Origin of the sequence: Microbacterium rhizomatis, from assembly GCF_008710745.1 — a bacterium.
Classification (GTDB): domain Bacteria; phylum Actinomycetota; class Actinomycetes; order Actinomycetales; family Microbacteriaceae; genus Microbacterium; species Microbacterium rhizomatis.
In genome coordinates this window covers 744,395-801,160 of sequence record NZ_VYSA01000002.1, presented here as the reverse complement: position 1 = coordinate 801,160, position 56,766 = coordinate 744,395, and the positions used below count along the sequence as shown (strand labels likewise).

The 56,766-nt window shown below is 69.2% G+C and carries 53 protein-coding genes and 2 tRNA genes (1 of these 55 running past the window's edge); 28 read left to right on the top strand and 27 right to left on the bottom strand.

Annotated features, from left to right (window positions below):
• The 3 genes from F6B43_RS12050 to F6B43_RS12040 form a co-directional block, all read right to left on the bottom strand.
• On the bottom strand, window positions 1-703 hold the 5' portion of the coding sequence (locus tag F6B43_RS12050) for an MFS transporter (RefSeq protein ID WP_150449571.1). It extends 641 nt beyond the left edge of the window; the window shows 703 of its 1,344 coding nt (coding positions 1-703); it begins with the start codon at window positions 701-703; its stop codon lies beyond the left edge, outside the window.
• Window positions 704-728: 25 nt separating this feature from the next.
• Window positions 729-1,175, bottom strand: a complete 447-nt coding sequence (locus F6B43_RS12045) for a MarR family winged helix-turn-helix transcriptional regulator (protein WP_246159924.1) — start codon at window positions 1,173-1,175, stop codon at window positions 729-731.
• 64 nt (window positions 1,176-1,239) lie between these two features.
• Window positions 1,240-2,856 carry a DHA2 family efflux MFS transporter permease subunit gene (locus F6B43_RS12040; protein ID WP_211368124.1) on the bottom strand — a complete coding sequence of 539 codons (1,617 nt, stop codon included), beginning with the start codon at window positions 2,854-2,856 and terminating at the stop codon, window positions 1,240-1,242.
• 90 nt (window positions 2,857-2,946) lie between these two features.
• On the opposite strand from F6B43_RS12040, the gene F6B43_RS12035 reads away from it, so the two are divergent.
• The 3 genes from F6B43_RS12035 to F6B43_RS12025 are packed head-to-tail and all read left to right on the top strand — an operon-like array spanning window position 2,947 to window position 5,991.
• On the top strand, window positions 2,947-3,795 hold the full coding sequence (locus F6B43_RS12035; protein ID WP_150449162.1) for an alpha/beta fold hydrolase: 849 nt from the start codon (window positions 2,947-2,949) through the stop codon (window positions 3,793-3,795).
• Window positions 3,796-3,823: 28 nt separating this feature from the next.
• Window positions 3,824-4,873: a lipoate-protein ligase LplAB gene (lplAB, locus tag F6B43_RS12030; RefSeq protein WP_150449161.1), complete on the top strand. Its 1,050-nt coding sequence runs from the start codon at window positions 3,824-3,826 to the stop codon at window positions 4,871-4,873.
• Between the two features lie 41 nt (window positions 4,874-4,914).
• Window positions 4,915-5,991 carry a DNA methyltransferase gene (locus tag F6B43_RS12025; protein WP_211368144.1) on the top strand — a complete coding sequence of 359 codons (1,077 nt, stop codon included), beginning with the start codon at window positions 4,915-4,917 and terminating at the stop codon, window positions 5,989-5,991.
• A gap of 164 nt (window positions 5,992-6,155) precedes the next feature.
• Here F6B43_RS12025 and F6B43_RS12020 read toward each other — a convergent pair whose 3' ends face one another.
• The 5 genes from F6B43_RS12020 to galT form a co-directional block, all read right to left on the bottom strand.
• Window positions 6,156-7,634 carry a carboxylesterase/lipase family protein gene (locus tag F6B43_RS12020; protein WP_150449160.1) on the bottom strand — a complete coding sequence of 493 codons (1,479 nt, stop codon included), beginning with the start codon at window positions 7,632-7,634 and terminating at the stop codon, window positions 6,156-6,158.
• Window positions 7,624-8,268 carry a TetR/AcrR family transcriptional regulator gene (locus F6B43_RS12015; RefSeq protein ID WP_150449159.1) on the bottom strand — a complete coding sequence of 215 codons (645 nt, stop codon included), beginning with the start codon at window positions 8,266-8,268 and terminating at the stop codon, window positions 7,624-7,626. The genes F6B43_RS12020 and F6B43_RS12015 overlap by 11 nt, the downstream gene beginning before the upstream one ends.
• 308 nt (window positions 8,269-8,576) lie before the next feature.
• Window positions 8,577-9,422, bottom strand: a complete 846-nt coding sequence (locus F6B43_RS12010) for an alpha/beta fold hydrolase (protein WP_150449158.1) — start codon at window positions 9,420-9,422, stop codon at window positions 8,577-8,579.
• A 224-nt stretch (window positions 9,423-9,646) separates the two neighbouring features.
• A complete protein-coding gene (galK, locus tag F6B43_RS12005) occupies window positions 9,647-10,825 on the bottom strand; it encodes a galactokinase (protein WP_150449157.1) in 1,179 nt (392 codons plus the stop codon).
• Entirely contained in the window at window positions 10,822-11,985 is a 1,164-nt protein-coding gene (galT, locus tag F6B43_RS12000) for a galactose-1-phosphate uridylyltransferase (protein WP_425486843.1), read from the bottom strand. The genes galK and galT overlap by 4 nt, the downstream gene beginning before the upstream one ends.
• A 170-nt stretch (window positions 11,986-12,155) precedes the next feature.
• Here galT and F6B43_RS11995 point away from each other — a divergent pair, with 170 nt between their 5' ends.
• Complete coding sequence (locus tag F6B43_RS11995) at window positions 12,156-13,145, top strand: LacI family DNA-binding transcriptional regulator (RefSeq protein ID WP_150449568.1); 990 nt, start codon at window positions 12,156-12,158, stop codon at window positions 13,143-13,145.
• Between the two features lie 77 nt (window positions 13,146-13,222).
• On the opposite strand, the gene galE is transcribed toward F6B43_RS11995, so the two are convergent.
• Window positions 13,223-14,203, bottom strand: coding sequence for a UDP-glucose 4-epimerase GalE (gene galE / locus F6B43_RS11990; protein WP_150449155.1), 981 nt, complete (start codon window positions 14,201-14,203; stop codon window positions 13,223-13,225).
• 104 nt (window positions 14,204-14,307) lie between these two features.
• Between galE and F6B43_RS11985 the strand changes: the two genes are divergently transcribed.
• Entirely contained in the window at window positions 14,308-15,456 is a 1,149-nt protein-coding gene (locus tag F6B43_RS11985) for a glycerate kinase (protein ID WP_150449154.1), read from the top strand.
• On the opposite strand, the gene pgm is transcribed toward F6B43_RS11985, so the two are convergent.
• Window positions 15,453-17,093: a phosphoglucomutase (alpha-D-glucose-1,6-bisphosphate-dependent) gene (gene pgm, locus F6B43_RS11980; protein WP_150449153.1), complete on the bottom strand. Its 1,641-nt coding sequence runs from the start codon at window positions 17,091-17,093 to the stop codon at window positions 15,453-15,455. The genes F6B43_RS11985 and pgm overlap by 4 nt on opposite strands.
• Before the next feature lie 182 nt (window positions 17,094-17,275).
• Between pgm and pheA the strand changes: the two genes are divergently transcribed.
• The gene (gene pheA / locus F6B43_RS11975; protein ID WP_150449152.1) at window positions 17,276-18,244 is read left to right on the top strand and encodes a prephenate dehydratase; all 969 of its coding nucleotides are present in this window, start codon (window positions 17,276-17,278) and stop codon (window positions 18,242-18,244) included.
• Between the two features lie 42 nt (window positions 18,245-18,286).
• Here the strand turns inward: pheA and F6B43_RS11970 are convergent, their stop codons facing one another.
• The 3 genes from F6B43_RS11970 to F6B43_RS11960 all read right to left on the bottom strand — a co-directional run bounded on the left by F6B43_RS11970 (window position 18,287) and on the right by F6B43_RS11960 (window position 22,100).
• Window positions 18,287-19,345: an LLM class flavin-dependent oxidoreductase gene (locus tag F6B43_RS11970; protein WP_150449151.1), complete on the bottom strand. Its 1,059-nt coding sequence runs from the start codon at window positions 19,343-19,345 to the stop codon at window positions 18,287-18,289.
• A 214-nt stretch (window positions 19,346-19,559) separates the two neighbouring features.
• Entirely contained in the window at window positions 19,560-20,939 is a 1,380-nt protein-coding gene (locus tag F6B43_RS11965) for a cryptochrome/photolyase family protein (RefSeq protein WP_246159922.1), read from the bottom strand.
• 150 nt (window positions 20,940-21,089) lie between these two features.
• A complete protein-coding gene (locus F6B43_RS11960) occupies window positions 21,090-22,100 on the bottom strand; it encodes a diacylglycerol/lipid kinase family protein (RefSeq protein ID WP_150449149.1) in 1,011 nt (336 codons plus the stop codon).
• Between the two features lie 50 nt (window positions 22,101-22,150).
• Between F6B43_RS11960 and serS the strand changes: the two genes are divergently transcribed.
• From serS to F6B43_RS11935, 5 genes are all read left to right on the top strand, one after another.
• Window positions 22,151-23,431 carry a serine--tRNA ligase gene (serS, locus tag F6B43_RS11955; RefSeq protein WP_150449148.1) on the top strand — a complete coding sequence of 427 codons (1,281 nt, stop codon included), beginning with the start codon at window positions 22,151-22,153 and terminating at the stop codon, window positions 23,429-23,431.
• Complete coding sequence (locus F6B43_RS11950) at window positions 23,428-24,357, top strand: HAD family hydrolase (RefSeq protein WP_211368123.1); 930 nt, start codon at window positions 23,428-23,430, stop codon at window positions 24,355-24,357. Before serS ends, F6B43_RS11950 begins: the two co-directional genes overlap by 4 nt.
• A 142-nt stretch (window positions 24,358-24,499) precedes the next feature.
• A tRNA-Ser gene (locus F6B43_RS11945) sits at window positions 24,500-24,584 on the top strand.
• Between the two features lie 41 nt (window positions 24,585-24,625).
• Entirely contained in the window at window positions 24,626-25,891 is a 1,266-nt protein-coding gene (locus F6B43_RS11940) for an LCP family protein (RefSeq protein WP_150449147.1), read from the top strand.
• Between the two features lie 136 nt (window positions 25,892-26,027).
• Window positions 26,028-26,116: transfer RNA gene (locus F6B43_RS11935), tRNA-Ser, on the top strand.
• A 131-nt stretch (window positions 26,117-26,247) separates the two neighbouring features.
• Here the strand turns inward: F6B43_RS11935 and F6B43_RS11930 are convergent.
• Window positions 26,248-27,981, bottom strand: a complete 1,734-nt coding sequence (locus F6B43_RS11930; protein WP_150449146.1) for a dihydroxy-acid dehydratase — start codon at window positions 27,979-27,981, stop codon at window positions 26,248-26,250.
• The gene (locus tag F6B43_RS11925) at window positions 27,978-29,411 is read right to left on the bottom strand and encodes a hypothetical protein (protein ID WP_150449145.1); all 1,434 of its coding nucleotides are present in this window, start codon (window positions 29,409-29,411) and stop codon (window positions 27,978-27,980) included. Before F6B43_RS11925 ends, F6B43_RS11930 begins: the two co-directional genes overlap by 4 nt.
• Window positions 29,412-29,584: 173 nt before the next feature.
• On the opposite strand from F6B43_RS11925, the gene F6B43_RS11920 reads away from it, so the two are divergent.
• The 10 genes from F6B43_RS11920 to F6B43_RS11875 all read left to right on the top strand — a co-directional run bounded on the left by F6B43_RS11920 (window position 29,585) and on the right by F6B43_RS11875 (window position 39,640).
• Entirely contained in the window at window positions 29,585-30,109 is a 525-nt protein-coding gene (locus F6B43_RS11920; protein ID WP_170285642.1) for a GNAT family N-acetyltransferase, read from the top strand.
• 46 nt (window positions 30,110-30,155) lie between these two features.
• On the top strand, window positions 30,156-31,295 hold the full coding sequence (locus tag F6B43_RS11915; RefSeq protein ID WP_170285641.1) for a Gfo/Idh/MocA family protein: 1,140 nt from the start codon (window positions 30,156-30,158) through the stop codon (window positions 31,293-31,295).
• Window positions 31,296-31,401: 106 nt separating this feature from the next.
• Window positions 31,402-32,700, top strand: coding sequence for an ABC transporter substrate-binding protein (locus tag F6B43_RS11910; RefSeq protein ID WP_150449142.1), 1,299 nt, complete (start codon window positions 31,402-31,404; stop codon window positions 32,698-32,700).
• Between the two features lie 9 nt (window positions 32,701-32,709).
• Complete coding sequence (locus tag F6B43_RS11905; RefSeq protein ID WP_150449141.1) at window positions 32,710-33,675, top strand: carbohydrate ABC transporter permease; 966 nt, start codon at window positions 32,710-32,712, stop codon at window positions 33,673-33,675.
• Window positions 33,665-34,522 (top strand): carbohydrate ABC transporter permease, encoded by an 858-nt coding sequence (locus F6B43_RS11900; protein ID WP_150449140.1) that lies wholly within the window; start codon window positions 33,665-33,667, stop codon window positions 34,520-34,522. The genes F6B43_RS11905 and F6B43_RS11900 overlap by 11 nt, the downstream gene beginning before the upstream one ends.
• A 5-nt stretch (window positions 34,523-34,527) precedes the next feature.
• Window positions 34,528-35,373, top strand: coding sequence for an IclR family transcriptional regulator (locus F6B43_RS11895; RefSeq protein ID WP_211368122.1), 846 nt, complete (start codon window positions 34,528-34,530; stop codon window positions 35,371-35,373).
• Complete coding sequence (locus F6B43_RS11890; protein ID WP_150449139.1) at window positions 35,370-36,278, top strand: SDR family NAD(P)-dependent oxidoreductase; 909 nt, start codon at window positions 35,370-35,372, stop codon at window positions 36,276-36,278. Before F6B43_RS11895 ends, F6B43_RS11890 begins: the two co-directional genes overlap by 4 nt.
• Window positions 36,275-37,162 carry a U32 family peptidase gene (locus tag F6B43_RS11885; protein ID WP_150449138.1) on the top strand — a complete coding sequence of 296 codons (888 nt, stop codon included), beginning with the start codon at window positions 36,275-36,277 and terminating at the stop codon, window positions 37,160-37,162. Before F6B43_RS11890 ends, F6B43_RS11885 begins: the two co-directional genes overlap by 4 nt.
• Window positions 37,159-38,724, top strand: coding sequence for an aldehyde dehydrogenase family protein (locus tag F6B43_RS11880; protein ID WP_150449137.1), 1,566 nt, complete (start codon window positions 37,159-37,161; stop codon window positions 38,722-38,724). The genes F6B43_RS11885 and F6B43_RS11880 overlap by 4 nt, the downstream gene beginning before the upstream one ends.
• Window positions 38,725-38,752: 28 nt before the next feature.
• Window positions 38,753-39,640: an SMP-30/gluconolactonase/LRE family protein gene (locus tag F6B43_RS11875; RefSeq protein ID WP_170285640.1), complete on the top strand. Its 888-nt coding sequence runs from the start codon at window positions 38,753-38,755 to the stop codon at window positions 39,638-39,640.
• Between the two features lie 150 nt (window positions 39,641-39,790).
• Here F6B43_RS11875 and F6B43_RS11870 read toward each other — a convergent pair whose 3' ends face one another.
• From F6B43_RS11870 to F6B43_RS11845, 6 genes are all read right to left on the bottom strand, one after another.
• A complete protein-coding gene (locus F6B43_RS11870; RefSeq protein ID WP_150449135.1) occupies window positions 39,791-40,756 on the bottom strand; it encodes a sugar kinase in 966 nt (321 codons plus the stop codon).
• On the bottom strand, window positions 40,756-41,415 hold the full coding sequence (locus F6B43_RS11865; RefSeq protein ID WP_150449134.1) for a bifunctional 4-hydroxy-2-oxoglutarate aldolase/2-dehydro-3-deoxy-phosphogluconate aldolase: 660 nt from the start codon (window positions 41,413-41,415) through the stop codon (window positions 40,756-40,758). Before F6B43_RS11865 ends, F6B43_RS11870 begins: the two co-directional genes overlap by 1 nt.
• A complete protein-coding gene (manD, locus tag F6B43_RS11860; protein ID WP_150449133.1) occupies window positions 41,405-42,646 on the bottom strand; it encodes a D-mannonate dehydratase ManD in 1,242 nt (413 codons plus the stop codon). The genes F6B43_RS11865 and manD overlap by 11 nt, the downstream gene beginning before the upstream one ends.
• A 73-nt stretch (window positions 42,647-42,719) precedes the next feature.
• Complete coding sequence (locus F6B43_RS11855; RefSeq protein WP_150449131.1) at window positions 42,720-44,120, bottom strand: MFS transporter; 1,401 nt, start codon at window positions 44,118-44,120, stop codon at window positions 42,720-42,722.
• Between the two features lie 94 nt (window positions 44,121-44,214).
• Window positions 44,215-45,219: an L-idonate 5-dehydrogenase gene (locus F6B43_RS11850; RefSeq protein ID WP_150449130.1), complete on the bottom strand. Its 1,005-nt coding sequence runs from the start codon at window positions 45,217-45,219 to the stop codon at window positions 44,215-44,217.
• Between the two features lie 82 nt (window positions 45,220-45,301).
• Window positions 45,302-46,825 carry a mannitol dehydrogenase family protein gene (locus F6B43_RS11845; RefSeq protein WP_150449129.1) on the bottom strand — a complete coding sequence of 508 codons (1,524 nt, stop codon included), beginning with the start codon at window positions 46,823-46,825 and terminating at the stop codon, window positions 45,302-45,304.
• Between the two features lie 150 nt (window positions 46,826-46,975).
• Between F6B43_RS11845 and F6B43_RS11840 the strand changes: the two genes are divergently transcribed.
• The 3 genes from F6B43_RS11840 to F6B43_RS11830 all read left to right on the top strand — a co-directional run bounded on the left by F6B43_RS11840 (window position 46,976) and on the right by F6B43_RS11830 (window position 48,889).
• Entirely contained in the window at window positions 46,976-47,941 is a 966-nt protein-coding gene (locus F6B43_RS11840; protein ID WP_150449128.1) for a LacI family DNA-binding transcriptional regulator, read from the top strand.
• A gap of 190 nt (window positions 47,942-48,131) precedes the next feature.
• Window positions 48,132-48,644, top strand: coding sequence for a flavodoxin family protein (locus F6B43_RS11835; protein ID WP_150449127.1), 513 nt, complete (start codon window positions 48,132-48,134; stop codon window positions 48,642-48,644).
• Window positions 48,645-48,655: 11 nt separating this feature from the next.
• Complete coding sequence (locus F6B43_RS11830) at window positions 48,656-48,889, top strand: MBL fold metallo-hydrolase RNA specificity domain-containing protein (protein WP_246159920.1); 234 nt, start codon at window positions 48,656-48,658, stop codon at window positions 48,887-48,889.
• Between the two features lie 41 nt (window positions 48,890-48,930).
• Here the strand turns inward: F6B43_RS11830 and F6B43_RS11825 are convergent, their stop codons facing one another.
• Entirely contained in the window at window positions 48,931-49,344 is a 414-nt protein-coding gene (locus F6B43_RS11825) for a Dabb family protein (RefSeq protein WP_150449125.1), read from the bottom strand.
• A 95-nt stretch (window positions 49,345-49,439) separates the two neighbouring features.
• Here F6B43_RS11825 and F6B43_RS11820 point away from each other — a divergent pair, with 95 nt between their 5' ends.
• Window positions 49,440-50,045 (top strand): TetR/AcrR family transcriptional regulator, encoded by a 606-nt coding sequence (locus F6B43_RS11820; protein ID WP_150449124.1) that lies wholly within the window; start codon window positions 49,440-49,442, stop codon window positions 50,043-50,045.
• Window positions 50,046-50,247: 202 nt separating this feature from the next.
• On the opposite strand, the gene F6B43_RS11815 is transcribed toward F6B43_RS11820, so the two are convergent.
• A complete protein-coding gene (locus tag F6B43_RS11815) occupies window positions 50,248-51,537 on the bottom strand; it encodes a helix-turn-helix transcriptional regulator (protein WP_150449123.1) in 1,290 nt (429 codons plus the stop codon).
• A 124-nt stretch (window positions 51,538-51,661) separates the two neighbouring features.
• On the opposite strand from F6B43_RS11815, the gene fdhA reads away from it, so the two are divergent.
• Both fdhA and F6B43_RS11805 read left to right on the top strand, forming a co-directional pair.
• Window positions 51,662-52,879, top strand: a complete 1,218-nt coding sequence (gene fdhA, locus F6B43_RS11810) for a formaldehyde dehydrogenase, glutathione-independent (protein ID WP_150449122.1) — start codon at window positions 51,662-51,664, stop codon at window positions 52,877-52,879.
• A gap of 30 nt (window positions 52,880-52,909) precedes the next feature.
• Complete coding sequence (locus tag F6B43_RS11805; protein ID WP_150449121.1) at window positions 52,910-53,311, top strand: GlcG/HbpS family heme-binding protein; 402 nt, start codon at window positions 52,910-52,912, stop codon at window positions 53,309-53,311.
• On the opposite strand, the gene F6B43_RS11800 is transcribed toward F6B43_RS11805, so the two are convergent.
• From F6B43_RS11800 to F6B43_RS11790, 3 genes are all read right to left on the bottom strand, one after another.
• Window positions 53,308-53,988: a SemiSWEET family sugar transporter gene (locus F6B43_RS11800; protein ID WP_150449120.1), complete on the bottom strand. Its 681-nt coding sequence runs from the start codon at window positions 53,986-53,988 to the stop codon at window positions 53,308-53,310. The two genes, F6B43_RS11805 and F6B43_RS11800, sit on opposite strands and share 4 nt — an antisense overlap.
• Before the next feature lie 24 nt (window positions 53,989-54,012).
• Complete coding sequence (locus tag F6B43_RS11795) at window positions 54,013-54,828, bottom strand: LLM class F420-dependent oxidoreductase (protein WP_150449119.1); 816 nt, start codon at window positions 54,826-54,828, stop codon at window positions 54,013-54,015.
• A gap of 100 nt (window positions 54,829-54,928) precedes the next feature.
• Window positions 54,929-55,828 carry a helix-turn-helix transcriptional regulator gene (locus F6B43_RS11790; RefSeq protein WP_150449118.1) on the bottom strand — a complete coding sequence of 300 codons (900 nt, stop codon included), beginning with the start codon at window positions 55,826-55,828 and terminating at the stop codon, window positions 54,929-54,931.
• 100 nt (window positions 55,829-55,928) lie between these two features.
• Between F6B43_RS11790 and F6B43_RS11785 the strand changes: the two genes are divergently transcribed.
• Window positions 55,929-56,378, top strand: coding sequence for a cyclophilin-like fold protein (locus F6B43_RS11785; RefSeq protein ID WP_150449117.1), 450 nt, complete (start codon window positions 55,929-55,931; stop codon window positions 56,376-56,378).
• A gap of 17 nt (window positions 56,379-56,395) precedes the next feature.
• Here F6B43_RS11785 and F6B43_RS11780 read toward each other — a convergent pair whose 3' ends face one another.
• Window positions 56,396-56,596 (bottom strand): hypothetical protein, encoded by a 201-nt coding sequence (locus F6B43_RS11780; RefSeq protein WP_150449116.1) that lies wholly within the window; start codon window positions 56,594-56,596, stop codon window positions 56,396-56,398.
• Window positions 56,597-56,766: the final 170 nt, after the last annotated feature.

The following is a 56,766-nucleotide window of genomic DNA, read 5'->3' as shown; positions in this document are numbered from 1 at the left end:
TCATGCCGAACGCGCCCAGCAGGAATGCCATCACGAAGATCACGATCAGGTCGGGGCGGTGCGACACGTAACGGAACCCGTCCGCCAGGCGGGCGGTGCCGAGCGATCGCACGCGCGGTACGAGTTCGTGGACGCGGACGACCGCCAGGGCGATCAGCATCGCGAAGAACGTCGCAGCGTTGGCCAGGAACATCCACCCCGTGCCGACGAGCACGATGAGGATCCCGCCGATCGCGGGCCCGATCAGGCGGGCCATGTTGAAGGATGCCGAGTTCAGCGCCACCGCGTTGGACGCGTAGTCCCTCGCCACGACGTCCGAGACGAACGCCTGCCTGACGGGGGCGTCGAAGGCGTTGGCCACACCGAACCCGAGGGCGAACAGCCACATCATCGGCAGCGTCATGACGTGTGTGAGCAGCAGCACGCCCACGGCGACGGCGAGCAGCATGAGAGTGCTCTGGGTCACCATGAGGAGCTTCCGGCGATCGAACCGGTCGGCCACCCACCCCGTCACCCCGACGAGCACCAGCGGCGGACCGAACTGCAGGGCCATCGTGATGCCCATCGCCGTGGCGTCGTGGTCCGTGAGCTGGGTGAGGACGACCCAGTCCTGGGCGGTGGACTGCATCCACCCGCCGATGTTCGAGATGAGCGCGCCGATGAACCAGACGCGGTAGTTGAACAGCGACAGCGACCGGAACATCGCGCTCACGAGATGACCGCCCGTCTCATCGGTCGGCCACCGCGCGCATGATCGCCGCAGCGCGGGCGAGGGTTTCGCGTTCCGGGCCGCTCAGGTCTGCCAGAGCCCCCTCGAGCCATGCATCGCGTCGCCGGACGGTCTCTTCGACGACGGCGAGGCCTGCCTCGGTGAGGGTGATGTTGACTTTGCGGCGGTCTGCAGCATCCGTCGCCCTGGTGAGGTAGCCGGACTCCTCGAGGCAGTTGACCGTGCGGTTCATCGAGGGTGCGGTGACGCGCTCACGATCGGCCAGCTCGCTGAGCGTGTGCAGGCCATGCATCTTGAGGGCGGCGAGTACGGCGAACTGCCCGTCGCTCATGGTGTCGACCGCGCGCTGGGCGCGCAGCCGACGCGCGAGGCGGAAGGTCGCCATGCGGACCTCGGATGCTGTCGCACTGAGGTCGTCGTCGGGGATGTCATCGGTCGTACTCATACGGATAGTTAGCATAGCTCATTAGTTAGGCTAACTATCCGTCGAGGTCGGCTCGACGGTGCGGTCAGCCGGCCGCGGCGGCCTCCTCGGGCTCTTCCGCCTCTTCGACCTTCCTCGGACGACCGGATCCGAGCGAGAGGGTGGCGAGGAATCCGAGCGTGAGGAATCCGGCCGCCGTGAACGCCGCGAGCCGGGTGCCGTCCGAGAACGCGGCCTTCGCATCCGTCGCGAGGTCGGCGGTCGCGGGGGATTGCTCGAGCCCGGCGATCGCGCCGCCGGCGCTGTCGACAACGGCCGAGACGACCTGGTCGCGCTGCGCAGCATCCAAACCCCGGTCATCGAGCTTCGCCCCCAGGATCCCCGCGGTACTGGCGAACAGGACAGTGCCGAGGATCGCGACGCCGAGCGCCGAGCCGATCTGGCGCGCCGTCGACTGCGTGCCCGACCCCTGGCCGCTCTCGACGACGGGAACATCGGCGAGCACCACGCCAGTCAGCTGCGCGGTCGCAAGGCCCACGCCGAACCCGTAGATGAAGAGGAAGGGGATCAGCCAGCCCCATGCCGTGTCCGGCGCGACCACGAAGCCGATTCCGGCGACGCCGATGATCTCGGCGACGAGCCCGACGCGGACGACGGCGACCGGCGAGATGCGCCCGCTCGAGGCTCCGGCCGCGCCGCTCGCCACGAACGAGCCGATCGCGAGGGCGAGCAGCACGAAACCGGTCTGCAGCGCGTCGAAGCCGATCACGAACTGGAGCCACAGCGGGAGCGAGAGGATGATGCCGAATTCGCCGAGCGAGACCACCATCGCCGCGATGTTGCCGTTGCGGAATGAGGGGATGCGGAAGAGCGAGAACGCGATGAGCGTGGATCGCCCGGTGCGCTGGCGGTGCCGCCCCCACGCGATGAAGCCGACCACCCCGAGCACCGCGATCGCGAAGGCGAACGGGATGGGCGAGATCTGCCACGGCCACGTCCAGTCGCCGATCGACGGGGGCGTGGCGGTCTGCCACCAGCCGTAGGTCCGGCCCTCGATCAGTGCGAACACGAGCGATGCGCTCGCGATGACAGCGAGGAAGGCCCCGACGACGTCGATCGATCCGACCTTCTCCGCACGCGATTCGGCGACCGTGAACAGCACGCCGACGATGATGACGATGCCGAGGGGGACGTTGATCCCGAACGCCCAGCGCCACGAGAAGTCCGTCGTCAGCCAGCCACCGAGCAGGGGCCCGAGGGCCGCCATGCCGCCGATCGTCGAGCCCCACACCGCGAAGGCGATGCCGCGCTCGCGGCCGCGGAAGGTCGCGTTGATGAGCGAGAGGGTCGCCGGCAGCACCATTGCACCGCCGACACCCTGCACGAGCCGGGCGAGGATCAGCAGCCCGCCGGTCGGGGCGAAGGCCGCCGCGATCGACGACAGGGCGAAGATGACGACGCCGATCAGCAGCATCCGTCGTCGCCCGAATCTGTCTGCGAGGCTGCCGAAGACCAGCAGCAGCGAGGCGAAGACGAGCGTGTACGCCTCCTGCACCCACTGGACCTCGGTCGAGGTGAGGCCCAGATCGTCGACGATCGAGGGGATCGCCACATTCACGATCGTCGAGTCCACGATGATCAGCGAGACGGCGATGCTGATGAAGATCAGTCCGGCCCAGCGGCGGCTGCGGTAGTCGATCATCCTTTTTCCTAGCTTTTCTAGCGAAATTGATCGATCGCCACAGTACACCTCGTATGCGACGGAAGTGAACGGTCGACCTAGACTCGCGTCATGCCCGAGTTCATCGATGCGCACGGCATCGCGATCGTCTATGACGTCCACCCGGCCGAGACGTCGCCGCGCGGCGTCGTCCAGCTCCTCCACGGGGTCGGCGAGCACGCCGGCAGGTACGCGGCCACGATCGCGAGCCTGGTCGCCGAGGGGTACACCGTCTACGCCGACGATCATCGCGGGCACGGCCGCACGGGCATGAAGCAGCACGGCGACGCCGCGAAGCTCGGCAGGCTCGGCAAGGGCGGGCATCGTGCCGCCGTCGCCGCACTCTGGCAGTTCACCGAGCTGATCCGCGCCGAGAATCCCGGTCTTCCGCTCATCCTGCTCGGGCACTCGTGGGGGTCATTCCTCGCGCAGATCCTCTTGAACGACCACCCCGACGCGTACGACGCGGTCATCCTCTCGGGATCGGCGCTGCGGATGCCCGGCTCGTTGAACGCCGGAGACCTGAACGCCCCGTGGAAGGCGAAGGATGCGATGGGCACCGAGTGGCTCTCGTCCGACCTCGCGGTGGGCAAGGACTTCGTCGACGATCCCCTGACGACGATCACGCCGCTCGCCCGCCTGTTCGGGCCGATCGAAGGTCTGCGCATCTTCGGCAGGCCGCGCAAGGACCTCGGGCGCGACATCCCGATCCTGCTCATGGTCGGACGCGAAGACACCGTCGGGGGCCCTCGCAGCGTGCACAAGCTCGCGAACGAGTACCGCACCCGTTCCGGCCTCGTCGACGTCACGACCCTCGTCTACCCGGGTGCGCGGCACGAGATCTTCAACGAGGTCATGCAGGATCGCGTGCGCGGCGACCTGCTCGCCTGGCTCGACCAGCGCTTCCCCGCCCGCGACTGATCCGCGGGTGCGCGCTTAAGGTAGAGGCATGCACGGCGAATACAAGGTGCCCGGCGGCAAGCTCGTCGTGGTCGACCTCGAAGAACGCGACGGCCGCATCGCCGAGTTCCACCTCGCGGGCGACTTCTTCCTTGAACCCGACGATGCGCTCCTCGACATCGATGCCGCCGTGAACGGCCTGCCGGTCGAGTCGGATGTCGCGACCATCGCCGCCGCGGTGCGCGCAGCGCTTCCCGATGGTGCGCAACTGCTCGGGTTCACGCCCGAGTCGGTCGGAACCGCCGTCCGGCGGGCGCTCGTTACGGCGCCCGGATGGCGCGACTTCTCGTGGGAGATCGTGCACGAGGCCCCGGTGAGCCCGCGGATGAACCTCGCCCTCGACGAGGTCCTCACCGCCCGCGTCGGCGACGGGCGTCGCAATCCGACCCTGCGGCTGTGGGAGTGGAACGAGTCGGCGGTCGTGATCGGCTCGTTCCAGTCGTATCGCAACGAAGTCGACCCCGAGGGCGCGGCCCGCCACGGATTCGACGTCGTCCGGCGCATCTCCGGGGGCGGCGCGATGCTCATGGCGGCGAACTCGATCGTGACGTACTCGCTGTATGTCCCGGCATCCCTCGTCGCGGGTATGACCTTCGCAGACTCGTACGCGTTCCTCGACGATTGGGTGTTGCAGGCGCTGCGCTCGCTCGGGATCGAGGCGACCTACCAGCCGCTCAACGACATCGCCTCTCCGCAGGGCAAGATCGGCGGGGCCGCTCAGAAGCGCCTCGCGAACGGCGGCGTGCTGCACCATGCCACGCTCAGCTACGACATGGACGGTCAGGTCATGACCGAAGTGCTGCGCATCGGTCGCGAGAAGCTGAGCGACAAGGGCACGGTGTCGGCGGCGAAGCGCGTCGACCCTCTGCGGAGTCAGACCGGCCTGCCTCGCGACGCCATCATCGAGCGCTTCATCGACACTTTTGCGAACCTGTACGGCGCGGTCCCCGGCCATATCACCGAAGAGGAGTACGCCGAGGCGCAGGCCCTCGTCGACACGAAGTTCTCGACGGATGCGTGGCTGCGTCGGGTGCCGTGACCGCGCATCCGGCCCCTGAGCCTGCGGAGGGGTCGGTCGAGATCCACCACGGTGACAACCTCGCCGTCGCCCGCGCACTGCCCGACGCGGAGTTCACGCTGATCTACCTCGACCCGCCTTTCAACACGGGGCGAGTGCAGCACCGCGCGGTCGAGACCGCCCGTTCCACAACGCAGGTCGGCGCGCCCGGCCGCACAACGCAGGATCGATCGACCGATTCGGGGGCTCCGGGCCCCGATTCGGCCGATATCGGACCAGTGGTCCTGCGTTGTGCGCCAGGGGCGGAGCCGGGGCCGGGGGTAGAGGCCGCGGACCCGGGGGCGGAGCCGGGGCCGGGGGTAGAGGCCGCGGAGCCGGGGGCGGAGCCGGGGCCGGGGTCAGAGCCGGGGGTGCAGGCGAGGCCGGGGGCGGCCTCGAGTCGCAGCGCGGGGGCAGCGCCGGTGGTGCGCACGGGTTTCCACGGCCGCGAGTACGAGCGCCTGAGCGGCGACCTCCGCAGCTACGACGACCGGTTCGACGACTACTGGGCCTTCCTCGAGCCCCGCCTGGTCGAGGCCTGGCGACTCCTCGCGGACGACGGCACGCTCTACGTGCACCTCGACTACCGCGAGGCGCACTATGCCAAAGTGCTGATGGATGCCCTGTTCGGCCGGGACCGCTTCCTGAACGAGCTGATCTGGGCTTACGACTACGGCGCGAAGACGCGTAAGCGGTGGCCGACCAAGCACGACACGATCCTCGTCTACGTCAAGGATCCGTCGGCCTACTGGTTCGACTCCGAAGCGGTCGACCGCGAGCCCTACATGGCACCGGGCCTCGTGACTCCGGAGAAAGCCGCCCGCGGCAAGCTCCCGACCGACGTCTGGTGGCACACGATCGTGCCTACGACGGGCCGCGAGAAGACCGGATATCCGACTCAGAAGCCCGAGGGCATCCTCAGACGGATCATCCAGGCGTCGAGCCGTCCCGGCGACAGTGTGCTCGACTTCTTCGCCGGCAGCGGTACGACGGGCGCCGTCGCCTCGGCGCTCGGCCGGCACGCGGTGCTCGTCGACGAGAACCCGGCCGCCATCGAAGTCATGCGCCGGCGGATGCCGCACGCACGCCTGATGCCGTAGTCGTCCTGCGGGGGCTGAGGGCTGGGGGCCGGGGCGTAGGGCGCGGCGCGGGTCGGCGGCTGGGTCGGGCCGGAATCTCCCGGCGCTTCGACGCCGTGCGGTGCGACCGGGGTCCGGTCCGAGCGTCCGGGGTGGGGCACGTGGCAGCAGGCCGGGCCGCAGGGTCAGACCAGGGCGCGCACGCTCGCGTAGCCGTCCGCCATCACGTCGGGGAGGGATGCCTCGCCCCCGAACACGCGCGTCACTCCGGGGGCGGTCGACCACGCCGGCCACCCCGGCTCGCCCTCTCGGACGAAGGCCGCGGCAGAGCCGTGCATGGCATCGGCGAGCGCTCGGGGCGGGGCGTCGCCGGCGATCGCGGCCACCCCCTCGGCCCCGAGGAGGTCGAACCAGAACGGCACGTCGAGGCAGTGCACCGCCCACTGCTTCGTCGGCGACACCCACGAGAAGCGGTAAGCCCAGGTCGGAGCGTCGCCCCGTGCCTCGGCGACCCGCACGAGCGATGCCCGGAACAGGCGATCCGTGGCGTACCGCCCGAGCACCGCGGCGGTGCCCTTGCGGCGCTGCGCGGCGTTGTCGGCGAGATAGCGTCGGCGCACTCCGCGGTCCTTCACCATCCGGCCCAGGGCGAGGGATGCCGGCACCAGCCGCAGCTTGCCCTTCGCGCTGTCGGTGACCATCGTGAACTCATCGTCGTTCGCGCCGAGGACGAGGGGTTTGTCCGCGCCGACCCCGTCGCGGATCGCGTCGAGAGTCGGGCGGACCAGCAGCTCTCCGTCGATCATCGGGCCCCACGGCAGCCCCTCGTCCAGGAGCGTGCCCATCGCGACGAGCGGGTCGGGCGAGTCGGGCGACGCGGCCGCCTCCTGCAGCGCGAGCAGCTGCCCTTCGGGCACGGAGGCGAAGCCGTCGCGCGTCGGCGCGACGCCGGCGAGCCGAGCGAGCCTGGCTGCCGCCGTTCGCGCGCGCTCGCCCGAGACGTTGGCGATCGCGGCCGAGAGCGCCCACACCGAGTGGAAGAGGTGCTGTGCGGACGGCATCCCGAGCAGGATCAGCACCGCCCCGCCCCCGGCGGACTGGCCGGCGATCGTGACGCGGGCGGGGTCTCCGCCGAACTGAGCGATGTTCGCCTGGACCCATTCGAGCGCGGCGAGCCAGTCGCGCACGCCGCGATTGCTCGGCGCGCCGGGGATATGGCCGAAGCCGTCGAAGCCCAGCCGGTACGAGACGGTCACGGTGACGACGCCGTCGCGATTGAATGCAGCTCCGTCGTACCAGGGGCTCGCGGGCGACCCCTCCGTGTACCCGCCGCCGTGGATGTACACGAGCACCGGCAGGGCTGCCGAGTCATCGCCTGGGGCCGGTGTGAAGACGTTGACGTTGAGCGTTGCGTCGCCCGGGATCGCGGGCTCGGGGATCAGGGTCTGCTCGCCGGGCTTGTCGCGCTTGGCCGTCGGGCCGTACTCCACGGCGTCCCGCACCCCCTCCCACGGCTCGGGCGGCACAGGGGCCGCGAACCTCAGGTCTCCGACGGGTGCCTGCGCGAAGGGGATGCCGAGGAAGGCCGCCGACCCGTCGCGCCACGATCCGCGGACCCGGCCCGTAGTGAGGCGGAGGACCGGGGTGTCTGATTCAGGAGCCATCGGAGTCCTCCGGGTCGGCCGGCGCGGCGCCGGGAGATGCGGCAGCCGGAGTCAGGGCGTCGAAGAGCGCGTCGACGATGGCGGGCATGTCGACCTCGGGGTCGAGCATCCACTGCACCTGGAGTCCGTCGGCGACGGCCTGGAAGATCCGCGCGAGCGTGTCGGCGTCGATGCGGTCTGTGAGGAGCCCGGCGGCCTGCTGCCGTGCGAGCTCGCCGGTGAACGACTCGCGAAGCGCGCTGCCCCGGTTGAGGAAGTACGCGTGGGCGGGATGCTCGGGGTCGGCGCCGTCGACGGCGAGCCGTGAGAACAGCTGAACGAGCCCGGGAACCTCGCTGTTGTGCCGGATGACGCGGACGTAGCCCTCGCGCAGAATGCCCGGGGAGGCGGCTTCGACTGCCGTCGGGAGGTAGTGCGCGCTGTCGACCTCGTCGCGCTTGCGCAGGATCTCGGTGAAGAGCTCTTCCTTGCTGTCGAAGTAGTGCAGCAGGCCTGCCTGGCTGAGGCCCACGGCGTCGGCGATCTCTTTCACGGACGCGCCGCGATACCCCTCCCGAGCGACGACGTCGAGGGCCGCCTCGAGGATCTCTTCCCGTTTGGCTACGCCCTTCGCGTAGGAACCTCGCTGTGCCATGCCTCAGACCCTAAACCGAACAACCCATAAACCGAACATCGCTTGATATTAAAAACCACGTGCCATACAGGTTTCGTGCGCATTCACCGCGGGCGATGGCACGGATGGCGCAGATGATGGAGTCGTTTCCGGTCGGCCGCATCGGCATGACGGCGGGCGAGGGCTTCTCGCCCGCGATGGTCGACCAGTTGCTCGCGATGGCGAACGCGCCGCAGGGCTGATCCCGCTTCGGGCGACGCGCGGATGCCCCGGTGCTCCATCGCACCGGGGCATCCGCCGCTCGGGGTCCGCGCCGTGCGGCGCTGCGATCAGTCTGCGAGGAAGTCGAGCAGCACCTTGTTGACCTCGGCGCCGTGCGTCCACAGCATCCCGTGCGGGGCACCCTCGATCTCCACGTAGGTCGCCTTCGGCAGCAGCTCGCGGAACCTGCGGGCCGTCGCATCGATCGGGAGGACGTTGTCGGCTGTGCCGTGCACGATGAGCATCGGGATGTCGACTTCGGCGAGCTTGGCGATGTCGTCGCGGAAATCGGTCGGCCAGGTGAGCGGCGCGGCCGCGATCGCCGCGTTGCCGGCGAGGTTCGCGACCTGGATGCTGGCGTCCAGCGCTTCCTGCGAGATGCGTGTGCCGAGGTTCTCGTCGAGATTGTAGAAGTCCTTGTAGAACCCGGTGAGGAACGCGTAGCGATCCTCTCGCACCGACGCCGCGATCCCGTCGAAGAAGTCCTGTGGGGCCGCGCCGTCAGGGTTGTCGTCGGTCTTGAGCAGATACGGCTCGAGCGACCCGAGGAACACGGCCTTCGCGATGCGGACGGTGCCGAATTTCGCGATGTAGCGGGCGACCTCGCCGGTGCCCATCGAGAAGCCGACGAGCACGACCTTCTCGAGCCCGAGTTCGATCATGAGCTGGTCGAGATCGGTTGCGAACGTGTCGTAATCCGAGCCGGCCGACGTCTTGGTCGATTCGCCGAAACCACGTCGGTCGTAGGCGATGACGCGGTACCCGGCATCCAGGAGCGCTGCCTGCTGCTTGCCCCAGGATTCACCGTTGAGCGGAAAGCCGTGGATGAGCAGGACTGCTTGACCTTCGCCCTGGTCGGTGTAGTAGAGGCTGACTTCGGCCGTGTTCTCACTGCCGACGATGATGCGCGCCACGATGACTCCCTCCGCCGCGGGTTGCGGTACCGCGACCCTTCGACGCTAAGCGCACCTGCCGTGCCCGCGGTAGGGGTTGCGTCCCGCGAATTCTTCGCGTGCGTGCACGCGGTTCGGTGATCAAGGCCGCCGTGCTCCACGGTGCGTCCTGTCGGCGGAGCTTCCCCCGCGGCGGCCTTCGGTCGCCGCTCCCGCCACCGAGCCTCCGGGCGACGCAGGGCCGCTCAGGCCTCCCGGCGCGCGCCCTCCGACGGGGTCACGGTGAACATCGTGGGGGCGGTGAACCCGGATGCAGCGAAGGCGGCGGCCACCGCATCCTTCGTCGTGTCGATCCGCTCGCGGGCGACGAGCGCGATCGCGGCGCCGCCGAAACCCCCGCCCGTCATCCGCGCCCCGACCGCACCGGCCGACATCGCCGCCTCGACGGCGGTGTCGAGCTCGGGCACCGAGATCTCGAAGTCGTCGCGCATCGAGGCGTGCGAGGCGAGGAGCAGCTCGCCGATCGCGCCGGCGCCGTCGGTGCGCAGCGTGCGAACGGTGTCGAGCACCCGCTGGTTCTCGGTGACGACGTGGCGCACGCGACGGAAGGTGACGTCGTCCATGAGCTCCGCGGCGCGCGGGAGGTCATCCACGGTGAGGTCGCGCAGCGCGGGAACGCCCATGATCTGTGCACCGAGCTCGCACGACGCCCGGCGTTCGCGGTAGCCGCCGGTGGCATGCGAGTGCGCGACCTTCGTATCGATCACGAGCACCTCGAGGCCAGCGGCGTCAAAGCCGAGCTCGATGACCGAGGCGTCCAGCGAACGGCAGTCGAGGAAGATCGCGGCGTCTTGCCGGCCGAGCATCGACGCCATCTGGTCCATGATCCCGGTGGGTGCGCCGACCGCCTCGTTCTCCGCGGTCCGCCCGATGCGCGCGAGCGCGACGCGGTCGAGGCCGAGCTGCCACACGTCGTTCAACGCTGTCGCGGTCGCGCTCTCGATCGCGGCCGATGACGACAGGCCGGCGCCGATCGGAACATCGGACGCGATGGCGATGTCGACGCCGCTCAGCTCCGCGATCGAGGCTCCGGGTGTGGCGGCCAGCGCCCACGCGACCCCGAGCGGATACGCGGCCCACTCGGGCACTCGCCCCTTCGAGGGGAACAGCGTCGGAAGATCGGCGACACGCACTTCGACCGCGTCGGCGGCGAACGTGGATGCCACGCGGATGACGGCATCCCCTCGTATGCCCAGAGCGACATGCGTCCTGTGGTCGATCGCGAACGGAAGGACGAAGCCGTCGTTGTAATCGGTGTGCTCTCCGATGAGGTTGACCCGGCCCGGAGCCGACCACTCGCCCGCCGCACTTCCGCCGGTGAGGCCGCGGAGGAGTTCACGGGCGTCGGTCTGCGCGCTCGTCATCGTTCGATCACCTCGCGCAGGCGCGCCGCCGAGGTCTCGGGCGGTATGTCGCCGATCCAGGCGCCCATTGCAGCCTCCGAGCCGGCGAGGTATTTGAGCTTGTCGGCCGCGCGGCGGGGCGAGGTGATCTCGAGATGCATGCGGATCGTGTCGCGCCCGGCGTGGACGGGTGCCTGGTGCCACGCCGCGATGTAGGGCGTGGGTGTCGGGTAGAGCGCATCGATGCTGCGGAGCACGCGCGGGTAGACGTCGGCGAGTTCGTCGCGCTCCGCGGAGGAGGTGGCCGCGAAGTCCGGCACGTGCCGGCGGGGAGACATGTGCACCTCGACGGGCCAGCGCGCCGCGAACGGCACGTACGCGATCCAGTGCTCGGCCTCCAGCACCACGCGAGGGCCGGATGCCTCGGAGGCGAGGATCCGCTCGAAAAGGTCGGCGCCCTCGCGCTCGATGGACGCCAGGAGCAGCGTCGTGCGCGGAGTGATGTACGGGTAGGCATAGATCTGGCCGTGCGGGTGACGGAGGGTCACCCCGATCTGTTCGCCACGGTTCTCGAAGGGGAAGACCTGCTGCACGCCCGGAAGGGCCGACAGCGCGGCGGTTCGATCCGCCCATGCCTCGATCACTGTGCGCGCCCGACTCCGGGTCTGGGTGCCGAACGACCCCTCCTGCGCGGGCGAGAAGCACACCACTTCGCAACGTCCGACGGAACTGCGTGTGCGGTCGAGACCGGGAGCCAGCAGGTCGTCGAGGTCGCGCGGGGCGTCGTCGGCGGCGGGCGCGGCATCCGTCTGCACGCTCAGAGCGGGCCCGAACGACGGGGACTTGTTCTCGAAGACGGCGACGTCGTACATCGAGGGGATCTCAGAGGCGTTCGTCGCGGTCTGCGGCGCCAGCGGATCGAGGTGGGCGGGGGGCAGGAACGCGCGGTTCTGCCGCGCCGCCGCGATCGAGATCCAGTCGCCGGTCAGCACGTCGCGTCGCATGACGGCGGTCGCCGGCCGTGGGTCGAGGGCCCGGGTGTCGACGGATCGCTCGGTGCCGAGCGTCGTGTCGCGGTCGTCGTAATAGATCAGCTCGCGACCATCGGCGAGGCGCGTTGCGCGCTTTATCACCCCCGCCCCGAGCTCGATAGCGGCGATTTCCGTGCCGGACGAAGGTATGTTCACGTCAACACGGTAGCAAGAAGGCCATGGTAACGTCAACATTCCTATCCTGTGTACGGGAGGCGCGCATGAACCTGAGCTTCGAAGACCTGACCGGCGTGCCGGATCCCGGTCGTGGGCGCGCGCGAGCGGCGAATCCGCGCACGACGGAGGGCCGCAGGGTGTCGATGGCCGATGTGGCCGCGCGCGCCGGAGTCTCGGGCCAGACCGTGTCGCGCGTCGTCAACGAGAGTCCCCGCGTCGACCCGGCCACCCGCACCCGCGTCGAGGCCGCGATGCGCGCCCTCGGGTATCGCCCGCACCGCGCCGCGCGCGCTCTGCGCACCGGCCGCACACAGACGATCGGCCTGGTCGTCTCGACGCTCGCGACGGTGGGCAATTCCCGCATGCTGCAGGCCGTGGCGGATGCCGCGGCATCCCGTGGGTATGCCCTCACCGTCGTCACGCTCGGCGTGAGGGCCGACATCGACAGCGCGTTCGAGGCGCTCCGCGAACAGGGGGTCGACGGCGCGATCGTCCTGAACGAGGCGACCGCCGTCGTGCGGGATGCGACGGCACCGGCCGGGCTCCGCCTCGTCGTGGTCGATTCGGCCGCCGACGAGAGGTTCGCGGTCGTGGGAACCGCCCACGCAGACGGCGCGAGAACTGCGACCGAGCATCTGCTCGGGCTGGGGCACCGCACCGTTCATCACGTCGCCGGCCCGGCGGATTCGTACGCGGCCGCCGAGCGCGAACGCGGATGGCGCGCGGCGCTGGCGCACGCCGGCGTGCCGGCGCCCGAGGTCGCGCGCGGCGACTGGACCGCGGCATCCGGGCATGCCGCGGTCGCATTCGTCGCTGCCGATGCCACCGCCGTCTTCGCCGCCAACGACCAGATGGCGCTCGGCGCCCTGCGGGCGCTGGCCGAGGCGGGGCGCCGAGTTCCCGGCGACGTGAGCGTCGTCGGGTTCGACGACATCGCGGATGCCGCCGACTACCTCCCTCCCCTCACCACCGTGCGACAGGACTTCGACCGGCTCGGCGAGCGTGCCGTCACCCTGCTCGTCGGCTCGATCGAGGCCGAGCTGCCCCCTGAGCCTGCGGAGTCCGTGCCGACATCGCTGGTGGTGCGCGAGAGCACCGCGCCGCCCGCCTTCACTTCCCGCGAGACCGGATAGGCGCGACGAGACGGCGACGAATGGCGTCGGTCTCGCGCCGCCTATCCGGTCTCGCGGAAGAATCGGAGCAGAGCCCCTCAGGCGCCGGCCGCGCGGCGGGCATCCCACGCGGTCTGCACCATGTCGTCGACCGAGGAGCGCATCGCCCAGCCGAGGTCGCGGGCGGCAAGCTCGCCCGACGCCACGATCCGGTCGGGGTCGCCCGGGCGCCGCGGCGCGATCTCGGGCGTGAATGCGATGCCGGTGACGCGGGCCATCGCATCCATGATCTGCCGGACGCTCAGGCCATCACCGGAGCCGAGGTTGTAGGCGGGCTCGATCGGCTCGCCGCCGGAGAGCCGCTGCGCGGCCGCGATGTGGGCGAGCGCGATGTCTGCCACGTGCACGTAGTCGCGCATGTTCGTTCCGTCGAGGGTGTTGTAGTCGTCGCCGTTGATGCGCGGGGTGCGCCCGGCCAGGAGGGTCTCGAACACCACCGGGAAGAGATTGTGCGGGCTTGTGTCGTACACGGTGGGGTCGCCCGAGCCGACGACGTTGAAGTACCGCAGCGAGGTGTGGCGGAGCGGATGCTCCGACCCGGCCGTCGCGATCCCTTGATCGCGCAGCAGCCATTCGCCGATGAGCTTCGACTCGCCGTACGGCGACGCGGGCGCCTTCGGAGTGTCTTCGGTGACGAGGTCGACATCCGGCGTGCCGTAGACCGCCGCGCTCGAGGAGAACACGATGTTCGAGACATCCGCGGCCTGCATCGCCTCGAGCAGGATGCGCGTCGCCTCGACGTTCTGCGCGTAGGTGTGCAGGGGGCGCTGCACCGAGACGCCCGCGTACTTGTACCCCGCGACGTGGATGACCCCCTCGACGTGGTGCGCGCGCAGCGTGTCCTCGACGAGCGCGCGGTCGAGGATCGAGCCCTGCACGAACGGGACGCCCTCGGGCACGAACGAGGCGTGCCCGCTCGAGAGGTCGTCGATGACGACGGGAACCAGCCCGCCCGCGGTGAGGGCGCGCACGACGTGCGCTCCGATGTATCCGGCGCCGCCGGTCACTAGCCAGGACATTCCGCTCCTTCGTCGGCGCGGCGATGCGGGTTCTCGCTGATCGGCGCGCGGGGTGCGCGCGCCAGATTACCGTGCGCGGATGGCCCGGTTGTTACGGTGGGCCCGTGAGCCGCATCGTGATCGCCCCCGACAGCTTCAAGGGCTCGATCTCTGCGGCGGATGCCTCCGCCGCCGTCGCATCCGGTTGGCACGACGCACGGCCGGGCGACGAAGTGGTCCTTCGGCCCATGGCCGACGGCGGCGAAGGCACGCTCGCTGCGTTCGCCGCCGCCGTGCCCGGCGCACGGCGGGTGCCCGTCGTCGTCACGGGTCCGGACGACGCGCGGGTCGAGGCATCCTGGCTCCTGCTGCCGCTGACGAGCGCGTCGTCGAGCGCGTCGTCGAGCGCGTCGTCGGGCGCAACGGGGCTGGTCGAGCTGGCCGCCACGTCGGGGATCGAGCTGCTCGGCGGTCGGCAGCTCCCGCTCGACGCGCATACGGCCGGGTTCGGCGAGGCCATCGCCGCCGCCCTCGCCCACGGCGTGACCCGCCTCGTCGTCGGCATCGGCAGCAGCGCATCGACCGACGGCGGCGTCGGGATGCTGTCGGCCCTCGGCGCGCGGATCACCGACGCCGATGGCCGCCCCGTGCCGCGCGGTGCGCGCGGACTCGCCCGCATCGCCGACGTCGACCTGTCCGGGCTTCCGCCCCTCCCGCCCGGAGGGGTCACGGTGCTGACCGACGTCACCAACCCGCTCGTCGGTCCGGCGGGCGCCGCCGCCGTCTTCGGTCCGCAGAAGGGCGTCGCCGCCGCAGACATCGCGCCGCTCGACGCGGCCCTGGCGCGGTTCGCGGCCCTCGTCGGAGTCGACCCCGACCTCCCGGGCTCCGGCGCGGCGGGCGGCACCGGCTACGCCCTGCTCGCGTGGGGAGCCCACCTCGTCCCCGGCGCGGCGGCCGTGGCCGATCTGATCGGACTGCCCGCGGCGCTGAGCGGGGCATCCGTCGTCGTCACGGGCGAGGGCGCGTTCGACGGTCAATCCGCCGCGGGCAAAGCCCCGTCGCACGTCGCTGCGCTCGCCGCCGCAGCGGGCGTGCCTGTGATGCTCGTGGCGGGGCGCATCAGCCCGGATGCCGCGACCACCGCCTTCGCGGCATCCACGTCGCTCACCGGGCTCGCCGGGTCGCCTGACGCCGCGATGTCCGACTCCGCCCGCTGGCTCCGCGCGGCGGGCGCGGTGCTGGCCGCTCGCCTTCCCGGCGAATCGCGCTAGTCTCCGAGGGCTTCGGCCACGACGGCCCGGGCCTCTTCCTGCACGGCGTGCAGATGATCGGGCCCGCGCAGGCTCTCGGCATAGAGCTTGTAGACGTCCTCCGTGCCGGACGGGCGGGCGGCGAACCACGCGTGCTCCGTCTGCACCTTGAGGCCGCCGATCGCCGCGCCGTTACCGGGGGCGTGCGAGAGCTTGGCCGTGATCGGCTCGCCGGCGAGCTCGGTCGCGGTGACGGCATCCGGTGACAGCTTCGCCAGTCGCGCCTTCTGCGCGGGGGTGGCCGGGGCATCCACACGCTGGTAGACGGATGCTCCGTACGCGGCCTCGAGCTCGGAGTACCGCTGCGACGGGGTCTTGCCCGTCACCGCGAGGATCTCGGCGGCCAGCAGGCACAGCAGGATCCCGTCCTTGTCGGTCGTCCAGACGGTGCCGTCCTTGCGGAGGAACGACGCGCCGGCCGACTCCTCGCCGCCGAATGCGACGGATCCGTCCAGCAGCCCCGGGACGAACCACTTGAATCCCACCGGCACCTCGAGGAGGGGCCGGCCGAGCGACTCCGCGACCCGATCGATGATCATCGAGGAGACGAGGGTCTTGCCGACGGCAGCGTCCTTCGGCCACCCCTCGCGATGCGAATAGAGGTAGTCGATCGCGACCGCCAGGTAGTGGTTCGGGTTCATCAGCCCCGCGTCCGGGGTGACGATGCCGTGCCGGTCGGCGTCGGCGTCGTTGCCGGTGAGGATGTCGTAGTCGTCGCGCTTCGCGACCAGTGAGGCCATCGCGCTGGGCGAAGAAGGATCCATGCGGATCTTCTCGTCCCAGTCGAGGGTCATGAACTTCCAGGTCGGGTCGACGTCGGGGTTGACCACGGTCAGGTCGAGTCCGTAGTGCTCGGCGATGAGCGCCCAGTACTCGACGGATGCCCCGCCGAGCGGGTCGGCGCCGATCCGCACCTTCGCGTTCTTGATCGCGTCGATGTCGATGATGTTCTCGAGGTCGCGGACGTACGCCTCGCGGAAGTCGTATTCACCGAGGGCATCGAAGTCGATGTCGGCGAAGCGCGTGCGGTGCACGCCCTCGAGCCCGGCGGCGATGAGCTCGTTCGCCCGGTTCGCGATCCACCCGGTCGCGTCGGTGTCGGCCGGCCCGCCGTTCGGTGGGTTGTACTTGAAGCCGCCGTCGCGCGGAGGGTTGTGGCTCGGGGTCACGACGATGCCGTCCGAGCGGGCCGGGTCATCCAATGCCCTGTCGCGGTTGTAGGCGAGGATCGCGTGGCTGAGGGCCGGCGTCGGCACCCACGAGTCACGGGCGTCGATGCGCACGTCGACGCCGTTGCCAACGAGCACCTCGATCGCGCTGCGCTCGGCCGGGCGCGAGAGTCCGTGCGTGTCGCGCCCGAGGAAAAGGGGACCGGCGATGCCCTGGCCGTTGCGGTAGTCGATGATCGCCTGGGTGGTGGCCAGGATGTGGTCTTCGTTGAAGCTGGTCGACAACGACGAGCCCCGGTGCCCGCTGGTGCCGAACGCGACGCGCTGCTCGGGCACGTTCGGGTCGGGGTGCCGGTCGTAGTAGGCGGCGATCAGCTCATCGATGTCGATGAGGTCGAATGCTTGGGCGGGCTGTCCTGCGCGGCTCATGCGTCCCAGTCTGCCGCTTCACAGGCCGGATGGCACCCGTGCAGAGCCGCGTCTTCACCGCCCGGCGTGCACAACGCAGGACGAATGCGCACGTCGCTGCCCGCCACCCGCGGAAATCCGGGAGCGAGTGCCCGTTCGGTGCGCGCCGATCCTGCGTTGTGCACGCGGATAGGCTGGCCCCCGTGACCACGGACCCTACGGAAACGCCGAACCGCCGCACGTACAGCTTCCTCGGACCGGCCGGCACGTTCACCGAAGCGGCGCTGGCGCAGGTTCCCGAGGCGCGCGACCAGCACTGGCGACCCGTCCGCAACGTCGGCGAGGCGCTGGCCGACGTCGTCGAGGGGCGCTCCGACGCGGCGATGATCGCGATCGAGAACTCGGTCGACGGCGGTGTCTCCACCGCGCAGGACGCACTTGCGACGATGGGGGGCCTGCGCATCATCGGCGAGTACCTGGTCCCGGTGAACTTCGTGCTCGTCGGACGGCCCGGCGCGACGCTCGCCGACGTCTCGCTGATCGCCGCGCATCCCGTCGCCTACGCGCAGTGCCTGCAGTGGCTGAGCCGCGAGCTGCCCGCGCACGCGCACCTGCCGTCGGCGAGCAACATCGCCAGCGCACTGGGCCTGCTGGACGGCACGAGCGACGCGGACGCCGCGATCGCCGCCCCTGGAGTGCTCGAGCACCACGACCTCGAGCTCCTCGCGGAGCGCATCGGCGACAACCCTGCCGCCGTGACCCGGTTCGTGCTGGTCGGTCGCACTGTCGCGCCGCCGCCGCCCACCGGGGCCGACAAGACCTCGCTGATCGCCGAACTGCCCGAGGACCACCCCGGCGCCCTCCTCGAGCTGCTCGAGCAGTTCGCCACCCGCGGCATCAACCTGTCACTCCTCGCCTCGCGCCCGATCGGCGATGCGCTCGGCCGATACCGCTTCGTGATCGACGCCGACGGGCACATCGAAGACGAGCGGATGGCGGACGCCCTGATGGGCCTGCGCCGTTTCAGCCCCCGTGTGATCTTCCTCGGCTCGTACCCCCGCGCCGACCGCGCCGTCGTGCACTACCCCGAGCGCTATGCCGACGACGTGTTCGTCGAGGCGCGCGACTGGCTGCGCGGCCTGCTCAGCGGCGCTCCGGTCGAAGAGGCCTGACCGCGCCCCGAAGAGATCCGCGGAAGCGCTCGGTCCGGGCGCCTACGCCGCCTGTGCCGCTGCGATCAGCTCGAGTGTCTGCGTGCGGCCGGTCGCAGCATCCATCGGCTCGCCCTCGTAGGCGCCCGCGATCGGCGAGATCATGACCTCTTCGACGCCGTGACGGGCCGCGAACGCCGAGAGCGCCGACGCCACATCGGCCCCGGTGCCGACGAACCACTTCGCCCGTGCCGACGCCATGATCGACTCGGCCAGACCGTCGAAGTCGGATGCTCCGGCGATGGCCTCCTCGACGGACTCCATGGCCACCAGTGGGCGATTGGTGCGCAGCCGCGCCATCATGCGCTGGTTGGGCAGCGACCGCGCCTCGGCCTCTTCGGCGGTGGACGCGGCGATCGCGTTCGCCGTGAGGAACGTCCGAGGCGCCGCGAGCGTCGCCGACGGCTGGAACCCCGTGCGGTAGAGATCGAGGGCACGTTCGAGCCCCTCGCCCGAGAAGTGGTTCGCGAACACATACGGCAGACCGGATGCCGCGGCCAGCTGCGCGGAGTAATCGCTCGAGCCGAGCAGCCAGACCTCGGGGCTGCCTTCGGCAGCGGGGGTTGCGTGCACGTCGTACGTGCCCCCGCTGGAGAACCTGACCGTCGCGCCCTCTGCCGAGACGAGCGAGACGATGTCGCGGATGTTGTCGGGGAACCTTTCGACGTCGCTCGTCGTGCCGGACATCCGCAGGAGCTGGCTGATCACCTGGTCGCTGCCCGGCGCGCGCCCCAGGCCCAGGTCTATGCGGCCGGGTGCGAGCGCCTCGAGGGCCGCGAACTGCTCGGCCACGACGAGCGGCGAGTGGTTCGGCAGCATCACCCCGCCCGAGCCGACCCGGATACGGGTCGTCCGTGCCGCGGTCGCCGCGATCAGCACCGGCGGGGTCGTGGAGGCGACGGCGGGCATGTTGTGGTGCTCGGCGAACCAGTACCGCCGATAGCCGAGCGCGTCGGCACGTATCGCGAGGCCGAGGGATGCGGCGACCGCCTGCGCACTCGTCTGGCCCGTGCGCACCGGCACGAGGTCGAGGACGGACAGGGCGATCGGGGAGGAGCTCATGTGGATGACAACCGCCACCGAGGGGTTCGCCATTCCCCCGGGTTGCCCCGGCCCCCCGGCGGGTTGCCCGGCCCGGCGGGTTGCCCGGCCCCCCGGCGGATTGCCCGGCCGATCGCGGACATCTCGAAGGACGCGAGGGGCGGGTGTTGACTGGAGAGCGCCTCCGGCCCGGCTCGAAGCCCGTCCATCCTCCGAGATGCTCGGGTGCCCCGCGTCAGCGCGAGGCGCGCTTGACCTGCTCGTACGCTTCGAGGGCGGCCTTGCGCGACTCGGCGAGGTCGACGAGCGGGGCGGGAGTCGCCGCTCCCGGCTCCACGTACTCGGGCGCCCACGTGCGGACGTACTCGCCCGATGCATCGAACTTCTTCGCCTGCAGCTCGGGGTTGAAGACGCGGAAGTACGGGGCCGCATCCGCACCCGATCCGGCCACCCACTGCCAGTTGAACGGGTTCGAGGCCGTGTCGGCGTCGACCAGCGTGTCCCAGAACCACTCTTCGCCGTGCCGCCAGTCGATCAGCAGGTTCTTGATGAGGAAGGATGCTGTCACCATCCGCACCCGGTTGTGCATGATGCCCGTGTGCCACAGCTCCCGCATCCCAGCGTCGACGAGAGGCACTCCCGTGCGCCCCTGCTGCCACGCCTCGAGGTGCGCGGGCCGCAACTGAGGCCAGGGGAATGCGTCGAACTCTCGGTGCAGGTTCTGGGTCGCGAGGTCGGGGTGGAAGAACAGCGTGTGCGCGGCGAACTCGCGCCAGCCGACCTCCGAGAGGAATCGCTGTGCGGCCGCTGCCCGGGTTCCCGTCGCCCGTGCCGACACGGTCTCGTGCCACACCGTATGGGGGCTCAGCTCGCCCCATCGCAGGCGTGGCGACAGACCCGAGGTGACACCTGCGGCGGGTTCGTCGCGCGCCCGGTCGTAATCGTCGAGGTCGTCCGACAGGAACTCGCGCAATCGGGCGCGCGCCGCGGGCTCGCCGGGTTCCCACGTGTCGCGCAGCCCGCCGGCCCAATCCGGCCGCGTCGGCAGAAGGTCCCACTCCTCGAGTTCGTCGCCCGCCGGCATCGACGCCGGCCCCGGGATCTCGCGCGGCTCGGGAAGCGGCGCCCGCGGAGCGGGCAGCGCGAGGCACGCGCGCCAGAACGGGGTGAACACCGAGTAGGGCGTGCCCGATCCGGTCTGCACCGTCCACGGCTCGAAGAGGAGGGATGCCGCGAAAGACGACACCTCTCCACCGCCGTCGCGGAGCGACGCCTTCAGTGCCGCGTCGACCTCCCGCTCGGCCCCCCCGTAGCGACGGTTCCAGAAGACGGCGCCGGCGCCGACATCGGCCACCACCTGCGGGAGCACCTCGGCGGCGGGTCCGCGCCGCAGCACGAGGATCGACCCGCGTTCGCGAAGGCGCTCGCCGAGCGAGGCGAGCGATCCGTGCAGCCACCACTTCGCGGCTCCGCCCAGCGGACGGATGCCGGGCGACTCCTCATCGAGGATGTAGAGGCCGATGATCGGCTCGCCCCGATCGAGCGCCGCGCGCAGCGCCGGGTTGTCGGCGAGGCGGAGGTCGTCGCGGAACCACACGATCGAGGGGCCAGTCACCGCCCCATCCTCGCATCCGCTCGCCCGGGTCTCGGAGGGCTTGCGCTTCGCACGCGTGTCCGCCAGGTGGCGGGGGTGTGGGGCCGCCGGGACCGTCTCCCGGACATGCGATGCGTGCTCACTCGCCCGCATCGGACGCAGATTCCGGTGTCAGAGCCCTGTGGTGTCGTGCCCGCTGGGCACCATCGTGATCAGCCCGCCGGGAACGACCCGGCACTCCAGGCGCGTGGCCAGACCGAATTCGTCTCCGTCGAGCTGCACCGGCTGGGCCTCGACGGCCGCGACCTCTACGCCAGCGCCGCGGGCGTAGAGCACCGAATTGTCTTTGGTGCGCAGCGCGAGCACGCGCCGCCCGGTGCGGAAACGGCGGAGGAAGCTGTTGTCCCACGCCACTCGCCGCCACACGAGGACCCAGCCCAGCGCGCCCTTCGGCTGGAAGATCACGACGTCCAGTTCGCCGTCCGACACCGATGCCTCGGGGATCAGCTCGAGGCCGGCGGGGAGCGACCCGCAGTTGGCGACGAGGATGCTCTGCACCCGCGCCGAATGCAGGCGCCGCTGCGGAATCTGGTACATGATCCGGAACGGCTTGGCCTTCACGAGCGAGCGCGCTGCGCCGTCGACGTAGGCGATCCAGCCGACGCGCTTCTTGAGCACGCCGTTGGTGTTGGCGATCATCGCGGCATCCAGGCCCATACCGCCCATGACCACGAACGCGCGGTCCTCCCTGCTGCCGTCCTGGCGGATCATCGCAGCGAACCCGACGTCGATCGGCAAGCGGTCGCCCTCGAACGCCGCACGGATCATCGCCTGCGGGTCTGTCAGTGGCAATCGCATGTTCCGGGCGAGCAGGTTTCCGGTGCCGCTCGGCACGATCGAGAGCGGAACCCCCGAGCCCGACATCGCCTCGACCACTGCACGCACGGTGCCGTCGCCGCCGGCGACGAGCACGGCATCGACGCCCTGCTCCAGCGCCCGACGGGCGACGCCGTCGCCGAGATCGTCGACGGTCGTCTCGAAGAAGAGGGGGTTCTGCCACCCGGCCTCTGCGGACAGCGCCTCCACGCTCGCGCGCAGCGCGGTCTTGTCCACCTTGATGGGGTTGTAGACGAGTGCCGCCTGCCGTCCGCCCTGATCCGTGTCGGGGGAGGGCGTGGTCATGGGGCAACCCTAGTCGGGCTGGTCGGCGGCCCCGCCCCTAGACTTGACGGGTGATAGATCCGGTTCTGCTGCGTGAACGACCCGAGCTCGTCAAGCGCTCTCAGGTGTCGCGCGGAGAGTCTCCTGACACGGTGGACGAGGCCGTCGCCGCCGACCGCGACCGACGCGCGGCGATCACGGCCTTCGAAGAGCTGCGCGCCGCGCAGAACGCGCACGGCAAGCGCGTTGCGCAGGCGCCGAAAGAAGAGAAGGCCGCCCTCGTCGCCGAGGCCAAGGCGCTCAGCGAGCAGGTCAAAGCCGCGCAGCACGCCGTGACGGTCGCCGAAGAGGCGGCGGATGCCGCGCTCGGCCGTATCGAGAACATCGTCGTGGACGGGGTCCCGGCGGGCGGCGAGGCCGATTTCGTCACCCTGCGCACGCACGGCGAGGCGCCCACCTTCGACTTCGAGGCGCGCGACCACCTCGCCCTCGGCGAGCTCCTCGGCGCGATCGACATGGAGCGCGGTACGAAGGTGTCGGGCAGCCGCTTCTACTTCCTCACCGGGATCGGCGCACGCCTCGAGCTGGCGATCATGACCCTCGCGCTCGACCGGGCCCTGCAGGCGGGGTTCACTCCGCTCATCCCGCCCACGCTCGTGCGCCCCGAGGTCATGCGGGGCACGGGGTTCCTCGGGCAGCACGCCGACGAGATCTACCACCTCGAAGAAGACGACCTGTACCTTGTCGGCACGAGCGAGGTGCCGCTCGCCGGCTTCCACATGGGGGAGATCCTCGACCTCGGGAAGGGTGCGAAGCGCTACGCCGGGTGGTCGACCTGCTACCGCCGCGAGGCGGGCTCGTACGGCAAAGACACCCGCGGCATCATCCGCGTCCACCAGTTCAACAAGCTCGAGATGTTCGTGCACACCACTCCGGAAGACGCCGAGGCCGAGCACCTGCGCCTCGTCGCGATGCAGGAGGGGATGCTGCAGGACCTCGGTCTGTCGTATCGCGTCATCGACGTCGCGGCCGGCGACCTCGGCTCCAGCGCCGCCCGAAAGTACGACGTCGAGGCGTGGGTTCCCACGCAGGGCGCCTACCGCGAGCTCACCAGCACGAGCAACTGCACCACGTATCAGGCGCGCCGGCTCGATATCCGCTACCGCCCCGACGTCGAGGCGGGAGAGAAATCCAAGACGGCGTTCGTCGCGACTCTCAACGGCACCCTCGCCACGACCCGCTGGATCGTCGCTCTGCTCGAGACGCATCAGCGCGCCGACGGCTCGGTGACCGTCCCGGAGGTGCTGCGGCCGTATCTCGGCGGACTCGAGGTCATGGAGCCGGTCGAGTGACGCATACGCCGGGGCATCCCGCCCACCTGCCCGAGACGGGGCAGGTCGAGACGGTCGCACCGGCGGATGCTGCCGAACTCGTCGAAGAGATCGCGGCGGACGCAGCTGACCCGACGATCGCCACCGAGCGGCTGCTGATCGTGCTCGACATCGACGGCACGATCCTGCTCGAGGACGAGAGCCTCAGCCCCGGCGTGCTCGATGCGGTCAGGGACGCGCATTCGGCCGGGCACGAGGTCATGCTCGCAACGGGGCGCAGCTGGAGCGGCACGAGCCACATCCACCGCGCCCTCGACATCGCCCCCGAATACGTCGTGTGCTCCAATGGCGCCGTGATCATGAAGCGGATCGGCGCGACCGGCCCCGATGCGCAGTACGAGCGGTTCCACACCGAGACATTCGATCCGACGACGGTGCTGACCCTCCTGAAGCAGCACCTGCCCGAGGCGCGCTACATGGTCGAGCTCGCGGGTGGCGCTCGGCTGTATACGGAGTTCCTCGACGACTGGAACCTGCAGGACGCGCGCGAGGTGCAGTTCGAAGAGCTGACGAACCAGGCGGTCAGCCGCGTCGTCGTCGTCTCGCCCGGGCAGACCGAGCACGACTTCACCAAGCTCGTCGCCGAGATCGGTCTCAACCAGGTCTCGTACGCGATCGGGTGGACCGCGTGGCTCGACATCGCGCCGATGGGGGTCGACAAGGGGTCCGCGCTCGAGCTCGTCCGCGGATGGCGGGGGATCGACCCCGCGCACGTGCTGGTGATCGGCGACGGTCGCAACGACGTCGGCATGTTCCGCTGGGCGCGCGAGAACGGCGGCCGCGCGGTCGCGATGGCGCAGGGTCCGCAGGAGGTTCACGATGCTGCCGGCGAGTCGACCTCCTCGGTTCAGGACGGCGGCGTGGCCGAGGTTCTCCGCGGGCTCTGAAGCGTCGGACCCCTGACGCGTCGGACCCCTGACGCGTCGGACCCCTGATGCGCAGGCGCGCCGCACAGGACCTGTCCAGCCGTGATGGGGAGAATGGTGGGCAGAGGCCCGTCGATTAGACTCGACGACTGTTCCGCTAATGGGAGGGTTGTCCGAGCGGCCGATGGACCTGGTCTTGAAAACCAGTGGGCAGCAATGTCCCGTGGGTTCGAATCCCACACCCTCCGCTTCCTGAAGGCGCATCACACCATACCCCGAGAGGTCCCGAGTGAGTCAGACGACGAAACCCGCCAAGGGCGGCCGTCGCCCGGTGGCGCGTCACGGGGCCCTGAAGTCGCCGCATCCGTTCTCTCAGTTCCTGAAGATCGTCGGTGTCATCGTCGCCGTCGTGCTCGTCTCGGTGGGGGGCGTCGCGGCGTACTCGGTCTATTCGCTGACCTCGACGGTCGCGGCCAACGCCGTCGATCTGGAAGGTCAGGTTGCTCCGCCGCCCGACATCGGTGCGATCGAGGGGGGCGTGAACCTCTTCATCGCAGGCACCGACGAGTGCCTGCCCGAGTTCGCCCAATACTTCGGCGACAGGTGCACCGGTGCGGATTCCGGTGGTGAGCTCAACGACGTGAACCTGTTGGTGCACATCTCCGACAACCCTCGGCGAGTCACAGTCATCTCATTCCCGCGCGACCTCATCGTGCCGATCCCTTCGTGCACGGGCGCCGACGGATCGCAGACGTCGGCGATGAGCGCCCAGCAGATCAACAGCGCCTACGGGTACGGCGGACTCTCGTGCGTCGTCAAGACGGTCTCGAGCCTCAGCGGCGTGAACATCCCGTTCGCGGCGAAGGTCAACTTCGGCGGTGTCATCAACATCACCGACGCGATCGGCGGTGTGGACGTCTGCATCGGCAACGGCGGCATCCGCGATGTCGACACCGGGATCGACTGGCCCGCGGGCATCCGCACCGTGACGGGAATCGACGCGCTGCAGTTCCTGCGCACCCGTCACGGGCTGGTCAACGGCAGCGATCTGGCTCGCATCAGCAACCAGCAGCAGTACATGTCCAAGCTCGCCCAGAAGCTCGTGAGCGAGAACGTGCTGTCCAACCCGGCGACGCTGCTCAAGCTCGCCACGACGGCCGTCAACAACATCACTCCCAGTACGAGCCTCACCAACCCGGTCACGCTCGTGCAGATCGCGCTCGCGGTCAAGAGCGTTCCGTTCGACCAGATCGTCTTCGTGCAGTACCCCGTGTTCGACGATCCGGACGACCCGAACCGCGTCGTTCCCGACTACAAGTCGGCCGATGCACTGTGGGCGGCGCTCGCCGCCAACCAGCCGATCACCCTGACGAGCAACCCCGACAATTCGGGCGGTGTCATCGTCGAGAACCCGACGCCTTCCGCCACGCCCGACCCGGTGGCCACCGACGGATCGACGCCCGCGCCGAGCGAGACCGCGGTCGCTCTGCCGAGCAACATCCCCGGTGTAGACGCGTCTCAGCAGACGTGCTCGGCGGGCAACGTCTCGGGCTGATCACGCGGAGCCTGCGAAGGGAGGATGCGTGACGCATCCACCGCATCGCAGGTTCGTCCCTCGCCGGTTCGTCGCGGGCGCGCGCAGCGGTTATGATTGGCGGGCGCATCTGACCGTTTCGAGCGGGTGGATGCCTGGAGACGTCGCATAGTTCGGCCTAGTGCACCACCCTGCTAAGGTGGAGTCCCCTTACGGGGACCGAGGGTTCAAATCCCTCCGTCTCCGCACTGAACGCCCTGATCACGGGCTCTTCCCTCACTTCCCCCGCATGACGGCAGGAGGGATCTCCGACGCAGGATGCTTCGGCCCGAACGCGTCCCGCATCGGTGCGATCCGATGCGAGCCCGCACCCGATATCAGGACCGGCCCACGACCGGGTCGACCCGCCGTCGGTGGGCGGCCGTGGGCGCGGTGAGGAAGTCCAGATCGGCGCCGCGATCGGCCTGCTCGACGTGCTGCTGATAGAGCAGCGGCCATCCACGCAGGTGAGCCGAGACGGGAGGGACCCACTCGCCACGTCGGCGGTCGAGCTCCTCGGGCGACACCTCGAGCTCGATCGAGCCGGCTTCGACGTCGACGCTGATCATGTCGCCGTCGCGCACGAGCGCGATCGGCCCGCCCACGGCGCCCTCGGGTGAGACGTGCAGGAACACCGTGCCGAAGCTCGTGCCGCTCATCCGGGCGTCGCTGATGCGGACCATGTCGGTGACACCCTGCTGCAGCAGCCGCTTCGGGATCGGGATCATCCCCCATTCGGGCATCCCGGGAACTCCCACCGGACCGCATCCGCTCAGCACCAGCACGTGGTCGGCAGTGACGTCCAGGTCGAGGTCCTGGGTGCGCTCGCGCATCTCGTCGTACCCGTGGAAGACGAGGGCCGGTCCGCGGTGACGCCAGAGGCGCGGGTCGGATGCCGCTGCCTTGATCACCGCGGACCCGGGGGCGAGCGTGCCGGAGACCGCGCGGATCGCGGGTCCGGCGACGATCGGGTCCGAGACAGTGCGGATGGCGGCGCTCGACTCGTTCGCCGCCAGCGGCGCCCTGCCAGATGCACGCAGGCTCTTGCCCGTGCAGGTGACCGGCTCAGGCTCGATCAGATCGCCCAGTTCGAAGACCAGCGAGGGCACGCCGCCTGCGCGGTCGAGCTCGCGCATCAGGCCCGCGCCGCTCGGCTGGACATCGGCGATCACCGGCACGCCGGCGCCCGCGGCCGCCACCTGCTCGGGACCGAAGACGATCCCCGCCCGGCCGGCGATCGCTGCGAGGTGGATGACCGCGTTCGTCGATCCGCCGACGGACTGCAGGATGCGTGCGGCATTGCGCAGCGATGCTTCGGAGAGGATGCGGGAGGGTGTGAGTCCCTCGTCGATCATGGCGACGATCCGTCTCCCGGTCTCGTACGAGACGTCGCGACTCGGACCCTGCCCGGCCTGCACGGTCGACGCCCCCGGAAGGGCGAACCCGAGGGCCTCCACGATCATGGCCATCGACGACGCGGTGCCTGCGGTGTTGCACGACCCGGTACCGCACGCGTAACACGCCTCGAACCTGCGCCACTCGGTGCGGTCGATCTCGCCGCTGCGGTACCGATCCATCTCGCGCCACAGGTCGGTCCCGGTGCCGAGCTCGCGGCCGTCGAACACGGGGGCGGGACGATTTCCGCCGATGATCTGGATCGTGGGGAGGTCGGAGCTGATCGCGCCCATGAGTGCGCCGGGGGTGGTCTTGTCGCAGTTGGTCAGGAGCACCACGCCGTCGATCGGGTTGGCGCGAAGGAGCTCTTCGACCTCCATCGAGAGCAGATTGCGGTACAGCATCGCGCTCGGCTTCATGAGGTCTTCGCCGAGCGACATCGCCGGCATCACCATCGCTGTGCCGCCCGCATCCGTCACCCCCCGGCGTACGTGCTCGGCGAGCTCCCGCAGGGGGAGGTTGCACGGATTCGCGTCGCTGCTCGTGTCGATCACCGCGACGATCGGGCGCCGCTCGCCCTGCTCGATCTCGCCGCCGCCCATGCGCACCGCAACCCGATGGGCGAGCGCGACCTCGTCGTCTCCGTCGAACCATGCGCTCGATCTCAGTGCGGTCACCGCGCCCGCCCCGCGGCCGGGGTGAAGCCGAGATCGGCGATGGCCTCGGCGGCCGCGTCGATCACCCGTTCCAGCGAACCCGCTTCGAGGATCGTCTGCCAGGCCTGGTAGCGGTCCTCCCGGTAGGCCTCGCGAGGCGGGAGGTAGACCCAGCCCGGGCCGTTGGTCAGGTTCATGACGACGATCAGCACGTCCGGGAACCGGGCCCGGAGGGTCGACTGCAGAGCCGAGTACGCCTCGCCGGGATGGGCGACGAAGACCGCGTCGCCGAACCGCCACACCCAGACCGGATGCCGGGGCTGGGCCATGTCGGTATAGGTGCGGCGCAGGCGGGTCGCCCTCCGCAGGCGCTCCGCGCGACTGCGCTCGTCGATGCCTGCCCAGTCGCGCTCGAGCTCCTCGATCGAGGGAAGTGTCTTCACCTCGACCGGAACGTCGCGCTGGAGGCGTTGTGTTCGCGTGTCCCACGTGGCCGGGACCGGGTCCCAGATCGCGAGGGGAGCGCCAGACTGGATGACGTCATCCAGCACGAGCGCGCTTCCGGGCTCGGGCATCGTGAGGAGGACCCCCAGCACGGCGTGGCCGAGCGACTGCCCGTGCCGGTCGGCGAGCGCGAGGTCTCCGCTGTACTGCTGCCGGGGTCCGAGCTCGCCGCTCGCACCCTGCAGGAAGAGGCAGGGGGCTGCGGTGGAGGTCTCGACGACCCCGCGCATCGGGCCGACGAAGTCGGGGGAGAGGTGACTGTTCGCGTAGCCGAGCGTCGTCGGATGGCACGCGTAGTTGACGATCGTCGCACAGAGCGTGCCGTCCGCCCGGGTGGCGCGGCCCACCACGAGAGTCTGATCGGGCGCCTGGTCGGGATCGAATCCCAGCAGGGCCTGCCCGTCGTGGACGACGTCGCGCACGGCGGCGAGGGTGTGCTCCCCGGTGCTCCAGACCAGGTCGGCCGGGGCGAGATCGGCGATCGCGCGGACGGCCGCATCCGCCGCTGCCGCGCTGAGCGCGTCGAGGTACTCCGGCACGATCTCTCCGCCGGGCAGATCGGCGTCCTCGCGACAGATCGACGGGCCTGCGTGCGTGTGCGTGAGGTGCAGCAGCACCCGATCGGCTGTCAGACCCGCGGCGTCGAGCACGGCACCGCGCACCTGGCTCTCGTCCTCCATCGTGCGCCACCAGCCGAGGTCGGCGGTGATCACCAGCGAGACTCCTGCGCGGTCCGAATCCCCCGCTTCGATCGACTCGAGCGCGAGAACGGTCAGCGAGGATGCTTCGTGCACGCCGATGCTGATGTCGGCATCGCCGTAGCCCCAGTTGCGCATCCGGATGCCGACGGGCGCGGTGATGTCGCTGCGCGCGACGCCGATGCGTCCCGACCAGCCGGGGGGTGAGAAGCGCGGGAGTGCGGGCTCGGAGAGGGGGGTTGGCGGCACGGTCTGAGGATAGGCAGTAGCGTCGAAACGACGAAATGTGTTCGCGTGAGCAGAACGCTCATCTGCCCGGTCGCCTGTTCGTTCGTCACCGCAGAACGGCGTTGTCGCCTGCGAATCCCCTTCATACACTCAACCCGACCGCACGACTCGATCACTCCAGAGGGGGCAAGACGATGACTCAGCTCTTCATGACCCACCCGGGTCCGCTCCCCGCGGAGCTCCTGGTGCCGCTCGCTCCCGGGCTCGCGCTGCGCGAGGCCACCGCCGCAGACGAGAAGGCGATCGCCGAGACTCTGGCCGCGAGCTTCGAAGAGGAGTGGGACGTCGCGAGGGTGCGTGCCGAGTTCTCCGACGCCGGCGATGTGCCCGTCACGTGGCTCGTCGAAGACGAACAGGGCGTGGTCGGAGTCGCCTCGGAGCGCATCATGCCGGGCACATATCCGGATGCCGGCTACGTGCACTACGTGGGAGTGCTCGACCGTGCCAGGGGCAGGCGGGTCGGCGCCACCCTCACGGCACGCTGCCTGCAGGGTTTCGCGGAACGGGGCCTGGCGACCGCCGTTCTCGAGACCGACGACTTCCGCGTTCCGGCGGTCGTGACCTACCTGCGCCTCGGCTTCGTGCCGACCTACCGCTCGGCGGCCGAGCAGGGCGCGTGGTCGGTGCTGCTGCCGAGCCTGTTCGGCCCTCGGGTCTGACTGCCCTCGTTCTGAACTGCTCTCCTCCCGAAAGGCGCTTCCCGCTGTGTCAACAACGCCCAAGCTCAGAGTCGGCATCGCCGGCGCCGTGCGCGGAGGCGGCTTCATCGCCGGCCTCCGTGAAGAGAGCGATCGCGCAGAACTGGTCGCGGTGTACGACCCGATCGCCGCATCGCGCGAGGCCTTCGCCGCGACGAACGACGTCGCCGTCGTCTGCGAGAGCTTCGAGCACCTGCTCGATCACGTCGACCTGGTGATCCTCGCATCGCCCCAGCAGCACCACACGCCGCAGGCCATCGCGGCGCTCGCCCGCGACATCCACGTGCTCAGCGAAGTCCCCGCGGCCGTCAGCCTCGACCAGGCCACGGCGCTCGTCGCCGCGGTGCGCCGGTCGAACGCGCAGTACATGATGTCGGAGAACTACGGCTATATCCGTGAGAACCTCATCGTGCGCGAGATGGTCCGCGAAGGAGCGCTCGGAGACCTCTACTACGGCGAGGGCGAGTATCTCCACGAGATGAAGAGCTGGCACACGACACCCGCGGGCGACCCGACATGGCGGCACTTCTGGCAGGTGGGTCGTGACGGCATCACCTATCCGACACACAGCCTCGGACCGCTGCTGCAGTGGTTCGATGATCGGGTGATCTCGGTCAGCTGCGTCGGGACCGGCCGGCACACCGACCCCGAACACGAGCTGCAGGACACGACCATCCTGCTCGCCCGCACCGCGAAAGGGAGGCTCCTGCGGCTTCGGTTCGACCTGCTGTCGAATCGGCCGGAGCTGTACGCCTACTACTCCGTGCAGGGCACCGGGGGCGCGTACGAAGCGGCGCGCACGGTCAACTCGGAGGCTGTCGTCTACCTCAACGGCCGCTCTCCGGAGGGCGTGTGGGAGCCACTCGCGAAGTACGCCGATCTCTACATGCCCCACCGCTACAAGCTGGGCGGGTCGGCGGACACCCACTGGGGGTCGGACGCATGGCCGATCCGCGACTTCATCGAATCGATCGTCACGGGCACCAGGCCCGAGATCGATGTCTATGCGGCGCTGGACATGACCCTGCCCGGACTGCTCTCGGAGTATTCGATCGCCCAGAACGGCGCCTGGGTGCACGTGCCCAATCCGCGGTTCTTCACCGCCGGGATCGGCGTCGATCCCTCTCGAGAATCGCCGCTCGCCTGACCCCCGCTCCGTCGAGACCGAGACCTTCCTGGCTCGGTCTGTTCCATCCTGCTCGCCCGCACGACCTCGTATCCGTCCTCTCCGCTCACAACCAAAGGAACTAACAATGACGTTCAGTCACAGGGCCGCCGCCGCGGCCGCCGTCGTGGCCACCGCGGGGCTGCTCCTCGCAGGATGCTCCTCCTCCGGGTCCGCGCCCGCCGACACCGGCACGGTGGGCGGTGAGGTCACCCTCTGGAGCTACGGCAAAGTCCAGCCGAGCATGACCGCCTTGATCGATGGCTTCGAGAAGGCCAATCCCGGCACGACCGTCAAGGTCATCGAGGAGCCGGGCGATCAGTACTTCGCGCTCCTCCGCGCCGCTCTCACGTCGGGCCAGGGCCCGGACATCTTCCAGATGTTCCCCGGCGGGTACCAGCACCAGTTCTCGGACTATTCGCTCGATCTGAGCACGTACATCGACCGCTCGGAGTTCGAGGCCGTGCAGGGTCAGTTCTTCGCGAAGGACTCGAACCTCGACAACCCCGTCTACGGGGTTCCCCTCGTGAGCAACATGTACTACACGCTCTACAACCAGGAGATCCTCGACAAGGCGGGCGTCACCGAGTTCCCGACGGATTGGGCCGAGACCGAAGCGGCGTGCAAGAAGATCACCGCCGCCGGATTCCTCTGCATCGGCTACGGCAGCGACACGGGCTCGGGCGGGTTCGACGCGTACCAGGACTTCAGCTACATGTCGGGGGCGGCGATCGGCCTGGCCGGCTGGGACGGCCTCATCGATGGATCGGTCAAGTACGACAGCCCCGCGCTCGTCGATCAGGTCACGAAGTGGGGCGACCTCCGCGAGAAGGGCTACACGAACGAGGACGTCCTCACGTGGCGCGATGTGCGTACGGACTTCCTCGCGGGAAAGACCGCGATGTACATGACCGGCAGCTGGGACGCGAGCTGGGCGGCCGACGGGCTGGGCACGAAGGTGCACGCTGCGCCGACGCCGTTCAGCGACGACCCGCAGGATGTCCTGATCCGACTGCAGGACTCGGGGCTGTCGGTCTCGAGCGACAGCAAGAACCCCGCGACGGCGGCCGCATTCACCGCCTACGCGATCTCGCCCGAAGGGCAGAAGATCATCGCCGCCGCGGGCGGTGTGCCCGCTCGTACGGGCGTCGAGACCGACAGCTCCATCAACCAGGAGATCCTCGACCGCTCGATCGCGGAGAAGTGGACGGTCATGCCGATGATCGACAACTTCCTCGATGCGTCGGTCACGACCGCTCTGCGCTCATCGCTCAACCAGGTCATGGCCGGGCAGCTCACCGCCTCAGAGGCTCTCACGAAGGTAGATCAGGCGACCGCCGCGGTCAGCGCGAACGACCGTGTGACCTACAACCTCTCCGGAAAGTAGGAAGCCGCCATGACTCTCGACCTCCGCCGTGTGACGGCCGCACCACCCGTTGCACGGCGGGGGTCGCGGGAAGGTGACCAGAAGGACCCCCGCCGACGCGAGGGCGTCGCCCGGCAGCGCCGACGCTGGGGGCTCGTCTTCGTCCTTCCGGCGCTCGTGCTCGTGGCGCTGCTGATCGTGCTGCCCAGCATCCAGGGCCTGTACTACAGCTTCACGGACTGGAACGGGCGCAGTGCCCACTGGGTGGGACTCGACAACTACATCAACGGGATCTTCCTCTCACCGGATTTCGGTCGCATCGCGATCAACAGCCTGTGCGTCGTACTCTCGGTGCCGTTCGGAGTGGGACTTTCGCTGATCGTGGCCAACCTCCTGGCCAACAGCGCGTGGGGGCGCGGCTGGTTCCGGGCGATCTACTTCCTCCCGATCGCGCTGTCGTGGGTCGTGATCGGCATCACGTTCGCGTACCTCCTGTCGGGCCGCGGGCCGATCAACGCCCTGCTGTCGGCAATGGGTTTCGGACTGTTCACGCAGGACTGGCTCGGTGGAGAGACCTCGGCGCTGGTCAGCATCATCCTGGTCTTCAACTGGTCGTACTTCGGTATCAACGTGGTGCTGCTGTTCACCGGGATGACAACGGCCGACCCTTCGATCACGGAGGCGGCGCGCCTCGACGGTGCGCACGGCGTGAAGATGTTCATCCACATCGTCATCCCCCAGGTGCGGCGCTACATCGAGCTGTCGCTCATCGTGACGATGGCGGCGGCGATCACCCAGATCTTCGCTCTCATCTACACGATGACGGCCGGCGGGCCGGGGGTTGCCACCACGACGCTCGAGTACGCGCTGTACACCAGGTCGTTCAGCCTGGGCCATTTCTCACAGGGCGCCGCGTTCGGCATCCTTCTGTTCCTTATCTCACTCGTGTTCGCCGTCGTGCGGCTTCGAGCCGGAGTGAAAGCCGATGATGACTGATACCTCGACCACCCTCACCGCCGCTCCCGGCGCCCGTCGCTTCGCCGACCGCGCGCGGGCTCTCCTCAGCACGGGGATGGTGCGGATCGTGCTGGTGGCCCTCGCCGCCGGCACGTTCGCGCCCGTCGCGTTCATGATCTTCAAGTCCCTCACGAAGCAGGACGGCACGAACGCCCTCACGTTCACCGCGTGGGCGGCGGTGCTCAGCGGTCAGCTGCCCCAGGCGGGACTCATCTCGCTCACCGTGAGCCTCGTCGCGATCGTGGTCATCCTCAGCATCGGAACGCTCGCGGCGTTCGGGTTCGCGAAGCTGCGGTTCCGGGGCTCGCAGACGATCATGGCGATCATCGTGGTCCTGATGCTCGTGCCCGGGCAGACGTTCATCATCACCGAGTACTTCAACTTCAGCAGCCTCGGACTGATCGGCAATCTCCCGGCCGTGGGCGTGCTCTACGGGGTGACCCAGCTGCCGTTCGCGATCTTCATCTTCACCAACTTCTTCCGCGCGATCCCCGACGAACTCGTCGAAGCCGCGATCATCGACGGCGCGTCGTACCCGCGGGCATTCTGGAGCATCTTCCTGCCGCTGGCGAGGCCGGCGATGGTGACGGTCGGGGTGCTCGCCTTCATCGGGGTGTGGAACGATCTGCTGGTCGCGCTGCTGTTCCTTCCCACGCCCGGCCAGCGGACCCTCAGCGTCGTGATGGCCGGCGCGCAGGACACCCGTGTCTTCGATGTGAGCCAGGTGATGGCCGGGGCGCTTCTGAGCGCGATCCCGTGCATCATCGTGTACCTGATCTTCCAGAAGCAGATCGCGATCGGCTTGACCGCCGGCACGGGGAAGTAGGCATCGTGACCACAGTCAGAACGACCGTCAGGGGCGCCGCGCCCCTCGACACGTCGATGCCGCCGTTGGCCGATGCGCCATCCGGCCGCTATACGCTCCGCAGCATCTCGAGGGCCATCGACGTGCTCGAGATCCTCGCGGCCGCCGACACCTCGCAAGGTGTGAGCGACGTCGCGCGCGAGCTCGGGGCATCCAAGAGCACGGCTTTCGCGATCCTCCAGACTCTCGAGGAACGAAACCTCGTCAGTTCGTCCGGCGAGGGTTTCCAGCGGCGCTACGCGCTCGGCCTCGGCCTCGCTCGGCTCGGGCACCGCGCGGTGAGCCGCATGTCGATGCTCGATGCGGCCATGCCCCATCTCGAGCGGCTCACGAAGATGACCAAGCTGTCGTCTCGCGTGGCCACGATGTCGCAGGGCATCGCGGTCGTGCTGGGTCAGGTAGACGGCCCGAACCTCATCCGCTTCGACCTGAACATGGGCGGCCGCGAACGGCTGCACTGCACCGGGATCGGCAAGGCGATCCTCGGCCAGTACACCGATGCGGAGGTCGTCGATCTGGCCGAGCAGACCGGCCTGCCGCGGCGGACCGCCTACACGATCACCACGATCGACGCCCTCCTGAAAGACATCGCCAGCGTCCGCGAGCGCGGCTTCGCCGTGGATGACGAAGAGGATGCCGAGGGCGTGCTGTGCATCGGCGCGCCGCTCATCGATCACACCGGCGCCTGCGCGGGCGGCATCAGCGTCACGGGGCTCAAGATGAACCAGCCGCTCGAGCGCGTCCTGCGACTCGGCGAGCTCGTCATGGCGACGGCGCAGTCGATCTCGCATCAGCTCGGAGCCTCGAAATGAGCGCCGGTCTCTTCGATCTGTCCGGGCGTCGCGTGCTGATCACCGGCGCCGCCGGAGGCATCGGGTCGGCTCTCGCGGTCGGTCTGGCCGAAGCCGGCGCTGAACTGGCGCTGGCCGAACGACCCGGTGTCGAGCCGTCGGGCGAGCTGTCGGCCGCGCTCGCTGCGACGGGCCAACGGGTGCGCTGGTACTTCCAGGACCTCACCGAGGCCGACGAGTTGGGCGGGTTCGTCGACTCGGTCTGGTCCGACGGTGCGATCGACATCCTCATCAACAACGCCGGCTTCGCCACCATGGATCACTTCAACCGCCTCGACTATGCCGCGTGGCGCGCGACGATGGCCGTCGACCTGGATGCGCCGTTCGTGATCAGCCAACGCGTCGCCGAGCTCATGATCCACGACGGCATCCGCGGCCGGATCATCATGATCTCCTCGAAGAACGGCCTTCAGGCAGAGCCCGGCCTGGCCCACTACAACGCGGCAAAGGGCGGCCTCGAGCTGCTCGCGCGCAGCCTCGCGGTCGAGCTCGGCGTGCACGGGATCACCGTGAACACGGTCTGCCCCGGCATGGTCGACACGCCGCTCGCGGGCGACTTCGCGCTCGACTGGGACGCCTTCGTCGCCTACTACCGCGAGCACATCCCCCTGGAGAACAGGTTCGCAGAGCCCTCCGAGATCGTAGGCCCCGTCCTCTTCCTCGCCTCCGATGCGGCGTCGTACGTGACCGGCCACTCGCTCGTGGTCGACGGGGGAGTCCTCGCGAACCAGGTGCCGCGGATGCAGTTCATGCCGCCGTATCGCGATCGGCTCGGCGATGCGCCCGCCGCGCTGCCCGCAGCATCCACCTCCGCCATTCCGCAGGTCCCCGCGCTTTCCCCCACCGACGAGGAGTCACCCCGATGAAGTCCCAGCAGTATCTGAAGTCCCTGGGGCTGCCCAGCGGAGACGACTACACGCTGCCGACGAGCGCGGCACGGTTCGCGGACGGCACCGCATTCCACGTGGAGATCCCCTCCGTCGAGGGGCCGGCGGCGATGGTGGCCGTGATCGACGAGGCCGCCACCCGAGGAGTGCCCGTGCATCGCGTCAGCCAGGGCAGCGGAATCTGGATGCTGACCGATCGGGAGATCGAGCGCATGGTCGAGCTCGGTCGCGCCCACGACATCGAGGTCTGCCTCTTCGTAGGGCCGCGTGCCGGGTGGGACACCGGTGCGCAGGCCACGAGCCCGGGAGGCGCCGTCGTCTCGGGCTCGCTGCGCGGTGCCGACCAGCTCGCCTACGGGGTGCAGGAGGTCGTCCGCGGATGCGAGCTCGGCCTCCGATCCGTGCTGGTGTCCGACCTGGGGCAGCTCGCCGTGCTCGGAAAGCTCAAGGTGCGTGGCGATCTCCCGAGCGATCTCGTCCTGAAGGTCTCGGCGTCGCTGCCGGTGTCGAACCCCGCCGGAGCCCAGCTGCTGGAGGAACTCGGCGCATCGAGCCTGAACGTCGCCGTCGACCTGAGCCTGCCGACGCTCGCCGCGATCCGCGCCGCGGTGTCGATCCCGCTCGACCTGTACATCGAGTCATCGGATGACTTCGGCGGCGTGATGCGCTATTACGAGATCCCCGAGATCGTCCGTGTCGCCGCGCCCGTGCACCTCAAGTTCGCGGTGCGCAACTCGCCGTCGCTCTACCCGATCGCGGGCCATCTGTCCGCTGTGCTCGAAGCGACAGCGCGCGAGCGGGTGAGGCGCGCCGCGCTCGGCCTGGCCATGCTCGATCGCGCCGACGCCGAGCTCGCGGTATGAGCGGCTCCGCGATGCCGGCCGTCGGTCCGCAGGCGGGAATCGTCGCGGGCCGGCCCGCGCTCGCCGATCCGGGAACGTCATTCCGCAGCCGCGAACCCGCGACCGCGAGGCAACGGGACGCCGTCTTCGCCGACGCGCAGCTCGAAGAGGCGGATGCTGCGGCATCGGCCGCAGCGGAGGCCTTCTTCCGTGCCCAGACCGACGAGTCGGAACGGCGTCCCGCGCTCCTGCTCCACGCACTCGCCGTGGTGCTGGAGGGCCGCAGATCCGAGCTGGTACGCGTCGCGGCGGCTGAGACGGCGCTGACGGAGGTACGGCTGAACTCCGAGCTGAGCCGCACGACCGGCCAGCTCGAGCTCCTGGCATCCGAGGCCGACTCGCGATCAGGCAGACCCGTCGAAGAGGATGCCGCCGGCGCCGAGGGCTTCGCGCCCGCCCTCGCCCTCGGGCACGTGCCCCTCGGTCCTGTCGCGGTGTTCGGTGCCAGCAACTTCCCCTTCGCGTTCGGCGTGCTCGGCGGCGATACGGCCTCCGCGCTCGCGGCCGGATGCCCGGTCATTGCGAAAGGCCACCCCGCGCACCCCGAGACCAGCCAGCTGCTCGGCGAGATCGCGACGGCCGTTGTGGCCGACACGGGATGGCCCGCCGGCTGGTTCTCGCTCCTGCACGGACGGGGGGCGCCGATCGGACAGGCGCTCGTTCGTGCCGACGGCATCGCCGCGGTGGCGTTCACCGGGTCGACGCGGGGAGGAACGGCCCTTGCGACCGTCGCCGCGGAGCGCTCGGTGCCGATCCCGGTCTACGCCGAACTCGGCGGCATCAACGCGCTGTACCTTCTCCCCGACGCGGCAGGCAACGCCACGGCGGCGGACTCCGCGTTCGTCGCCGGTCTCACGCAATCGCTCACCGGGGGGAGCGGGCAGTTCTGCACCAAGCCGGGTCTCCTCGTGGTGGTGGACGACGATGCCGCGCGCCGAACGGTCGATCATCTCGCGACCGCTCTGGCCGCCGTGGCCAGCCCGCCCCTTCTGACGCCCGGCATCAAGGCCGCGCTCGTCTCGGGCCAGGAGCGTCTCCGCGAGCACGAGGACGTCGAGGTTCTGCGGGGCGGACCGTCGGCGTCCGACGCGCTCGACCACCCGGTTTCGAGCTTCGTCGCGCGAGTGTCGAGTCAGGCGCTCCGCGCAGATCCGAGCATCGCCGACGAACTTTTCGGACCGGCGCTCGTCGTCGTGATGTGCGAGAACCTCGACGATCTGATCGACGTGACCGGCAGCATTCCCGCGGGCCTGACCGCCACGATCCACGCCGCTCCCGGGGACGCGACGACCTCTGCGCGATTGCTCCGCAGACTGCGGCTGCGTGCCGGTCGTGTGCTGTTCGGCGGATTTCCCACCGGGGTGCGCGTCGGTCGTGCGACGACCCACGGCGGCCCGTACCCTGCGACCAATGCGCCGAGTACGACGTCGGTCGGGGTGCGCGCCATCGACCGGTTCCTGCGCCCGGTGACCTACCAGGATCTCCCCGACACCTTGCGCGACAGGGCTCTATCGTGGACGTGACGGGCCCTATCGAGGCGGGGGTGAGCACGTGGAGCTGATCGAGGCCTCTGCTCTCGGGGTGGCCTCGCGCACGGCATCCCTCCTCGGTGAGTCCCCGCGCTGGGACGCGCGTCGCGGGTCGCTCTGGTGGGTCGACATCGTGGGGAGCGCTCTGCACGAGCTGCGCGCCGACGGCTCGACGGTGTCCTTCGAGCTCGAGCATCCCGCCGGTGCCGTCAACCTCGTCGACGACGGCACGCTGCTGCTGGCCACGACCGAGGGACTCGAGGTGTTCGACCCCGACTCGCAGCGATCGGCCGTGCGAGTACCGGTCGAGCGGGAGCTCACGGGTCGTCGCATGAACGACGCCGCCGTCGACGCGCACGGGCGCGTGTACGCCGGGACCATGCGGTGGGATGCCGGCGAGCCGCCCCACGACGGAGTGCTGTACCGCATCGATCCGAAGGGCAACGCGACCCCGATCCTCTCCGAAGTCGGCTGCCCGAACGGAATCGCGTGGCCCCAGCCCGGCACGATGGCGTTCGTCGACTCGCTCACCCGGAGCATCGGCCTGTGGGCGGTCGACCCGGCATCCGGTGCGCTCATCGAGCAGACCGGGGCGATCGACGTGTCGCGGTTCGACGGCATCCCCGACGGGATCGCCCTCGACGCGGTGGGCACTCTGTGGGTCGCGTTCTGGGGCGGTGGCGCGGTTCGCCGTGTTGGGCTCGACGGTACGCCGCTGGCCACGATCGAGCTTCCGACGGCCCTTGTGACCGCCGTCGCGTTCGGCGGTGACGACCTCGGCACGCTGTACATCACCACGGCCCGCGAGGCCGAAGACGATGACGATACAGGGGCCGGGCGGCTCTACCGATGCGCGCCGGGCCAGCGAGGAGTGCTTCCTCATCGCTGGGCTTCGTCGTCCGCGCGGTGATGTGCCCGTCCCGACGACGGTGAAGGGAGACGCCGGGCATGTTCAGTGCGGCGAAGAGGACGGCCGCCGCGCCCCATCGCGACGTCGAGGCCGCTCCCCTCGACTCTGCGGCCTCGATCGGTCCCGGGCGGAGTGGCCCGAGCTGCGCTGTCAGCGGTGGACGGGGTCGCCGTCCGCGCCGAGGAAGTGCTCCAGGTCGCGCGCCGTGGGTGCCGCCTCCCAATCCCCGGGGACGAGGCACGCGATGGCCCCGCACGCGTTCGCGCGCTGCAGGGTCGCTGTCGTGTCGAGGCCCTCGAGCCTCGCGCTGAGGTAACCCGCGACGAAGGCGTCACCCGCGCCGACCGTGTCGAGGGGATGGATCGGGAAGCCCTCCGCCGCGACGACACCGTCCGCGCTGACGACGGTGGCGCCCGCGGCGCCGCGCTTGATGACCACCTGCTCGATTCCGAGGGTCACGAGCTGAGCGGCCACTTCCGAGGCCGCAACGCCGGGGCGGAGGAGGGTCAGCTCGTCTTCTCCGCCGAAGACGATGTCTGCGCATTCGGCGATCTCCCGGAGAACGGGGCCGGCCGATTCGGCGGCTGCGAGCCTCGACCGGTAGTTCACATCGAAACTCACGGTGACGCCCGCGGCCTTCGCCCGCGCGATGACCTCGAGCACGCATTCGCGCGCCGACTCCGAGAGGAGGGGAGTGATGCCGGTGACGTGAAGGATCGCCGCATCCTCGACCCACCCGGCCGGGACATCGGTGGCGTTCAGCCGCGACCCGGCCGAACCCGCCCGGTAGTAGTGGACCGCGGTCGACGCGGCGGACGGCTTCTCCTTGAGCATGAGGCCGGTCGGCGCGCCAGGATCGACGAGCGCGCGCACGTCGATCCCCTCCCCGCGCAACTCACGTGTCACGCGCTGGCCCAGTGCATCGTCGCCGACCCGGCCCAACCAGGTGACATCGGCGCCCAGCCGGCTGAGGCCGATGGCGACGTTGCTCTCGGCGCCGCCGATGCCGAGCGCGAGTTCGCTGACGTGTCTCAGGGAGCCGATCTCTGTCGTGCGCACGAGAGCCATCGTCTCGCCGAGAGTGACGACCCGCCGGCCGGGTTGGCGCTCGCTCATCAGGGCTCTGCTCTCGCGCAGACGGCGACGAACGCCTCCGCGCGTCGCCGGAGAGATGCGAGGTCTCCGCCTCGGAATGCGTCGCCGAGGAGCGGTCCGCCGACGCTCACGGCCACTGCTCCCGCGTTCAGCCAGGCCCGGGCGCCGTCGAGGTCGACGCCACCGGACGGCACGACCATGATGTCGGGGAACGGCCCGCGCAGGTCGGCCACATACCCCGGCCCGACCTGGCCGGCGGGGAAGATCTTCACGGCGGATGCTCCGCCCGACCACGACGAGAACAACTCGGTGGGGGTCAGGCCTCCGGGCACGATCGGCATTCCGGCATCCGCCGCCTTCTTCACCAGCGTGGGCGATGTGATCGGCGTCACCACATAGTGCGCACCCGCATCGATCGCACGGGCGAGGTCATCGGTGCTCGTCACGGTGCCGATGCCCAGGTCGGCAACGGCGCCGTAGCGCTCCAGGAGAACGGGCAGTCGATCGAACGTGCGGGGGGTGGTGAGCGTGAGCTCGATGCTGCGGATGCCGGCCTCGATCAGCTCATCGAGCACCCGGTCGTAGTCTTCCGCCGCCTGCGCGCGCGCGACGACGATGAGCCGGGACGCGAGGGTGCGTTCGGGCAGCGCGGGCCGGCGCGGAGCGGCGTCACCAGTCATGGACGGTGCCGTCGGTGAGGCGGTTCACCGGCAGATACGCCTTGGTGTACTCGAAGGCTGATGCGGCCTGCTCGTCGAGCTCGACGCCGAGTCCGGGCGTCTCGCCGGGGTGCAGGAACCCGCGGTCGAAGGTGAATGAGGTCTGGAAGACCTCGAGCGTCCGCTCGTTGTGCGGCATGTACTCCTGGATTCCGAAGTTGTGGATGGCCAGGTCGAGGTGCAGCGCCGCCGCCATCCCGACGGGCGAGATGTCGGTGGGCCCGTGGATGCCCGACTTGATGCCGTAGATGGCCGCGAAGTCGAGGAGCTTCTTCATGGCGGTGATGCCGCCGGTGTGGGTGACGGCGGAACGGACGTAGTCGATGAGGCGTTCGGTGATCAGCGTCTGGTAGTCGTACACGGAGTTGAAGATCTCGCCGATGGCGAGCGGGGTCGTGGAGTGCTGACGCACGAGGCGCAGCGCTGTCTGATCCTCACCGGGGGTGCAGTCTTCCAGCCAGAACAGGTCGTACGGCTCGATCTCTTTCGCGAATCGAGCCGCCTCGATGGGCGACATGCGGTGATGACCGTCGTGCAGGATGCGCAGGTCGGTGCCGAAGTCCTCCCGGATGCTCGCGAAGATGCCGGGCATGTGCGACAGGTACGCACGCGTGTCCCACCGCTCTTCCGTCGGGCGGACGGCGGAGCTGCCGTCCGCAGCTCGGTGCGCGGGCTCGTAGTCATAGCGCACGCCCGGTTTGCTCGAGGCCACTCCATAGATCTGACCGAGCCCCGGCACCCCGGTCTGCACGCGCACGGCGGTGAATCCCTCGTCGACGTAGGCGGCGATCGCATCCTTCAACGCGGCATAATCGGGTCCGGACGCATGCCCGTAGACGCGGACGCCTTCACGGCTCGCGCCGCCGAGCAGCTGGTACAGGGGCATGCCGGCCTTCTTGGCCTTGATGTCCCAGAGCGCCATGTCGACGGCGGCGATCGCGGCCATGGTCACGGGCCCGCGACGCCAGTACGGGCCGCGGTAGAGGTACTGCCAGGTGTCTTCGATCCGATCCTCATCGCGGCCGATCAGCATCGAGGCCACATGGTCGGCGAGGTAGGAGGCGACGGCGAGCTCACGCCCGTTCAGGGTGGCGTCTCCCCAGCCGACGATGCCGTCGGAGGTGGTGATCTTCAGAGTCACGAAGTTGCGGCCGGGGCTGGTGATGTTGACGGTGGCGAGCTCGATGGTCATGCGGTTTCTCCTCGTTGCCGGGTGCGGTCGCGCAAGACGCGACCGCACCCGTGTTCTCGTTATCGGGCCTGCGTCACATGGCGGCGCGCGGATCGGTGAGATCGCGCCCCGTCCATTCGGGTGCCCAGATGGCCGCAGCGAGCGCCGAGGCCGTGAAGATCCCCATGAGGACCATGACGGGCACGATACTGCCCGTGGTCGCGGCGACCCAGGCCGCGACGACGATCGGGCCGACGCCGGTGGCGATGATCGCAGCGATCTCGCGCACCATCGCGGTCAGGGTGTAGCGGTTGCGTGCTCCGAAGATCTCGGGAATCGCGATGTTCTCCATCGATGCGAGGCCCAGTACCGAGATGTTGTGGATGAGCGCGTAGCCGACGAAGACCCAGACGACCTCGGCGGTGTTGATCATGAGCAGGGTCGGGATGATCAGCACGAGCGACAGCGACGTCATGATGATGTACATCCGCCGGCGACCGAAGCGGTCGCCGAGGAAGCCCACGAGCGGGATCGTGAGGAAGCCGATCAGCGAGGAGACGATGACGACTTCGGGGCCGACCTGCTTCGACATCGCGAGGGTGATCGTGATGAACGAGATGAGGTAGGTCTGCACCATGCCGGAGTTGCCCGCCTGACCGAAGCGCAGGAAGAAGGCGACGATGACCGCCTTGACCGGCTTGCGCTTGACCGACTCGAGCGTGCGGATGTCGTTGGTCTCGGTCGCGAGCTCGATCATCTCCTCGCGCGACAGGGCCTTGCCGTCGACCACATCGGCGCGCTCTTCGAAGACGGGGCTCTCTTTGAGGTTGAACCGCACCCACAGTGCGAAAAGCATGATCACGGAGCTGCCGATGAAGGGGATGCGCCAACCCCACGCGATGACGTCGCTTTCGAGCATGACGGCCAGAAGTATCGCCCAGATCGCCGACGCGAACAGGGTGCCGCAGTTCGTGCCCAGCGCCACCAGGGACGCGATGATGCCGCGGCGCTGCGTCGGAGCGTACTCAGAGAGCATGACCCCGGCGCCGGAGATCTCGGCCCCCGCGCCGAACCCCTGCGCGAGGCGGAGGATCACCAGGAGGATCGGGGCGAGGATGCCCACCTGCTCGTACGTCGGCAGGAAGCCGATCAGGGTGGTGGCAGCACCCATGAGAAGGATCGTGTAGAACAGCACCTTGCGCCGGCCGACCTTGTCGCCGATGCGCGAGAACACGAAAGCACCGAGGGGTCGTGCGATGTAGCCGACCCCGTAGGTCGCCATGGCGAGGACGACGGCCATGGCCGGGTCTCCGCCGCCGAAGAACAGCTGGCTGAAGACGAGGGCTGCGGCGAGCGAGTACAGCTGGAAGTCCATGAACTCGAGGGCGGTGCCGAGCCATCCCGAGACGGCGGCGCGGACGAGGTCGCCCATCGAGCGTGTGACGGTGGGCGGCGGCGCGGGGGCGTCCACGCCGGGGACGGATGAGGTGCTCATCGGATTACTCCTTTGTAGTGATGGGTACGAATGTGTCGTGAGGGATACGGACGTGTGGCGAGGGGTGCGGAGGGTGTGGCGGTCGGATGCGGTCTCAGAGGGAGATCAGGACTTTGGCGGATGCGGAGGAGTCGCGGGCGATGTCGAAGGCTCGCACGGCATCGGAGGCGGGGATGACGTGTGAGATGACGGCATCCAGAGCATCGGTCGATGCGAGCAGCTCGATCGCGTCGTCGATCTCGGTCGAGAATCGGAAGGCGCCCTTGATCGTGAGCTCTTTGGCGAGCATGGGGGCGAGGTTCACGCCGATCTCGGCGTTGGCCAGCATCCCGACCTGTACGACCGTGCCCGCCCGGCGGGCGGTGCGGACGGCCTGCGTGAGCGCAGCTCCCACCCCCGAGCACTCGAAGACGACGTCGTAGGATTCGGGATCGATCTGGTCGCGGCCGACGAGGGCGACCCGGCTCGCACCGAGGAGCCGAGCGCGTTCGAGTGGCTCGGACCGCACGTCGCTCGCACCGACGACGGCGGCGCCGGCGCGAATGGCCGCGGCGACCACGAGCAGTCCGATGGGTCCGGCCCCGATGACCAGGACGCGGCGCCCTCCGATGTCGCCCGCGAGCCGGACGGCGTGGATCGCGACGGCCAGCGGCTCGGCGAGCGCGGCGCGTTCGAGGGGCAGCCCCTCCGGGAGGACGCGGATCATCCGTTCCTCGACGATCAGGAACTCGGATGCTCCGCCCTGCCTGTGCGGGTCGCCGGCGGCGCTTCCGAGATAGTCGCCGCCCTGACGCAGGTGGGGACGGTCCTCAAGCCCGTCCACATCGGGGCCGTATCGCGCCGGATGCACGGTGACCGGGGTGCCGGGGGCCAGGCGACCCGACGGGTCGATGTCGATCACGGCCGACAGCTCGTGGCCAGGGGTGAGCGGTTCGCGGATCGTGTACTCGCCGTTCGCGCCGTGGAAGTAATAGTGCAGGTCGGATCCGCAGATCCCGACGAATCCCACACGCAGGCGCACCTCGCCGTCGCCGGGTTCGGGGATCTCCCGGTCTTCCCACCGGATGTCTTCTGCCCCGTGGATGGCGAGTGCTTTCATGGTCGGCGCTCCTTCGTGACGATCTCGGTTTCGTGACGATCTCGGTCATTGTCCCGCTCGCCCGGAAGGGCGTCGTGGCCGGTCACGGCGCCACTCCCGCGGCGGTGCGCAGCGCAGCGCCGCCGGATGCGGAGACGCTGTCGGCGATGGCCGCATCGACGCCACGGCGGACGATGGTGTCGATCAGTTCGCCCACTCTCTCGATGAAGGCGGGCTGGCCGGCCAGTTCGTCGCCGAACAGGCGCATGTCGCAGATCGCATATTCAGCGATGTCGCGCCCGGCGATCGCCGTGGAGGCGACGGCGGAGAGCTGTTCGCGTGCCGCATCCGTCATGGCCTCCGCGTGCACGCCGGGCTCGAAGCCGCGCAGGGGGGCGACGCACGACAGATACGCGGCGACGGTGAGCGCGATGAGGTGCGGCATCTCGCCCAGGGCGAGTGCGCGCATCGCGGGAGCGGGGATGCGCTGGCGGAGCTTCACCGAGCCGTCCGTGCCGACCTGGCTCGTGCGATGCCCCAGCGCACTGTTGCCCCACCGCGCGAAGAGCTGACGCTCGTAGTCGCGCACGTCCACGCCCGTGGGCGCGTCGATGGAGGGCTCGTACTCGCCGCGCATCACCGCCCGGGCGGCCGACTCGATGCCGTCGAGCGCGATGGCCTCCGGGATCGTCGCGACCCCGCGGAGGGCGCCCAGGTATGCGATGAGGGAGTGCGTGCCGTTGAGCAGCCGAACCTTCAGCTGCTCATAGCGCCCGACCTCGTCGGTGAACACCGCGCCACCGAGCTCCCACGCGGGGCGACCGCCCGCGAATCGGTCCTCGATCGCCCACATCGTGAACGGCTCGGCCGGCACGGGGATGCCGTCACGTACGCCGAGGGTCGCGGCGACCTGGTCGCGCAGGGACGCGGTCGTGGCCGGGACGATCCGATCGACCATGCTGGAGGGGAAGGTCACCGCGCGATCGAGGTAGGCGAGGACATCAGCACCCTGCCCGCCGGGGAGTTCATGGAGGAACTCCCGCACGAGCTTCTCGGTGTGGCTGCCATTCGCGGAGAGATTGTCGCAGCTGAGCACCGAGATCGGGGCAGCGCCCGATGCCGAGCGCCGCTGCAGGCCGCGCGCGAGCTGACCGATCGTGGACCGCGGCGCACCGCCCTGCAGATCTGCTCGCACGATGGGGTCGGCCACATCGAGATGCTGCGACGACGGGGAGTAGCTGTACCCGTTCTCGGTCACGGTCAGAGTGACGATCCGGATGTCGTCATCGGCCAGATCGGCGACGACCCGCTCAGGCTCGTCGGCGGCGACGTAAGCGCCGGTGTGAACGCCCGGGATGCTCATCGACATGCCTCGAGGCGACACGGTGGCCACGGAGTACAGCAGATCCTGTTCGTGGAGTGCATCCACGATTCCTCGCGATCGCGACGCCACGCCGATGATCCCCCAGTCGCCGCCCGCCGGGAGCGCGGCCGCGGTGTAGACGGCTTGATGTGCGCGGTGGAAGCTGCCGAGCCCGAGGTGGAGGATTCCCGTGCCGCGAGGCGCGTCCGGAACGCTCACCGCGCCGGCCGAGCCACGGCCGAGGCCGCGCAGGTCGGCGGTCACCGTCCGGCTCCCGCGAGGGGCGAGGCGGTCGGTTCGAGGAGATCAACGGCGATCAGCATGTAAAGCAGTGTGAATGATTTGTACAACCTTGTCAACACCTTTCAGGAAGGGTATGCAGGATCATGGAGAATACGAGCGGGGAAGGCGACAGTGGCAGCGACATTGACGGAGGTGGCACGGCGTGCCGGCGTGTCCATCGCCACCGCATCCCGCGCATTCGGCGAGCCGGACCGGCTCGCCGACGAAACGCTCGGTCGTGTCCTCCAGGCGGCGAGCGATCTCGGGTACGCCAACCCGCAGGCCGCGACCGCGACCAGGACCTTCGGCGTGATCGTCCCGGATGTCGCGAACCCCGTCTATGCCACACTGCTCAAGGCGATCGAGGGGCAGGCATGGCACGGGCGACACCGCATCGTGCTGTTCGACGCCGATGAAGACCTTCGTCGTGAACGCGAGCAGATCGCGCTCGCCCGTAAGCTCGACGGGATGCTCCTCTGTTCGCCGCGCCTCCCGGACGACGAGCTTCTGGCGCTCGTCGGCAACACGCCGTACGTGGTGATCAACCGATTCCTCGACGGGGCGCCCTGCGTCGTGATGGATACCGAGCACGGGCCGACGCAGGCCGTTGAGCACCTCTTCGCTCTCGGGCACCGGCACATCGCGTATGCGTCCGGACCACGCGGGTCGTGGGCGGACGGGCGCCGCACGGATTCGGTCGCACGCGCGTGCGAGCGATTCGGGATTCGCCTCACACGATTGAGCAATCATGCCGCCTCGATCCAGGGAGGGCGCGCCGCGGCGGCGCCCGCGGTCGCGAGCGATGCCACAGCCGTGATCGCCTACAACGATCTCGTCGCGCTGGGGCTCGAGGCCGGAATGGCCGAGCTCGGGCGAGTCTGCCCGGACGACATCAGCATCGTGGGGATAGACGACATCGAGCTGGCGGGCGCGGTGACACCCGCTCTCACGACAGTGAGAATGCCGATCGACCGATGCGGTGCGCTCGGCGTCGACATGCTGCTGCAGGCCATGTCCGGTGCGGTCCTCACCGAGACCGAGACCCTGAACTCGCAGCTCATCGTGCGCGGGTCGACCGCCCCGCCCCGGTCGCGCTGAGTCGGCTGACCCCACCCTGCCGCCGCGCGGGCGGGGTCTCGATCTCGACCGCCGACTGCGCGGCCTCGCGCCGACGGTCCTTCCACAAGCCGGGCCCGGCCGCTCGGGCCTCGATAGGACCTATGACCCTGGGCACCCGGGTGGTGATCGTGAACGGTGGAACCAACGCGTCCGAGAAGCGAGGGCACCCATGGAAGTTCTGGTCATCTACGAGACGATGTTCGGCAACACCGCGCAGGTCGCACGGGCGATAGCCGATGGACTGTCGGAGCACGCGCACGTGATCGTCACCGACGTCGCCGACGCACCTGCGGATATTCCCCCTCAGGTCGACGCGGTCGTGGTGGGCGGCCCCACGCACGCGTTCTCGATGTCTCGCGCATCTTCCCGCGAGAGCGCGGTCCAGCGCGGCGCAGTCACGGCCGATCTCCGGCGAGGCATCCGGGACTGGCTCGACGCGCTGCCGCGGGGCGAACACCCGCAGGCGTTCGTCGCCTTCGATACGCGAGTCGATGTGCCACTGCTCCCGGGGGCGGCTTCGCGCAGCGCCACACGCGTCGCGCGCCGACTCGGGTTCACTGCGTCCAAGCCCGAGAGCTTTCTGGTGGAAGGGTACGAGGGGCCCGTCGTCTCAGGTGAGCTCGACCGCGCCCGGCTGTGGGGGGAACGTCTCGCCGACGAACTGGCCGTCACGTCGCGATGAACGCAGAGGTCGTGAGCATCGACTCGCTCTCCGCGCATGCGGATGCGGACGAGCTCCTCGACTGGATGAGGCCTGTCGAGATCCCACCGGACGAGGTGTTCGTCGTGCACGGCGAGCCCGCTGCGGCGGACACCCTGCGCGCGCGCATCATCCATGAGCTCGGATGGCGGGCCCGGGTACCGGAGAACCTGGAGACGATCGCCTTGCCCGCGCCCGGATGCTCACTCGAGTCCTCGATCGGGTAGGAGAACGCCCAGATCGTCTGCGTGGTGCCTCCTTCGCGTGCTCAGTGCGCACCGCTCGAGCCATCCGGGACGACCATGTCCGGCACCTGGGCGATGAGGTCCGCGATCGAGGGATTCTCCTCGTAGCTGCGCCTGTGGAGAGCCGCGATCTTCGCCGCCATCCCGGGGTCGTCCGAGTCGGTGGTGTCGAACGCTTCGAAGCGTTCGACGAGATGCAGTCCGGACTTCTCGGACTCGAAGTGGGCGGGGTGGGTGAGGTACTCCCAGTACCCGTCGAGATCCTCGATGACGAACACGGCCCCGTACTCGAAGTCGGCGCCGAGTTCGGGCCCCACGACGAAAGACTTCACGGCCGGGATCGATTCCCCTTGCCGGCGGAGCAGCTCGAGTCCTGCCTCGCGCTCTTCGGGCGTGACGTCGGTCTTGTACGTAAGGCGATTGATGTGGAAGATCACCGTATTCTCCTCAAAATGAAACGGAACGGACTCGTTCCGTTAACCTTATACGCGTGACGTACGGAACGCAATCGTTCCGTGCCTACACTGAGGAGATGCCCACCCCTGAGGAACCCGCCCCGGCGCAGCCCTCGAACCCCGCGCTGCACGCGCGGGTGACGTCGTCGATCACCCGCGCGTTCTTCGAGGAGATGGCGGAATCCGGTTACGGGCAGACGTCGGTGGATGCGATCGTCCGACGCGCCGGAGTGGGAAAGGCGGCTCTCTACCGGCGATGGCCCACCAAGAAGGCCATGGCGATCGCGCTGATCTCCGATGCCGCTGTGCGAAGCGAGCCCGCACCCGATACGGGAAGCCTTCACGGGGATATCTCTTCGCTCGTCCACAGACTCAGCGCAGTGCTGGGCGACCCCCTGGTCGGGCGGGTCGTCCTCGCGGTGACCGCGGAATCCAGTCGCGACCCCGAACTCGAGAATGTCCTCCGCGAGAGCGTGGAGGGTCCCCGCCGCGCGAACCTGTCCGCGATGCTGCTCAGAGCTATCGATCGAGGCGAACTGCGGGCGGATTGCGACATCGACCTGGCGCTCGATCTCATCGCCGGTGCACTGTACTGGCGCGTTCTGGTGCGCCGGCAGGGATGGGACGCGGGTCAGCTCGACCGGCTCTCCGCGGCTCTGACGAAAGCCATCACCGCGATATAGCGCGAAGGGTCTCAAGCCCGAACGGGCGCCGGGTCCGCACGCACGCTCGATTGCAGGACGATATGCGAAAACGCTCTCCCGTAGCCTGCGTCGTCGTCGTCAGAAGCGCGGATGCCCCTCTGTGCGGCGGGCATCCACGCACCCGCGTTTGATGGCGTAGCTCTAGGACGGGGATGGGACGAGCAGCATCGAGTGAGTGCGATCAGCCATCGCCGCGGCTCGCGAGGACTCTCGCGACCACCTCGGCACGGGAGCCGACCTCCAGCTTGCGGAGGATCCGCGAGATGTGGAACTTCACCGTGTTCTCGCTGATGCCGAGTTGCTCTGCGATGGCCCGGTTGCGTCGCCCGGCGACCAGCTGCTCGAGGACGTCGACCTCACGTGGTCGAAGCTCCCAGGCGGGCGCGGTGGCCGTGATCGAGTGCGGCGGGTCGAGCGGGATGGCGATCGACATCTCCGTGCCCCATCCCGGCGTCGCCTCGACGGTGAGCCGCCCGTTCAAGGCGTGCACGCGCTGCTGGACGAGCTGCAGCTGAGTACTGGCGTCGTTCAGGCTCCCCGCGCCGTCGTCGCGCATGTCGATCAGCAGATTGGTGCCGTCGCAGTCCCATTGCACGCGCACCCGCCGTACCTCAGCGGCATCGACCAGCGCCAGGATGGAGCCGCGGACGACGGCGCGAGCGCCATGGGCGACTTCGCTCGGGAGCGGCCGGCCGTCCACCGGGGGCTCGACGAACTGCACTTCGATATCTCGGTAGCGTACGAGCGGGCGGAGATCGTCGCGCAGTCGCTCGAACGCGGTCGTCACCGGCTCCTCGGTGAAGGTGCGCACCCGGTCGCTCGCGGTGCGAAGGTGAACGAGCCCCTCTGCGGCGACGCCCGTGGCCGTGCGGCGCGCCGCTCGATCGTCCAGCGCAGTCGAGCGAAGCGCAGCGAGCACGGACTCGAGGGTCGTCGAGTATTCGTCGGCGAGCTCGGTGAGTGCTTCCATCCGCACGCCTGACGTCGCCCGAGCGAGTTGGAGATAGTCGGGGGATGCGGCATCCGCCGGTTCTTGAACGCGCAGCGCGATGAGGTTCCACAGCTGGAGGACGAACGGGTCGACCTCGTCGACGTCGTCCGATCCGGGGTCGGCCAGCACGAGCAGAGCACCGGTGCGGGACAGCGCCTGGAGGGTGGGGCGCGGCCCGGTCGCGTCGGTCAGGATGCTTCGCCGGGTGCTCCCGGGCGCGAGGATCACGCGCCGGAGCTGATCCAGTTCGAGGAACGAGACGCCGTCGACGAACGCATCGTCGCCGGTGCCACGCCGTCGACCCCCAGAGGCGTCGGCCTCGAACACGAGGAGGGCGGAGTGCGGCAGGTACGGCGCCAGCAGAGTCGAGAGCCTGGCGGGAAGCCCCGGCGACGGGGCGCGCATGATGTCCACGAGGTCACCGAGGCCCGCGACCGTCAGGACCGAACGGGCGGGCGGACCGGAGTGGACAGCATCCATCCGCTCACCGTATCCCCGCCCCACCCGTTCGGGTAGTCCGGACACTCCCGGTGGGGGATCGACCCATTCCAACGGATCGGTCAAGCTCGAACTGGCGAGAGTAGCCGACGGCGAGAGGACGAAGATGTCTGGGAACAGGGCTGTGGCATACAAGGGACCGGGTGTGGTCGAGGTGATCGACACTCCCTATCCGGAGTTCGAGCTCAAAGACGGGCCGGGGGTCAACCCGGCGAACGTCGGTCGAAAGGTGCCGCACGGCGCGATCCTGCGCACCGTGACCACGAACATCTGCGGGTCGGACCAGCACATGGTGCGTGGACGCACGACGGCCCCCGAGGGGCTCGTGCTCGGTCACGAGATCACCGGCGAGGTGGTCGAGGTCGGCCCCGGGGTCGAGTTCATCAAAGTCGGCGACATCTGTTCTGTGCCCTTCAACATCGCCTGCGGGCGGTGCCGCAACTGCAAAGAGGGCAAGACCGGCATCTGCCTGAACGTCAATCCCGACCGGCCCGGATCGGCCTACGGCTACGTCGACATGGGCGGCTGGGTCGGCGGTCAGGCCGAATACGTGCTCGTGCCGTACGCCGACTGGAACCTGCTGAAGTTCCCCGACCGTGACCAGGCCCTCGAGAAGATCCTCGACCTGACCATGCTGTCGGACATCTTCCCCACCGGCTTCCACGGCGCCTACACGGCGGGCGTCAAGCCCGGATCGACGGTGTACATCGCCGGCGCCGGGCCCGTCGGCCTCGCCGCGGCGGTCGGAGCGCAGCTGCTGGGTGCGGCGGTGGTCATCGTCGGCGACCTCAACGAGGAGCGTCTCGCGCAGGCCCGCTCGTTCGGCTGCGAGACGGTCGACGTCTCCAAGGGCGACCCCGGCGACCAGATCGAGCAGATCCTCGGTGTTCCCGAAGTCGACTGCGGAGTGGATGCTGTGGGCTTCGAGGCGCGCGGACACGGAGCGGATGCCTCGCACGAGGCCCCCGCGACGGTGCTCAACTCGCTCATGACCATCACCGCCGCCGGCGGTGCCCTCGGCATCCCCGGTCTGTACGTGACCGGTGACCCCGGCGGCATCGATGAGGCGGCGAAGACCGGATCGCTGTCGCTGCGGCTCGGTCTCGGCTGGGCGAAGTCTCTGTCGTTCGCGACGGGTCAGTGCCCGGTGATGAAGTACAACCGCCAGCTGATGATGGCGATCCTGCACGACAAGGTGCAGATCGCGAAGGCCGTGAACGCCACCGCGATCTCGCTCGAGGACGCGCCTCAGGGCTATGCGGAGTTCGATCAGGGCGCCGCGAAGAAGTACGTGCTCAACCCCAACGGCTACCTCGCCGCCTGAACCACCCGATCCGATACAAGGAGAAGAACCATGTCCACCGTCACCCTCGAAGACGCCCGTCGCGTCATCGCCGCCGCTGAGAAGAAGGCCGACGAGATCGGCCAGCCCATGAACATCGCCGTCGTCGACTCCGGCGGAAACCTGGTCGCCCACGTCCGGCAGGACGGCGCCTGGATCGGGAGCGTCAACATCTCGATCAACAAGGCCTGGACCTCGAAGGCGTTCGACATCTCCACCAAGGACCTCGGCGACAACTCGCAGCCGGGTCAGCAGTTCTTCGGCATCCAGAACACCAACGGCGGCAAGGTCGCGATCTTCGCCGGAGGCATCCCGCTCTCGCGCGACGGCGTCGTCGTCGGTGCTGTCGGGGTCAGCGGCGGATCGGGCGAGCAGGACCACTCGGTCGCCGAGGCAGGGGTCGCCGCCTTCTAGGAGGCGTCCGTCCTTCTCGAGAAACCCCGAGGGGCTTTTCGAGAATCGCCGGTGCGCGAGTGCGCTGTGGGCACGGCTTCCGGCCTCAACGCCGGGATGCCGAGCCGACGGCCCGCGTACCAGATCAGATTGAAGAGGGCGATCATCCCGGTGATCCCTGCCGCGATGATCGTCCCGGCGTCCGCGACGAGGATCGCCCACGTCACCCAGAGGCCTTGGTTGAGAACAGCCAGGATGAGGAAGAGCGCGGACACGCCCCGAACGTGGGACGAGCGGATGAGGGCGACGCTCTGGCCCGCGTTCGCCAGCACGGCGGGAATGATCGCGATCGCTCCGTAGGCTCCCGAGCCGAACAGCTGATCGACCAGGATCATGATTCCGGCCAGCACGAGCCCGGGAAGGAGCGTCGACCAGATCCTTCTGCCGAGGTGGCGTGAGAGCAGGATGAGGATGGGGACGGTCGAGGCGAGCGAGAGCGCGCTGGCCACGATCTGCGGGGCTTGCCCGATCGTGATGCCGTGTGCCGTCCACCCGATGTTGACGGCGAGGAACGCCTGCCAGGCGGGAAGCGACAGCCCCTCGGCGTTTCCGGTACGGGCGAGGCGGACGAGTTGGGGGAGTCCGAGCAGGATGGCGGTCACGGTGCCTAACCAGCCCAGCACCTCCACGATGGTCATTGCGTCGCTCCCACCGGGCTGGCGCTACCGGGCGTTCTTATGGTCGCGCCAGGCAAGCCAGTCGTGCACGACGGCGAGGTCGTAGTCGGGCCCGGAGAGCCCGATGGTGAAGAGGGTCGTCCCCATCGCATGGAGTTCATCGGCATCCTGAAACGACCGGTGGGCGATGGAATCCAAAACCCCTGCGGAGATCTCGATCCGAGAGACGTCGCGACCTACGGCACGACCGTGCTCGCCGAGGATCGCGAGTTTGCGCTCCAGGGTGGGCAGGTCGCTGTAGCTGTGCCAGATGTCAGCGTGCGCCGCGACGATGCGTAACGTCTTCTTCTCGCCGGCGCCGCCGATGAGGATCGGGATCTTTCTGGTCGGAGGCGGATTGAGTTTGGTCCATCGGTCCTCGATGACGGGAAGGCTATGGGCGAGGGCATCCAGCCGCTGCCCCACCGTGCCGAACTCGTATCCGTACTCGTCGTAGTCGCGCTCGAACCAGCCGGATCCGGTCCCGAAGACGAAGCGCCCACGGCCTGTGCCGTGGGCGCTGATCTGGTCGATCGTCCGCGCCATGTCGGCCTGGAGGTTGGCGTTGCGGTAGCTGTTGCAGTTCACCAGGGCACCGAGCTCCACTCGCCGCGTCTGCTCGGCGAGTGCGGCGAGCATGGTCCACGACTCGAAGTGCATGCCGGAGGGGTCGCCGTTCAGCGGGTAGAAATGATCCCAGTTGAAGAGGATGTCGACGCCGAGGTCGTCGAGCTCGGCAGCCCTCTCCCGGATCGCCTCGTAGATAGCGTGCTGAGGCTGCAGCTGCACGCCGATGCGGACGGGACGACGTGGTCCGGTCATGAGACTTCTTCCCTGGTTCGAATGGAGATGTTCCGCCCGCGATCATGACGGGAACTGGTCAGGTCGTCAGGTCGGGTGGTGCAGAAAGGGACGCTGGCCTTCATCGGCTCGTCGATCGGTGATGCGAGGCATCGTCGGGTCGTCGGACGGGGGCGGTGACGGTGCCGAGGAGTTGGAGCGCCTCGTGATCGGACGAGCCGGGTTCGGCGGTCAGCACGGTGAGCTGCACGGCTTCGTGGCCGACGAGATCGAGTCCGTTGAAGTGCAGCGTCAGGTCGCCGACGGTGTGGTGATGGAACCGCTTCGTGCCGGACTGGTGTTCCCACACATCGTGGCGGCCCCATAGCTGTCGGAATTGGTCGCTGCGGGTGGAGAGTTCGCCGACGAGGTCGTGGAGTTGCTTGCTGTGCGGGTCTCGGCCCGCCTCGGTGCGCAACTGGGCGACGTTGATGCCGGCGATCGCGTCCCAATCGGGATAGAAGCGGCGGGCTACGGGTTCCAAGAAGATGAAGCGGGCGAAGTTCGGCGGAGATGTCGTCGCCGACACGATCATCTCTTCCATGAGCGCGCCGCCTAAGGGGTTCCACGCCAGCAGGTCCGTCCGACCGTTGCCGATCATCGCGACCGCAGACTCCATCGAGTTGAGGAACCATTGGATGCTCGGCGATGGCCGCCACGCCGGCGCGGGCGTGGCGCGGCTGCGGCTTCCGGTCTTGATCCCGCCCGCCTGGTGGGCGAGCCGCCGGAGGTACTCGCGCTCGACGTCGTCCATCTGCAGTGCCTTCGCGAGCCCGTCCAGAACCGCCTCGGATGCGCCGGCGATAGCACCACGTTCCAGCCGGGCGTAATACTCGACGCTCACCCCCGCGAGCGCCGCAGCCTCTCCACGGCGCAGACCCGGCACACGCCGGTCCGTCCCGCGAGCGAGACCGACGTCCTCGGGCTCGACCCGCGCGCGGCGCGACATCAGAAAGTCGCGTACCTCGGAACGGTTGTCCATGACCTCAGGGTAAGGCGACCTCGACGCGACCGGGACGCCCTGTCAGGGCACGTCAGGTCAGGGACTCGTCCCCCGGTGAGCGAACCCGTTTGCTTGAGCCATGCGCACTCCCGTTCTCCGCAGGCCCGCTATCCAACGGCTCTTCAACACCCTGGCCACGGCGGTCATGATCCTGTCCGCACCGGCACTCGTCCCTGCCGTCGACGCCGAGCAGCCCATCGTGGAGATGACGGTCACGCCATCGATCGGGGGAGCCGATCTCCTGCGGCAGCTGCCGCTCTCGCTCACTTTCGCCGACCGGATGGGCATCGCCGAGTTCGCGCCGCTGTCCGCGCCACTGACCATTCGCGGGAAGACTCGGATGAACGAGCACCGCGCCGGCGATGTCGCCTACGCGTCAACGGAGCAGACCGTTGTGGTGTTCCTGACCGACGGCCCGGGTACCCCTGACGGCGATCTTGTGCTGCTGGGCCATGTCACCAGCGGCCTGAGCGAGCTGACGAGCTGCGTACGCGACTGCGTCGTCACAATGGTGGACGACGCACGCTGACCCTGTTGCGCGACCGGCTAGTAGTCCTCTCGCGCCTCTTTGTCAATGTCGATGCGAGACTCAGCATCGGCCCACGCGGTGAGCGCCGCACCGAGCTGACGCCGCAGCCATTCCGCAGGCAGTGTCACGCCCTGGGCTTCGAGCTCGGCAAGTTGCGCGATCCACTCGTCCACCGTCCCCGTCAAGTCGTCGGGGCTCGCTGCGTTGCTCTCGCTCATACGGGTTCCCTCCGTCATGCCCGGCCGTGTGTGATTCCCGTCGGGGTCGAAGATACTCCCGACCGGCAGGTCGCGGCTTCGGCGTATGTCGAAGGTCGCGCGCGAGGTTCGAGGAAGATGCGGCGGCGCCCCGGAGTTCGTGACCGTAAATTGGTCGCACCGCAGCGCAC

Bases quoted from the DNA above. Each gene is read 5' to 3' on its own strand.
- F6B43_RS12045 (WP_246159924.1), bottom strand. From the start codon at position 1,175: ATGAGTACGACCGATGACATCCCCGACGACGACCTCAGTGCGACAGCA.
- F6B43_RS12040 (WP_211368124.1), bottom strand. From the start codon at position 2,856: ATGATCGACTACCGCAGCCGCCGCTGGGCCGGACTGATCTTCATCAGC.
- F6B43_RS12035 (WP_150449162.1), top strand. From the start codon at position 2,947: ATGCCCGAGTTCATCGATGCGCACGGCATCGCGATCGTCTATGACGTC.
- lplAB (WP_150449161.1), top strand. From the start codon at position 3,824: ATGCACGGCGAATACAAGGTGCCCGGCGGCAAGCTCGTCGTGGTCGAC.
- F6B43_RS12020 (WP_150449160.1), bottom strand. From the start codon at position 7,634: ATGGCTCCTGAATCAGACACCCCGGTCCTCCGCCTCACTACGGGCCGG.
- F6B43_RS12015 (WP_150449159.1), bottom strand. From the start codon at position 8,268: ATGGCACAGCGAGGTTCCTACGCGAAGGGCGTAGCCAAACGGGAAGAG.
- galK (WP_150449157.1), bottom strand. From the start codon at position 10,825: ATGACGAGCGCGCAGACCGACGCCCGTGAACTCCTCCGCGGCCTCACC.
- F6B43_RS11995 (WP_150449568.1), top strand. From the start codon at position 12,156: ATGGCCGATGTGGCCGCGCGCGCCGGAGTCTCGGGCCAGACCGTGTCG.
- galE (WP_150449155.1), bottom strand. From the start codon at position 14,203: ATGTCCTGGCTAGTGACCGGCGGCGCCGGATACATCGGAGCGCACGTC.
- pgm (WP_150449153.1), bottom strand. From the start codon at position 17,093: ATGAGCCGCGCAGGACAGCCCGCCCAAGCATTCGACCTCATCGACATC.
- F6B43_RS11970 (WP_150449151.1), bottom strand. From the start codon at position 19,345: ATGAGCTCCTCCCCGATCGCCCTGTCCGTCCTCGACCTCGTGCCGGTG.
- F6B43_RS11960 (WP_150449149.1), bottom strand. From the start codon at position 22,100: ATGACCACGCCCTCCCCCGACACGGATCAGGGCGGACGGCAGGCGGCA.
- F6B43_RS11920 (WP_170285642.1), top strand. From the start codon at position 29,585: ATGACTCAGCTCTTCATGACCCACCCGGGTCCGCTCCCCGCGGAGCTC.
- F6B43_RS11910 (WP_150449142.1), top strand. From the start codon at position 31,402: ATGACGTTCAGTCACAGGGCCGCCGCCGCGGCCGCCGTCGTGGCCACC.
- F6B43_RS11905 (WP_150449141.1), top strand. From the start codon at position 32,710: ATGACTCTCGACCTCCGCCGTGTGACGGCCGCACCACCCGTTGCACGG.
- F6B43_RS11900 (WP_150449140.1), top strand. From the start codon at position 33,665: ATGATGACTGATACCTCGACCACCCTCACCGCCGCTCCCGGCGCCCGT.
- F6B43_RS11890 (WP_150449139.1), top strand. From the start codon at position 35,370: ATGAGCGCCGGTCTCTTCGATCTGTCCGGGCGTCGCGTGCTGATCACC.
- F6B43_RS11885 (WP_150449138.1), top strand. From the start codon at position 36,275: ATGAAGTCCCAGCAGTATCTGAAGTCCCTGGGGCTGCCCAGCGGAGAC.
- F6B43_RS11880 (WP_150449137.1), top strand. From the start codon at position 37,159: ATGAGCGGCTCCGCGATGCCGGCCGTCGGTCCGCAGGCGGGAATCGTC.
- F6B43_RS11870 (WP_150449135.1), bottom strand. From the start codon at position 40,756: ATGAGCGAGCGCCAACCCGGCCGGCGGGTCGTCACTCTCGGCGAGACG.
- F6B43_RS11865 (WP_150449134.1), bottom strand. From the start codon at position 41,415: ATGACTGGTGACGCCGCTCCGCGCCGGCCCGCGCTGCCCGAACGCACC.
- manD (WP_150449133.1), bottom strand. From the start codon at position 42,646: ATGACCATCGAGCTCGCCACCGTCAACATCACCAGCCCCGGCCGCAAC.
- F6B43_RS11855 (WP_150449131.1), bottom strand. From the start codon at position 44,120: ATGAGCACCTCATCCGTCCCCGGCGTGGACGCCCCCGCGCCGCCGCCC.
- F6B43_RS11850 (WP_150449130.1), bottom strand. From the start codon at position 45,219: ATGAAAGCACTCGCCATCCACGGGGCAGAAGACATCCGGTGGGAAGAC.
- F6B43_RS11835 (WP_150449127.1), top strand. From the start codon at position 48,132: ATGGAAGTTCTGGTCATCTACGAGACGATGTTCGGCAACACCGCGCAG.
- F6B43_RS11820 (WP_150449124.1), top strand. From the start codon at position 49,440: ATGCCCACCCCTGAGGAACCCGCCCCGGCGCAGCCCTCGAACCCCGCG.
- F6B43_RS11815 (WP_150449123.1), bottom strand. From the start codon at position 51,537: ATGGATGCTGTCCACTCCGGTCCGCCCGCCCGTTCGGTCCTGACGGTC.
- fdhA (WP_150449122.1), top strand. From the start codon at position 51,662: ATGTCTGGGAACAGGGCTGTGGCATACAAGGGACCGGGTGTGGTCGAG.
- F6B43_RS11805 (WP_150449121.1), top strand. From the start codon at position 52,910: ATGTCCACCGTCACCCTCGAAGACGCCCGTCGCGTCATCGCCGCCGCT.
- F6B43_RS11800 (WP_150449120.1), bottom strand. From the start codon at position 53,988: ATGACCATCGTGGAGGTGCTGGGCTGGTTAGGCACCGTGACCGCCATC.
- F6B43_RS11795 (WP_150449119.1), bottom strand. From the start codon at position 54,828: ATGACCGGACCACGTCGTCCCGTCCGCATCGGCGTGCAGCTGCAGCCT.
- F6B43_RS11790 (WP_150449118.1), bottom strand. From the start codon at position 55,828: ATGGACAACCGTTCCGAGGTACGCGACTTTCTGATGTCGCGCCGCGCG.
- F6B43_RS11785 (WP_150449117.1), top strand. From the start codon at position 55,929: ATGCGCACTCCCGTTCTCCGCAGGCCCGCTATCCAACGGCTCTTCAAC.
- F6B43_RS11780 (WP_150449116.1), bottom strand. From the start codon at position 56,596: ATGAGCGAGAGCAACGCAGCGAGCCCCGACGACTTGACGGGGACGGTG.